The organism is Streptomyces sp. NPDC021100 (assembly GCF_044333095.1).
Classification (GTDB): Bacteria; Actinomycetota; Actinomycetes; order Streptomycetales; family Streptomycetaceae; genus Streptomyces.
The window spans coordinates 169507-225960 of sequence record NZ_JBIRQH010000001.1; the positions used below are offsets into that span (position 1 = coordinate 169507).

At 72.5% G+C, this 56454-nt stretch carries 51 protein-coding genes and 2 pseudogenes (2 of these 53 cut by a window edge); 12 read left to right on the forward strand and 41 right to left on the reverse strand.

Annotation, left to right across the window (positions count from 1 at the left end):
- The 3 genes from ACH4PU_RS00810 to ACH4PU_RS00820 all read right to left on the reverse strand — a co-directional run.
- A protein-coding gene (locus ACH4PU_RS00810; RefSeq protein WP_398265294.1) for a methyltransferase crosses the window boundary here: on the reverse strand, positions 1 to 293 show its beginning. Its footprint begins 712 nt before the window's first position; 293 of the gene's 1005 nt are visible here — the first part of the coding sequence; its start codon is at positions 291 to 293; its stop codon lies beyond the left edge, outside the window.
- 88 nt (positions 294 to 381) lie between these two features.
- Complete coding sequence (locus ACH4PU_RS00815; protein ID WP_398264179.1) at positions 382 to 1215, reverse strand: helix-turn-helix domain-containing protein; 834 nt, start codon at positions 1213 to 1215, stop codon at positions 382 to 384.
- A 63-nt stretch (positions 1216 to 1278) separates the two neighbouring features.
- Positions 1279 to 1632: a hypothetical protein gene (locus ACH4PU_RS00820; protein WP_398264181.1), complete on the reverse strand. Its 354-nt coding sequence runs from the start codon at positions 1630 to 1632 to the stop codon at positions 1279 to 1281.
- 223 nt (positions 1633 to 1855) lie between these two features.
- Between ACH4PU_RS00820 and ACH4PU_RS00825 the strand changes: the two genes are divergently transcribed.
- Complete coding sequence (locus ACH4PU_RS00825) at positions 1856 to 2794, forward strand: serine hydrolase (protein WP_398264183.1); 939 nt, start codon at positions 1856 to 1858, stop codon at positions 2792 to 2794.
- Positions 2795 to 2864: 70 nt separating this feature from the next.
- On the opposite strand, the gene ACH4PU_RS00830 is transcribed toward ACH4PU_RS00825, so the two are convergent.
- From ACH4PU_RS00830 to ACH4PU_RS00840, 3 genes are all read right to left on the reverse strand, one after another.
- Complete coding sequence (locus ACH4PU_RS00830) at positions 2865 to 3056, reverse strand: ferredoxin (RefSeq protein WP_398264185.1); 192 nt, start codon at positions 3054 to 3056, stop codon at positions 2865 to 2867.
- Between the two features lie 20 nt (positions 3057 to 3076).
- Positions 3077 to 4318 carry a cytochrome P450 gene (locus ACH4PU_RS00835; protein WP_398264187.1) on the reverse strand — a complete coding sequence of 414 codons (1242 nt, stop codon included), beginning with the start codon at positions 4316 to 4318 and terminating at the stop codon, positions 3077 to 3079.
- Positions 4319 to 4456: 138 nt separating this feature from the next.
- Positions 4457 to 5053, reverse strand: a complete 597-nt coding sequence (locus tag ACH4PU_RS00840) for a TetR/AcrR family transcriptional regulator (RefSeq protein WP_398264189.1) — start codon at positions 5051 to 5053, stop codon at positions 4457 to 4459.
- Positions 5054 to 5149: 96 nt separating this feature from the next.
- Between ACH4PU_RS00840 and ACH4PU_RS00845 the strand changes: the two genes are divergently transcribed.
- The gene (locus tag ACH4PU_RS00845; RefSeq protein WP_398264191.1) at positions 5150 to 6751 is read left to right on the forward strand and encodes an MFS transporter; all 1602 of its coding nucleotides are present in this window, start codon (positions 5150 to 5152) and stop codon (positions 6749 to 6751) included.
- A 190-nt stretch (positions 6752 to 6941) separates the two neighbouring features.
- Here ACH4PU_RS00845 and serA read toward each other — a convergent pair whose 3' ends face one another.
- The 6 genes from serA to ACH4PU_RS00875 all read right to left on the reverse strand — a co-directional run bounded on the left by serA (position 6942) and on the right by ACH4PU_RS00875 (position 17020).
- Positions 6942 to 8546, reverse strand: a complete 1605-nt coding sequence (gene serA, locus ACH4PU_RS00850) for a phosphoglycerate dehydrogenase (protein ID WP_398264193.1) — start codon at positions 8544 to 8546, stop codon at positions 6942 to 6944.
- 286 nt (positions 8547 to 8832) lie between these two features.
- Positions 8833 to 9834: a ketol-acid reductoisomerase gene (gene ilvC, locus ACH4PU_RS00855; protein ID WP_398264195.1), complete on the reverse strand. Its 1002-nt coding sequence runs from the start codon at positions 9832 to 9834 to the stop codon at positions 8833 to 8835.
- A 111-nt stretch (positions 9835 to 9945) separates the two neighbouring features.
- A complete protein-coding gene (gene ilvN / locus ACH4PU_RS00860) occupies positions 9946 to 10470 on the reverse strand; it encodes an acetolactate synthase small subunit (RefSeq protein ID WP_398264197.1) in 525 nt (174 codons plus the stop codon).
- Between the two features lie 23 nt (positions 10471 to 10493).
- Entirely contained in the window at positions 10494 to 12356 is a 1863-nt protein-coding gene (locus tag ACH4PU_RS00865) for an acetolactate synthase large subunit (RefSeq protein ID WP_398264199.1), read from the reverse strand.
- A 389-nt stretch (positions 12357 to 12745) separates the two neighbouring features.
- Positions 12746 to 15736, reverse strand: coding sequence for a putative bifunctional diguanylate cyclase/phosphodiesterase (locus ACH4PU_RS00870; RefSeq protein WP_398264201.1), 2991 nt, complete (start codon positions 15734 to 15736; stop codon positions 12746 to 12748).
- Between the two features lie 294 nt (positions 15737 to 16030).
- Positions 16031 to 17020: a 2-hydroxyacid dehydrogenase gene (locus ACH4PU_RS00875; protein WP_398264203.1), complete on the reverse strand. Its 990-nt coding sequence runs from the start codon at positions 17018 to 17020 to the stop codon at positions 16031 to 16033.
- A gap of 107 nt (positions 17021 to 17127) precedes the next feature.
- On the opposite strand from ACH4PU_RS00875, the gene ACH4PU_RS00880 reads away from it, so the two are divergent.
- Positions 17128 to 18120 (forward strand): aldo/keto reductase, encoded by a 993-nt coding sequence (locus ACH4PU_RS00880; RefSeq protein WP_398264205.1) that lies wholly within the window; start codon positions 17128 to 17130, stop codon positions 18118 to 18120.
- A gap of 123 nt (positions 18121 to 18243) precedes the next feature.
- Here the strand turns inward: ACH4PU_RS00880 and ACH4PU_RS00885 are convergent, their stop codons facing one another.
- The 3 genes from ACH4PU_RS00885 to ACH4PU_RS00895 are packed head-to-tail and all read right to left on the reverse strand — an operon-like array spanning position 18244 to position 19868.
- On the reverse strand, positions 18244 to 18600 hold the full coding sequence (locus ACH4PU_RS00885; protein WP_398264207.1) for a MerR family transcriptional regulator: 357 nt from the start codon (positions 18598 to 18600) through the stop codon (positions 18244 to 18246).
- 43 nt (positions 18601 to 18643) lie between these two features.
- Positions 18644 to 19249, reverse strand: a complete 606-nt coding sequence (locus tag ACH4PU_RS00890; protein WP_398264209.1) for a DUF4865 family protein — start codon at positions 19247 to 19249, stop codon at positions 18644 to 18646.
- A gap of 55 nt (positions 19250 to 19304) precedes the next feature.
- A complete protein-coding gene (locus ACH4PU_RS00895; RefSeq protein ID WP_398264211.1) occupies positions 19305 to 19868 on the reverse strand; it encodes a TetR/AcrR family transcriptional regulator in 564 nt (187 codons plus the stop codon).
- A 110-nt stretch (positions 19869 to 19978) separates the two neighbouring features.
- On the opposite strand from ACH4PU_RS00895, the gene ACH4PU_RS00900 reads away from it, so the two are divergent.
- On the forward strand, positions 19979 to 20143 hold the full coding sequence (locus tag ACH4PU_RS00900) for a DUF6191 domain-containing protein (RefSeq protein WP_398264213.1): 165 nt from the start codon (positions 19979 to 19981) through the stop codon (positions 20141 to 20143).
- Here ACH4PU_RS00900 and ACH4PU_RS00905 read toward each other — a convergent pair.
- The 4 genes from ACH4PU_RS00905 to ACH4PU_RS00920 all read right to left on the reverse strand — a co-directional run bounded on the left by ACH4PU_RS00905 (position 20121) and on the right by ACH4PU_RS00920 (position 25629).
- Positions 20121 to 23195: an AAA family ATPase gene (locus tag ACH4PU_RS00905; RefSeq protein WP_398264215.1), complete on the reverse strand. Its 3075-nt coding sequence runs from the start codon at positions 23193 to 23195 to the stop codon at positions 20121 to 20123. The genes ACH4PU_RS00900 and ACH4PU_RS00905 overlap by 23 nt on opposite strands.
- A 35-nt stretch (positions 23196 to 23230) precedes the next feature.
- Entirely contained in the window at positions 23231 to 23428 is a 198-nt protein-coding gene (locus ACH4PU_RS00910; protein WP_398264217.1) for a hypothetical protein, read from the reverse strand.
- Positions 23429 to 23851: 423 nt separating this feature from the next.
- Complete coding sequence (locus ACH4PU_RS00915; protein WP_398264219.1) at positions 23852 to 24346, reverse strand: HdeD family acid-resistance protein; 495 nt, start codon at positions 24344 to 24346, stop codon at positions 23852 to 23854.
- A 383-nt stretch (positions 24347 to 24729) separates the two neighbouring features.
- Positions 24730 to 25629: a LysR family transcriptional regulator gene (locus ACH4PU_RS00920; protein ID WP_398264221.1), complete on the reverse strand. Its 900-nt coding sequence runs from the start codon at positions 25627 to 25629 to the stop codon at positions 24730 to 24732.
- A gap of 70 nt (positions 25630 to 25699) precedes the next feature.
- Here ACH4PU_RS00920 and ACH4PU_RS00925 point away from each other — a divergent pair, with 70 nt between their 5' ends.
- Entirely contained in the window at positions 25700 to 26434 is a 735-nt protein-coding gene (locus ACH4PU_RS00925) for a hypothetical protein (RefSeq protein WP_398264223.1), read from the forward strand.
- Between the two features lie 29 nt (positions 26435 to 26463).
- On the opposite strand, the gene ACH4PU_RS00930 is transcribed toward ACH4PU_RS00925, so the two are convergent.
- The 10 genes from ACH4PU_RS00930 to ACH4PU_RS00975 all read right to left on the reverse strand — a co-directional run bounded on the left by ACH4PU_RS00930 (position 26464) and on the right by ACH4PU_RS00975 (position 40189).
- A complete protein-coding gene (locus ACH4PU_RS00930; protein WP_398264225.1) occupies positions 26464 to 28671 on the reverse strand; it encodes an MMPL family transporter in 2208 nt (735 codons plus the stop codon).
- A gap of 194 nt (positions 28672 to 28865) precedes the next feature.
- Positions 28866 to 29453: a hypothetical protein gene (locus tag ACH4PU_RS00935; RefSeq protein WP_398264227.1), complete on the reverse strand. Its 588-nt coding sequence runs from the start codon at positions 29451 to 29453 to the stop codon at positions 28866 to 28868.
- 203 nt (positions 29454 to 29656) lie between these two features.
- A complete protein-coding gene (gene gatB / locus ACH4PU_RS00940) occupies positions 29657 to 31165 on the reverse strand; it encodes an Asp-tRNA(Asn)/Glu-tRNA(Gln) amidotransferase subunit GatB (RefSeq protein WP_398264229.1) in 1509 nt (502 codons plus the stop codon).
- A gap of 25 nt (positions 31166 to 31190) precedes the next feature.
- Positions 31191 to 31460: a hypothetical protein gene (locus ACH4PU_RS00945; RefSeq protein WP_004948516.1), complete on the reverse strand. Its 270-nt coding sequence runs from the start codon at positions 31458 to 31460 to the stop codon at positions 31191 to 31193.
- On the reverse strand, positions 31457 to 32953 hold the full coding sequence (gene gatA / locus ACH4PU_RS00950) for an Asp-tRNA(Asn)/Glu-tRNA(Gln) amidotransferase subunit GatA (protein WP_398264231.1): 1497 nt from the start codon (positions 32951 to 32953) through the stop codon (positions 31457 to 31459). Before gatA ends, ACH4PU_RS00945 begins: the two co-directional genes overlap by 4 nt.
- Before the next feature lie 5 nt (positions 32954 to 32958).
- The gene (gatC, locus tag ACH4PU_RS00955) at positions 32959 to 33255 is read right to left on the reverse strand and encodes an Asp-tRNA(Asn)/Glu-tRNA(Gln) amidotransferase subunit GatC (protein ID WP_004948522.1); all 297 of its coding nucleotides are present in this window, start codon (positions 33253 to 33255) and stop codon (positions 32959 to 32961) included.
- Between the two features lie 306 nt (positions 33256 to 33561).
- Entirely contained in the window at positions 33562 to 35703 is a 2142-nt protein-coding gene (locus tag ACH4PU_RS00960) for a putative bifunctional diguanylate cyclase/phosphodiesterase (protein WP_398264234.1), read from the reverse strand.
- A gap of 172 nt (positions 35704 to 35875) precedes the next feature.
- Positions 35876 to 38071, reverse strand: coding sequence for an NAD-dependent DNA ligase LigA (ligA, locus tag ACH4PU_RS00965; RefSeq protein WP_398265297.1), 2196 nt, complete (start codon positions 38069 to 38071; stop codon positions 35876 to 35878).
- A 97-nt stretch (positions 38072 to 38168) separates the two neighbouring features.
- Positions 38169 to 39209, reverse strand: coding sequence for a methionine synthase (locus ACH4PU_RS00970; RefSeq protein WP_398264236.1), 1041 nt, complete (start codon positions 39207 to 39209; stop codon positions 38169 to 38171).
- A 290-nt stretch (positions 39210 to 39499) separates the two neighbouring features.
- The gene (locus ACH4PU_RS00975; RefSeq protein WP_398264238.1) at positions 39500 to 40189 is read right to left on the reverse strand and encodes an SDR family oxidoreductase; all 690 of its coding nucleotides are present in this window, start codon (positions 40187 to 40189) and stop codon (positions 39500 to 39502) included.
- 444 nt (positions 40190 to 40633) lie between these two features.
- On the opposite strand from ACH4PU_RS00975, the gene ACH4PU_RS00980 reads away from it, so the two are divergent.
- The 3 genes and pseudogenes from ACH4PU_RS00980 to ACH4PU_RS00990 all read left to right on the forward strand — a co-directional run.
- Positions 40634 to 41317 carry a response regulator gene (locus ACH4PU_RS00980; protein ID WP_398264240.1) on the forward strand — a complete coding sequence of 228 codons (684 nt, stop codon included), beginning with the start codon at positions 40634 to 40636 and terminating at the stop codon, positions 41315 to 41317.
- Between the two features lie 38 nt (positions 41318 to 41355).
- Entirely contained in the window at positions 41356 to 42474 is a 1119-nt protein-coding gene (locus tag ACH4PU_RS00985; RefSeq protein WP_398264242.1) for a sensor histidine kinase, read from the forward strand.
- 279 nt (positions 42475 to 42753) lie between these two features.
- Positions 42754 to 42942: pseudogene (locus ACH4PU_RS00990) on the forward strand (IS5/IS1182 family transposase); the annotation flags it as partial.
- 275 nt (positions 42943 to 43217) lie between these two features.
- Here ACH4PU_RS00990 and ACH4PU_RS00995 read toward each other — a convergent pair.
- Entirely contained in the window at positions 43218 to 43676 is a 459-nt protein-coding gene (locus ACH4PU_RS00995; RefSeq protein ID WP_398265300.1) for a terpene synthase family protein, read from the reverse strand.
- The gene (locus ACH4PU_RS01000) at positions 43576 to 44229 is read right to left on the reverse strand and encodes a hypothetical protein (protein ID WP_398265382.1); all 654 of its coding nucleotides are present in this window, start codon (positions 44227 to 44229) and stop codon (positions 43576 to 43578) included. The genes ACH4PU_RS00995 and ACH4PU_RS01000 overlap by 101 nt, the downstream gene beginning before the upstream one ends.
- A 654-nt stretch (positions 44230 to 44883) precedes the next feature.
- Between ACH4PU_RS01000 and ACH4PU_RS01005 the strand changes: the two genes are divergently transcribed.
- The gene (locus ACH4PU_RS01005) at positions 44884 to 45849 is read left to right on the forward strand and encodes a hypothetical protein (protein WP_398264244.1); all 966 of its coding nucleotides are present in this window, start codon (positions 44884 to 44886) and stop codon (positions 45847 to 45849) included.
- Between the two features lie 10 nt (positions 45850 to 45859).
- On the opposite strand, the pseudogene ACH4PU_RS01010 reads toward ACH4PU_RS01005, so the two are convergent.
- A pseudogene (locus ACH4PU_RS01010) lies at positions 45860 to 46732 on the reverse strand (Tn3 family transposase); the annotation flags it as partial.
- Between the two features lie 8 nt (positions 46733 to 46740).
- Between ACH4PU_RS01010 and ACH4PU_RS01015 the strand changes: the two are divergent.
- Complete coding sequence (locus ACH4PU_RS01015; protein ID WP_398264246.1) at positions 46741 to 46935, forward strand: DUF397 domain-containing protein; 195 nt, start codon at positions 46741 to 46743, stop codon at positions 46933 to 46935.
- On the opposite strand, the gene ACH4PU_RS01020 is transcribed toward ACH4PU_RS01015, so the two are convergent.
- The 3 genes from ACH4PU_RS01020 to ACH4PU_RS01030 form a co-directional block, all read right to left on the reverse strand.
- Complete coding sequence (locus ACH4PU_RS01020; RefSeq protein ID WP_398264248.1) at positions 46923 to 47888, reverse strand: SDR family NAD(P)-dependent oxidoreductase; 966 nt, start codon at positions 47886 to 47888, stop codon at positions 46923 to 46925. The genes ACH4PU_RS01015 and ACH4PU_RS01020 overlap by 13 nt on opposite strands.
- A gap of 130 nt (positions 47889 to 48018) precedes the next feature.
- Complete coding sequence (locus ACH4PU_RS01025; RefSeq protein ID WP_398264250.1) at positions 48019 to 48516, reverse strand: hypothetical protein; 498 nt, start codon at positions 48514 to 48516, stop codon at positions 48019 to 48021.
- Positions 48517 to 48573: 57 nt separating this feature from the next.
- On the reverse strand, positions 48574 to 48861 hold the full coding sequence (locus ACH4PU_RS01030) for a putative quinol monooxygenase (RefSeq protein ID WP_398264252.1): 288 nt from the start codon (positions 48859 to 48861) through the stop codon (positions 48574 to 48576).
- Between the two features lie 100 nt (positions 48862 to 48961).
- On the opposite strand from ACH4PU_RS01030, the gene ACH4PU_RS01035 reads away from it, so the two are divergent.
- The gene (locus ACH4PU_RS01035) at positions 48962 to 49534 is read left to right on the forward strand and encodes a TetR/AcrR family transcriptional regulator (protein ID WP_398264254.1); all 573 of its coding nucleotides are present in this window, start codon (positions 48962 to 48964) and stop codon (positions 49532 to 49534) included.
- 127 nt (positions 49535 to 49661) lie between these two features.
- On the opposite strand, the gene mnmA is transcribed toward ACH4PU_RS01035, so the two are convergent.
- Positions 49662 to 50804 carry a tRNA 2-thiouridine(34) synthase MnmA gene (gene mnmA, locus ACH4PU_RS01040; RefSeq protein WP_398264256.1) on the reverse strand — a complete coding sequence of 381 codons (1143 nt, stop codon included), beginning with the start codon at positions 50802 to 50804 and terminating at the stop codon, positions 49662 to 49664.
- 64 nt (positions 50805 to 50868) lie between these two features.
- Positions 50869 to 52038 carry a cysteine desulfurase family protein gene (locus tag ACH4PU_RS01045; RefSeq protein ID WP_398264258.1) on the reverse strand — a complete coding sequence of 390 codons (1170 nt, stop codon included), beginning with the start codon at positions 52036 to 52038 and terminating at the stop codon, positions 50869 to 50871.
- A 319-nt stretch (positions 52039 to 52357) separates the two neighbouring features.
- On the opposite strand from ACH4PU_RS01045, the gene ACH4PU_RS01050 reads away from it, so the two are divergent.
- On the forward strand, positions 52358 to 52942 hold the full coding sequence (locus ACH4PU_RS01050; RefSeq protein ID WP_398264260.1) for a TIGR03086 family metal-binding protein: 585 nt from the start codon (positions 52358 to 52360) through the stop codon (positions 52940 to 52942).
- Between the two features lie 25 nt (positions 52943 to 52967).
- On the opposite strand, the gene ACH4PU_RS01055 is transcribed toward ACH4PU_RS01050, so the two are convergent.
- The 4 genes from ACH4PU_RS01055 to ACH4PU_RS01070 all read right to left on the reverse strand — a co-directional run.
- A complete protein-coding gene (locus ACH4PU_RS01055; protein WP_398264262.1) occupies positions 52968 to 53825 on the reverse strand; it encodes a thioesterase family protein in 858 nt (285 codons plus the stop codon).
- A 23-nt stretch (positions 53826 to 53848) separates the two neighbouring features.
- Entirely contained in the window at positions 53849 to 54556 is a 708-nt protein-coding gene (locus ACH4PU_RS01060; protein ID WP_398264264.1) for a trimeric intracellular cation channel family protein, read from the reverse strand.
- 81 nt (positions 54557 to 54637) lie between these two features.
- Entirely contained in the window at positions 54638 to 55633 is a 996-nt protein-coding gene (locus ACH4PU_RS01065; protein ID WP_398265303.1) for an ABC transporter ATP-binding protein, read from the reverse strand.
- 83 nt (positions 55634 to 55716) lie between these two features.
- Positions 55717 to 56454: the 3' portion of an ABC transporter ATP-binding protein gene (locus ACH4PU_RS01070; RefSeq protein WP_398264266.1), read on the reverse strand. It continues 363 nt past the right edge of the window; 738 of the gene's 1101 nt are visible here — the last part of the coding sequence; its start codon lies off the right edge, out of view; its stop codon occupies positions 55717 to 55719.

Genomic DNA, 56454 nt, shown 5'->3' on the forward strand with positions numbered 1-56454 from the left:
TCGTCCAGGCGCTCCCAGGCGCGCGTCGCCACCGGGTCGGTGAACACGCGCACGAACGCGGTGAGCGAGCCGGGGCGGCGGGGATCCAGAAGCATGCCCGTGGGGGTCACCGAGAAGGTACCGGGGGCGTGTTCCCGCAGCAGGCCGAGGCCGGCCAGGGCGCGCGACAGCCGGAGCACGGACCGGGGGTCGGCCCCGGCGTCGGCGGCGATGTCGTCGGCCGGCCGCGCGGTGTCGCCGATCAGCTCGACCACCCTCAGCCGTACCGCCGCGCGCAGGGTCTGCGCGGCCATGCTGCCGAAGGCGGTGCGGACGATCAGGCTCCGGTCGGCTGTGTCCGCCGGCCGGATTTCGTCGGTCGTCACGGGTTTCTTCCTTCCGTCATGCGGTGGGTGGTGAGTCGGTGCGCGTGGCGGCCAGGGCGCCGGGGGTGCAGCCCGCGAACGCCAGTACGTCGCGGTGGAGATGCGGCTGGTCGACGTAGCCGCACGCCAGGGCGGTGTCGGCTGCGCTGCGGCCCGCGCGGAGGGCCCGGGCGGCGTGGTCGAAGCGGACGAGCATGACCGCGCGCTTCGGGGTGAGGCCGATCTGTGCGGTGAACCGGGACCACAGCCGCTTGCGGCTCCATCCGCAGGACGCGGCGAGTTCACCGACCCGCACCCGGCCCCGGCGGGCCACGATGTGTTCCCACGCGGCCGCGACCCCGGGTGTCATCGAGGGCGCTCGCGCGGCCCGCCGGATGAGGAACCCGTCCACCAGCGCGAGGCGTTCCTCCCAGCTCGCGGCCTCGGGCAGCCGCTCGCGCAGGCGCTCCTCCTCCCGTCCCCATACCTCGTCGAGGCCGGTCACCGGCCCGTCCGGTCCGCGCACGAAGACACCGCCCAGCAGCGCGTAGGCGGCCGGCGGCGACAGGCGCAGCTCGACGCACTCGACGTGCTCCCCGCCGACGCGGGCCGGTCCGGGCGCCAACGCGGCGACGAAGCTCCGCACGGACTGCCGCCCGGTGGCGCCCTCGACGGTGAACGGGTCCTCCCCGAGCCCGATCACGACGACCACGTCGGGCCGGGGGAGCACCCGCTTGTGCAGCCCGCCGGCGGCACGGTCCCGGAAGCCTGCCATCCGGACGCCGGGGAGGCGGGTGCCGCCGAGGACGGCCTCCCAGCCGTTCCCGGCCTCGGCGTCCAGGGGAACGGGGCCCGCGTCGTAGCTGCGCATGCCCCTACTGTCGCCGCATCCGGCCGTCCCGTCTTGGACGAAAGTTCCGCGGGCGGGCGTCGCTCAGCAGACGCTCCACGCGCTCACCGCGGCCACCGGTATCCGGAAGTACTCGCCCAGCTGTGCGGGCAGACTGCTGGAACCGGCGATCAGATGGCAGCCGTGGAGGTGGACGAACTCCGGCGGGTAGACCGGGGGTTCGGCCGCTTCTCGGGTGAAGTCCTCGGCGAAGCGTTCCTCGGGAAGGCCCCCGTCCCCCAGCCGGCCGGCGACGTGGGCGGCCCAGTGGCGGTGTGCCGCGAGGCGTCCGGCGAGCACCACACCCCCGGCGATCACCGTGATGCGCGGGCCGGCACCCTCCATGTCGGTGCGGTTGATCAGATCGATGAGGAGTTCGTCCTGAGGGATCGCTGTCATGCGGGAACTGTAGGGACCGCAGGGACCGCCCTCCGGTCAACGGCCGGGCAGCGGACCGGAAGAGGGCGTTCCGCACGGCCTCGGTGCCGGACGGGCGGACCACCTGTCCTGTCGGGAGGAAGCATGGGCGAGAATCGGGCAGTTATTCGATTCAAGGGCAGGTCAAGAAATGCGCCATCGCCGCGCATGACCCGCCACTGCCCATCCCAGGGGGGAACCTGTCGTGACCGCACACCCGATACCCGAAGACGCCCCGAGGGCCCGCCGCCTTCCGCGCCGCGCCCTCACCGCCGTCGTCGCCGCCGCGGCCGTCGCCGCGCCGCTCGCCGTGGCTGAGCCGGCCGCCGCGGACGGGCCGAAGGTCGTCTGCACCTCGGGCAAGGCCGGGCTCGCCGCCAAGCTCACCAAGGACATCACCGCGGCGCTGCGCGGCCGGGCCGGCCACACCGGCATCGCGTTCGACGACCCGGCGACGAAGACGAGCTGCACCTACGACGCGGACCGGCAGTTCGACTCCGCGAGCGTCTTCAAGCCGATCGTCCTCGGCACCCTGCTGTGGGACGCCGACCGGGCCAAGCGCTCGCTGACGTCGCGTGAGAAGTCGCTCGCCCACAAGATGATCACCGAGTCGGACAACGACTCCACGACGGAGCTCCGCAACCGCCTCACCACGGCGAAGATCACGTCGTTCGTCAAGGCCGCCGGCATGAAGCGCACGCTCCCCAACCAGACCTGGGGCACCACCCAGATCACCGCGCGGGACGAGCAGCGGCTCCTCGCCCTGTTCACCTCGGGCAACAAGCTGATCACCGACAAGTCCCGGGCCTACGCCCTCGACCTGATGAACAAGGTGATCTCCTCGCAGCGCTGGGGCACCCCGGCCGGCGCCCCCAAGGGCACCAAGGTGCACGTCAAGAACGGCTGGCTGCAGCGCGACCGGGACCACCTCTGGCGCGTGCACAGCATCGGCGCGTTCACCGTCGGCGGCCGGACGTACACCATGTCCGTGCTCACACACGGCAACCGCACCTGGCAGGGCGGCATCGACGCCATCCAGGCCGTCGCCCGCGCCGTCCACCGCGACGTCAACCCGGCGGCGAACCACGCCCAGCTCATCGCTCCGCCGGCGCACCCGCAGGAGGTCATGCCGCCGGGGGTGTGAGCGGAGGGTGCGCCGGGGTGGCCGGGAGGGGTCTCGCGCCCCCTCCCGGCCACCCCAGAAGCGGGTGTCGTCAGTCCTCGTCGAGGGTGATCGCCTGGACCGGACAGGCCCGCACCGCCTCCTTCACCATCGGGTCCGCGCCGCCCTCGCCCTCCGGCCGGACGACGCCGAAGCCGTCGTCGTCCGTGTCGAAGGCGCCGGGGGCGGTGAGGGCGCACTGACCCGAGCCGATGCACAGGTCCGAATCGATGCTGACGCGCATGGGGGTACTCCGTTCTGCGGTCACCAGGTGACCGGGAGGGCGAACAGTCCTTGCACGGTGCCGCCGGGTTTGACGGACACCTCATCGGGGGCAACGGCCAGCCGCAGCGTGGGGATACGGGCGAACAGTGACGAGAAGGCGATTTCGAGCTCCGCGCGGGCCAGGTTCTGGCCCAGGCACTGGTGGATCCCGTAGCCGAACGCCACGTGGTGGCGGGCGGAGCGGCGCACGTCGAGGGTGTCGGGGTCGGCGTAGGAGGCCGGGTCGCGGTTGGCCTCCGGGGTGGCGAGCAGCACGCCCTCCCCCGCCCGGATCGTCTCCCCGGCCACCTCGACGTCCGCCACGGCCACCCGTACCAGCGAGTCGGCGATCGAGAGGTAGCGCAGCAGCTCCTCGACCGCGCCCCGCATCAGCTCCGGATCGGCGCGCAGCGCGGCCAGTTGCTCCGGGTGGCGGAGCAGGGTGTAGGTGCCGAGGGAGATCATGTTGGACGTCGTCTCGTGGCCGGCGATCAGCAGCAGCAGCGCCATGGAGACGAGTTCCTCGCGGTCCAGGGTGCCGGAGGGGTCCGCGAGGAGGGTGTCGAGGAGGCCGTCGCCCGGCGCCGCGCGCTTGCGGTCGAGCAGCCGGCGGAAGTACGCCCGTAACTCCTCACGGCACTCACCGGCTTCCGCCGCGGTCTTCGCGACCAGCAGCCGCCGCGAGCGGGTCTCGAAGAACTCGTGGTCGTCGTAGGGGACACCGAGCAGCGAGCAGATCACCGTGGACGGGACGGGGAGGGCGAACGCGGTGACGAGGTCGGCCTCCGGGCCGGCGGCGAGCATGCGGTCGAGGAGGTCGTCCACGACCTGCTGGATCGCGGGGCGGAGGGCCGTGATCCGCTGGAGGCCGAAGCCCGGGATGAGGGTCCGGCGCTGGCGGTTGTGGAGGGGGTCGTCGGCGCCCAGCAGGGGGAGGGGCCGGATGGCCTGTTCGGCGAAACGCGGCATGGTGACCGGGAAGTCCGGGTGCTGCCGGTCGGCGGAGAGGCGGCGGTCGCGGAGCAGTTCCCGGACCTCGGCGTGTCCGGCCACGAACCAGACCTCCCGGCCGTCGAAGAGCGTCACCCGGGAGAGCGGGCGGTCCTCGGGGGCCGGGAGGTGGCCGGCGGGCGGATGGTACGGACAGGCGCGGTCCTGCGGCCAGGGCCGGGTCGCGGCTTCCGGGACGGCGGACGGGGTGAAGTCGGTGGCGGACAGCGGGGGTTGCGCGGTCTCGGTCATGAACGACCTCCGGCAAGCGGACTGGTATCCTTGGGCAACCATTAGAGCGGAGGGTTCCGCACCCGTCCATGGGGCGTGACCGGAATCCGGCCACGCGGGACCGCTATCCGACCCCCGGCACCCCCGATACCCGTACGGCTACACCTCGCCCGGGTCGAGCACCCGCCCCTCGACGATGCGCCGCATCCCCTCGACGATGTCCGCTCCGCGCGGCGCGGCCGCCGGGTCGATCAGCCACTGCACCCACACCCCGATGAACAGGGCGTGGATGACGGAGCCGACGGTGCGGGACGCGACCGGGGGCACCCGGTCGTCCTCGACGCCCTCGAAGATCGCCACCAAGCCCTCACGGCCGTTCGGCAGCACCGCCGCCATCTGCTCCCGCAGCTCGGGGCGGTTGGGGAGCTGGCCGACCATCTCGAACTGGGCGGCCCAGAAGGCGCGGTCGTTCGCGAACCCGTCGAGCAGCGAGTCCCAGCAGGCCGCCATCCGCTCGTCATGCGAGACATCGGGCCGCGCGCCGGCGGCCAGCGCCCGGCCCACCCGCTCCCCCCACTCCTCCGTGAGCTGGATGAACGCGGCCATCATCAGCGCGTCCTTCGAGCCGTAGTGATAGCCGATCGAGGCCAGGTTGGCGCCGGAGGCGGCCACGATGTCGCGCGCGGTGGTGCGTACCCAGCCCTTGTCGAGCAGGCAGCGCTTGGCGCCCTCCAGCAGGTCTTCGCGGTGTCCCATACCGGAAGCGTAACCGCCTCTCATACGCCTGTCATGGACGAGCGTCTTATACGGACGTCATAGACAGCCGTTTAAGACATTCGTATAGTCCTGCCCATGATGAACCCCAGCACGCCGCGTGCCGGGCGCAGGGAGTGGACGGCGTTCACCGTCCTCCTGCTGCCCCTCCTCCTGGTCTCGATGGACACGTCGGTCCTCTTCTTCGCCGTCCCGGCCATCACCCGGGACCTGGGCGCGAGCAGCACCCAGCAGCTCTGGATCTTCGACAGCTACGCGTTCGCCCTGGCCGGGCTGCTGATGACGATGGGTTCGCTGGGCGACCGGATCGGCCGCCGCAAGCTCCTGTTGCTGGGCGCCGCCGCCTTCGGCACGGCCTCCGTGGCCGCCGCCTACGCGCAGAGCGCGGAGATGCTGATCGCGGCGCGGTTCATGCTGGGGATCGGCGGCGCGACGCTGATGCCGAGCACGATGGGGCTGGTGCGCAACATGTTCCGCGACGACGCGCAGCGCGCCAAGGCGGTCGGCATCTGGTCCGCGGCCATGGCCGGCGGCATCGCGCTCGGCTCGGTACTGGGCGGAGTGATGCTCAAGCACTTCTGGTGGGGCTCGGTCTTCCTGCTGAACGTGCCCGCGATGGTGCTGCTGCTGGTCTGCGCGCCGCTCCTGGTCCCGGAGTTCAAGGACCCGCGCCCCGGACGCTTCGACCTGCCGAGCGTGGTGCTGTCGATGGGCGCCGTGCTGCCGACGATCTACGGCATCAAGGAGATGGCGGCCGACGGCTTCAGCGTCCCCCGGCTGCTCTGCCTGCTCGCCGGCCTGGCGCTCGGCGTGGCCTTCGTCCGGCGGCAGCGCGGCGGGCGGTCCGCGATGATCAGCCGTGAACTGTTCCGCGACCGCGCCTTCGGGGCGGGCATCGGCCTCAACACCCTCGCGATGTTCGCGATGATGGGCTCCTCGTACTTCACCACCCAGTACCTCCAGTCGGTCCTGGGCAAGGGCCCGCTGGAGGCGGCGCTCTGGGGCACGCTCCCGTCCCTCGCCGTGGGCGCGGCCGGCCCGCTGGCCACCGTCGCCGCCCAGCGCGTGGACCGGGCCTACGTGATCGCCACCGGCTTCGTCATCACCGCGGCCGGCTTCGCCCTCCTGCTCGGCACCGACGCGTCCTCCCTGACCCTCACCCTGATCTCCTGCGCGGTCATCGCCTGCGGCATCGTCACCGTCGCCGCCCTCGTCTCCGACCTCGCCCTCGGCGCCACACCCCCGGAGAAGGCCGGCTCGGCCGCCGCCCTCCTGGAGACCGGCCAGGAGTTCGGCGGAGCCTTGGGCATGGCCGTGTTCGGCACCATCGGCATGGCCGTCTACCGGCGGGACGTCTCGGACTCCCTGTCCCCCGCCCTCCCGCACGGCGAACTCGACACGGTCCGCGAGACGCTGACCGGCGCGGCGGCGGTCGCGGGGCGGCTGCCGGGACGGTCCGGGGAGGCGGTGCTCTCGGTCGCCCGGGACGGGTTCGTGCACGGGATGCACGTGGCCGCGGTGGGCGCGGCGGTGGTCCTCCTCGCCGGGGCGGTGATGTCGGTGCGGCTGCTGCGGGGACGCGCCGCGGCCCCGGCCGCTCCGGCCGAGGAGCCGGCGGAGGTGCCGGCGGAGGTGCCGGCGGAAGTGCCGGCGGAAGTGCCGGTCGCCGCCGGGCGGTGAGCCGTGGGGGGCGGGTGTCGGGGGGTGTCCCCGGGCCCGCCCTTTCACCGTTTCTTGCGGGGGCTGCGCCCCCGCACCCCCAAAGCGCGCTGCGCGCGCTGTCCTCAGGCGCCGGACGGGCTGGATCAGCCCGTCCGGCGACTGAGGACGAGCGGCGAAGGGGCGGGACCGGGGCAACATCCCCCGGACGTCAGTCCGTCAGGTTCACCGCCCGCGCCGACGCCGCGCCGATCTCGTCGGCGATCTCCGCGAGCACCGGCAGCGGGATCGACTCGTCGACCGTGAGGGCGACCAGCGCCTCGCCGCCCTCCGTCGCCCGCGACACCTGCATGCCGGCGATGTTGATGCCCGCCTCGCCGAGGATGCGGCCGATGGTGCCGACCACGCCGGGGCGGTCGACGTAGCGGAGGAAGGCCATGTGGTCGGCGAGGGCGAGGTCGATGTCCTTCTCGCCGACGGCGACGATCTTCTGGAGGTGCTTGGGGCCGGCGAGGGTGCCGGAGATGGAGACCTCGTCGCCGCCGGAGAGGGTGCCGCGGACGGTGACGACGTTGCGGTGTTCCGGGGACTCGGAGGCCGTGGTGAGGCGGACCTCGACGCCGCGCTCCTGGGCGAAGAGGGGGGCGTTCACGTAGGAGACGGTCTCGTCGACGATGTCCTCGAAGACGCCCTTGAGGGCGGAGAGTTCGAGGACCTTGACGTCGTGCTGGGTGAGCTCGCCGTAGACCTCGACGTCGAGGCGGACGGCGACCTCGCCGGCCAGGGCCGTGAAGATGCGGCCCAGCTTCTCGGCGAGCGGCAGCGCCGGCTTGACGTCCTCGGCGATGACGCCGCCCTGCACGTTCACGGCGTCCGGCACCAGTTCACCGGCGAGGGCCAGCCGCACCGACTTGGCTACGGAGATGCCCGCCTTCTCCTGGGCCTCGCCGGTGGAGGCGCCCAGGTGCGGGGTGGCGACGACGCTGTCGAACTCGAAGAGGGGCGAGTCGGTGCACGGCTCGGACGCGTAGACGTCCAGGCCGGCGCCGGCGACCCGGCCCTCCTTCAACGCCGCGGCGAGCGCGGTCTCGTCGACGATGCCGCCGCGCGCGGCGTTGACGATGCGCACCGACGGCTTGACCTTGCGGAGCGCCTCGTCGCCGATCAGGCCGAGCGTCTCGGGGGTCTTGGGCAGGTGGACGGTGATGAAGTCGGCCGTCTCCAGCAGCTCGTCGAGGGTGCAGAGGCGGACGCCCATCTGGGCGGCGCGGGCGGGCTGGACGTAGGGGTCGTAGGCGACGACCTTCATGCCGAAGGCGGCCATCCGCTGGGCGACGAGCACGCCGATGCGGCCGAGGCCCACCACGCCGAGCGTCTTCTCGGACAGCTCGACACCGGTGTACTTGGACCGCTGCCATTCGCCGTTCTTCAGGGCCGCGTTGGCCTGCGGGATGTTGCGGGCGGTGGCGATGAGGAGGCCGCAGGCGAGCTCGGCGGCGGTGACGATGTTGGAGGTGGGGGCGTTGACGACCATCACGCCGGCCTTGGTGGCGGCGGAGACGTCCACGTTGTCGAGGCCGACGCCGGCGCGGGCGACGACCCGCAGCCGCTTGGCGGTGGCGACCGCCTCGGCGTCGATCTTCGTGGCGGAGCGTACGAGGACGGCGTCGACGTCCACGATGGAGGCCAGCAGGTCGGCTCGGTCGGCGCCGTCGCAATGCCGGATCTCGAAGTCCGGGCCGAGCGCGTCCACGGTGGCGGGCGAGAGTTCCTCGGCGATGAGTACGACGGGTTTGCGGGTCGAAGCAGTGCTCACGGGGTCCTCAGTCCTCACTGGTCCATGGGTTTCCCGGACGTGCCGTGGGGGGCACGGGGGAATGACGGCCGTCCCGACGGCCGCAGGCGGTGAAGGGGCGCAGCCGCGTTGGAGACGCACGACGCTGTGAGCCTGACGCGCTTTGTTGCGGTGAAGTGTATCGGCGGACGGGCGGGCGTTCTGCTCCGTTCCGCAAGGATCACCCGGCGGGACCGGCCACCATGGACAACCGGGCATGGGAGGGTCCGGTGGGGCCGCACGGAAGCGGCCCCACCGGCACGGGAGATCACGCCTCGTCGTCGACCCAGCTCATCAGCTTGCGCAGCTTCTGGCCGGTGGTGGCGAGCAGGTGGTCCTCGTCCGCCTTCTTGTACTCGTTGTACTTCGGCAGGCCGGACTTGTACTCCTTCATCCAGTTCTCGGCGAAGGTGCCGTCCTGGATCTCCGCGAGGACCTTCTTCATCTCGGCGCGCGTCTGGTCGGTGACGATGCGCGGGCCGGTGACGTAGTCGCCCCACTCGGCGGTCTCGGAGACGGACCAGCGCATCTTCTCCAGGCCGCCCTCGTACATCAGGTCCACGATCAGCTTCAGCTCGTGGAGGCACTCGAAGTACGCGATCTCGGGCTGGTAGCCGGCCTCGACGAGGGTCTCGAAGCCCGCCTTGACCAGGGCGGAGGCGCCGCCGCAGAGCACGGCCTGCTCGCCGAAGAGGTCGGTCTCGGTCTCCTCGGTGAAGGTGGTCTTGATGACGCCGGCGCGGGTGCCGCCGATGGCCTTGGCGTAGGAGAGGGCGAGCTCGAAGGCCGTGCCGGAGGCGTCCTGCTCGACGGCCGCGATGCACGGGACGCCGCGGCCCTCCTCGTACTGACGGCGCACCAGGTGGCCGGGGCCCTTGGGGGCGACCAGGCAGACGTCGACACCGGCCGGGGGCTTGATGAAGCCGAAGCGGATGTTGAAGCCGTGGCCGAAGAACAGCGCGTCGCCGTCCTTCAGGTGCTCCTTGACCGACTGCTCGTAGACCTCGGCCTGGATCGGGTCCGGGACGAGGATCATGATGACGTCGGCCTCGGCCGCCGCCTCGGCGGGGGTGACCACGCGGAGGCCCTGCTCCTCGGCCTTCTGCCGGGACTTGGAGCCCTCGTGCAGGCCCACGCGGACGTCGACGCCCGAGTCACGCAGCGACAGCGCGTGGGCGTGGCCCTGGCTGCCGTAGCCGAGGACCGCGACCTTGCGGCGCTGGATGATGGACAGGTCGGCGTCGTTGTCGTAGAACAGCTCGGCAGCCACGTGTGGTTTCTCCTTGAATGCGAGGTGTTGCGTCCCACCGTATGACGGCGGGGAGGCGGGATGTCGCCGGGTCCCGGAATCCGGGACCGCCGGCGGGAGGGACGAAGGGGATCAGGCCGAGCGGTCCAGGGCGCGCAGGCTGCGGTCGGTGATCGAGCGGGCGCCGCGGCCGATGGCGATGGTGCCGGACTGCACGAGCTCCTTGATGCCGAACGGCTCCAGCATCTTGAGCATGGCGTTGAGCTTGTCGCTGCCGCCGGTGGCCTCGACGGTGATGGCCTCCGGGGAGACGTCGACCGTCTTGGCGCGGAACAGTTGGACGATCTCGGTGATCTGGGAGCGGGTCTCGTTGTCGGCGCGGACCTTCACCAGGACGAGCTGCCGTTTGACGGCCCCCGAGTCCTCCAGCTCGACGATCTTCAGCACGTTGACGAGCTTGTTGAGCTGCTTGGTGACCTGCTCCAGCGGCAGCGACTCGACGTTGACGACGATGGTGACGCGGGAGATGTCCGGGTGCTCGGTGACGCCGACGGCGAGCGAGTCGATGTTGAAGCCGCGGCGGGAGAACAGGGCGGCGATCCGGGCCAGGATGCCGGGGGTGTTCTCCACCAGGACGGAGAGCGTGTGCTTGGTCATGGTCGGTCTTCTCTCTCCTGGTGTCAGTCGTCGACGACGTCGCCGAAGTCGGGGCGGACCCCGCGGGCGGCGAGGATCCGGTCGTTGGAGGTGCCGGCCTCGACCATCGGCCAGACCATGGCGTCCTGGTGGACGATGAAGTCCACGACCACGGGCCGGTCGTTGATCGCGTTGGCCTGCTCGATGACGGCGTCCAGCTGGGCCGGGTCCTCACAGCGCAGACCGACGCAGCCCATGGCCTCGGCGAGCTTGACGAAGTCCGGGACGCGGGTGCCGGAGCAGGGCTGTTTGCCGTCGGCCTCGGGGCCGGAGTGCAGCACGGTGTTGGAGTAGCGCTCGTTGTAGAACAGGGCCTGCCACTGGCGGACCATGCCCAGGGAGCCGTTGTTGATGACGGCGACCTTGATCGGGACGTTGTTGAGGGCGCAGGTGACCAGTTCCTGGTTGGTCATCTGGAAGCAGCCGTCGCCGTCGATCGCCCAGACCGTGCGGTCGGGCATGCCGACCTTGGCGCCCATGGCGGCCGGGACGGCGTAGCCCATGGTGCCCGCGCCGCCGGAGTTGAGCCAGGTGGCGGGCCGCTCGTAGGCGATGAAGTGGGCGGCCCACATCTGGTGCTGGCCGACGCCCGCCGTGTAGACGGTGTCCTCCGGGGCGAGCTGTCCGATGCGCTGGATGACCTGCTGCGGGGAGAGGCTGCCGTCCTCGGGGCGGTCGTAGCCCAGCGGGTACGCGTCGCGCCACCGGTTGATGTCGGTCCACCAGGCGGTGTGGTCGCCGACGTGGCCCGCGGAGTGCTCGGCCTGGACGGCGACGATCAGGTCGGCAAGGACCTCGCGGGCGTCGCCGACGATGGGGACGTCCGCGGCGCGGTTCTTGCCGATCTCGGCGGGGTCGATGTCCGCGTGGACGACCTTGGCGTACGGCGCGAAGGAGTCGAGCCGCCCGGTGACGCGGTCGTCGAAGCGGGCGCCCAGCGCGATGATCAGGTCGGTCTTCTGCAGGGCGGTGACGGCGGCGACCGAGCCGTGCATGCCGGGCATGCCGACGTGCTGCGGGTGGCTGTCGGGGAAGGCGCCGAGCGCCATCAGGGTGGTGGTGACGGGGGCGCCGGTGAGCTCGGCGAAGACCTTGAGCTCGGCGGTCGCCCGGGCCTTGAGGACCCCGCCGCCGACGTACAGCACCGGCCGCTTCGCCTGGGTGATCAGCTTGGCGGCCTCGCGGATCTGTTTGGCGTGCGGCTTGGTGACGGGCCGGTAGCCGGGCAGGTCGGTGTGGGGCGGCCAGACGAAGGTGGTGCGCGCCTGGAGGGCGTCCTTGGCGATGTCGACCAGGACCGGGCCGGGGCGGCCGGTGGACGCGACGTGGAACGCCTCGGCGATGGTCCGCGGGATTTCGGCGGGATCGGTGACCAGCCAGTTGTGCTTGGTGATCGGCATGGTGATGCCGCAGATGTCCGCCTCCTGGAAGGCGTCCGTGCCGATCGACTTGGACGAGACCTGGCCGGTGATGGCCACCAGCGGGACGGAGTCCATGTGGGCGTCGGCGATGGGGGTGACCAGGTTGGTGGCGCCCGGCCCCGAGGTCGCCATGCAGACGCCGACCCGGCCGGTGGCCTGCGCGTACCCGGTGGCGGCGTGCCCGGCGCCCTGCTCGTGGCGGACGAGGATGTGCCGCACCTTCGTGGAGTCCATCATCGGGTCGTAGGCCGGGAGGATCGCGCCGCCGGGGATGCCGAACACGGTGTCGGCGCCCACCTCCTCCAGCGAGCGGATGAGCGACTGCGCGCCCGTGACGCCGGGCTCGACGATGGCGGGCTGCTGCTGGGCCGCGCCGCCTCGGGTGCGCGGCTGCGGATGGGGGACTCCGGTGGCCTGCTCGGACATCGACCTTCTCTTCTCGGAGATTCGTACTGCTGGACGGCTGCTGGACGGACGCTTCGAGGGACTGATGCGACGGATGCGGCCGCATCGGCCCGTGGACCGCTTGGGTCTGCTTCGGACTGCTTCGGACGGCTAGGAGCCGGTGGCGGACCCGGTGGGGCCGCTGTCGGCTGCTGCTGGGGAACCGCTTCGTCGCGGTCCCGTCGGACGGTGGAGTCTCGGTGGAGGTATCGGTGCAACAAAAAACCCCTCGTGCCGTAAGGCAAGCGAGGGGAGCGCGCCGGTGTGGGTCAGCAGGCGGGGAACCGCGGCCTGCTTCAGCCGACGCGCTGTCCAAGTACGAGAATTCGGGTGCGCATGGGACCGACCCTCCCCCTGTCACGGGCGAGGTGTCAAGTGGGTGGGATGGGCGTCTCACTATTTGAGCGCAATGGAGCATGGGCCAGGGCCCCCGCGCCCCCGGCCCGAAGTGCGGACGGCAACAGCACGTTGACGGGCACCGGCCCGCCGAGGAGCACGCGTTTTCCGCCGCCCGGCAGCCTGTTCGCGGGCGACGGCAGCGGGCCGCCCGGGGCGGGGCCGCCGTCGCCGTCCAGGGGTCCGCCGGGGACCGGGAAGGAACCGCGGGCGAGCGCCTGGCGCAGCCGGTGTTCGTCGAGCGGCCCGGAGAACGCCAGGCCCTGGGCGTGGGTGCAGCCCATGGCGCGCAGCACGCGGGCCTGTTCGGCGTCGTCCACGCCCTCGGCGACGGACTGCGTCCCGAGGTCGCCGGCGATCCTCAGCAGCCCAGCCGTGATCTTGCGCAGCCGTACGGAATCGGCCACACCGTCGACGAGGTCCCGGTCGAGCCGGAGGACGTCGACGGGGAGCCGCCGCAGGGCGCTCATCGCCGCGTGGCCGCTGCCGAAGCCGTCCAGGGCGATGCGCACCCCGAACCGGCGCAGCGAGGCGAGCCGCCGCTCCAGCTCGTCCAGCGGGACGCGGGAGTCGACGCCGGTGAGCTCCAGCACCAGCCCACCGGCGGGCATGCCGTGCCGGAGGAGCAGGGACTCGAAGTGCTTGGCCGGCAGCGCCCGGTCGACCAGGCGGGCGGCGGACAGCCGGACGTACACCGGCACCGCGTGGCCCGCGGCCCGCCGCCGCTCGGCCTGTTCGAGGGCCTTCTCCAGCGTCCAGCGGCCGAGTTCGGCGGTGCGCCCGCTCTCGTCGCCGCGGTCCGGGTCGGTGCCGGGCAGGAACTCCTCCGGCGGGAACAGGATGCCCTGCGGGGAGCGCCAGCGGGCCTGGGCGGCGACGGCGGTGACGCGCCCGGTGGAGAGCTCCACCACGGGCTGGTGGAGCAGCGCGAACTCGCCGTCGTGCAGGGCGGTGCGCCACCGGGTGGTGCGCTCGGCGCGGCGGACGACCTCGGCCTGGAGGCGGGGCTCGTACAGCTCGACGCGGCCCTTGCCGGCCTGCTTGGCCCGGTACATGGCCAGGTCGGCGTTGCGCATCAGGGTGCCGGGGGTGATGCCGGGCTCGGCGAAGGCGACGCCGATGCTGGCGGCCACCCGGACCTCGGTGCCGCCCTCCACCACGTAGGGCTCGGAGAGGGTGAGCCGCAGCCGGTCGGCGATCTCCAGGATGCGGTACTCGCGGGCCGACGGGTCGCGGGTGCCGTCGCCGAGGATCAGCGCGGCGAACTCGTCACCGCCGAACCGGGCGGTGCTGTCGCCGGCGCGGACGGACTCCTGGAGCCGGCGGGCGGCCTGCACGAGCAGCTCGTCCCCGGCCTGGTGGCCGACGGTGTCGTTGACGGCCTTGAAGCCGTCGAGGTCGATGAAGAGCACGGCCGTGCCGGGGTCGGTCATTCTCCGGCCGGCCAGGGCCTGCTGGACGCGCTTGGTGAACAGCGAGCGGTTGGGCAGGTCGGTGAGCGGGTCGTGCTCGGCGGTGTGCTGCAACTGCGCCTGGAGTCGCACCCGTTCCGTCACGTCACGGCTGTTGAAGATGAGGCCGCCGTGGTGCCGCTTGACGGTGGACTCGACGTTCAGCCAGTCGCCGTCGCCGGAGCGGAAGCGGCACTCGATCCGGGTGGTCGGCTCGTCGGCGGGCGGCGCCGCGAGGAAGCGGCGCACCTCGTGGACGACCCGGCCCAGGTCCTCGGGGTGGATCAGGGAGGCGAGCTCGGAGCCGACCAGGTCCTCCGCCGCGCGCCCGTAGACGCCGGCGGCGGCGGGGCTGACGTAGCGCAGGACGCCGGTCGGCGCGGCGATCATGATGACGTCGCTGGAGCCCTGCACCAGGGAGCGGAAGTGGTTCTCCGTCTGGGCCAGTTCCTGGGTGAGGGAGATGTTGTCGAGCAGCATGATGCCCTGCCGGACGACGAGGGCCAGGACGACCGTGCAGCCGGTGAAGAGCACGACCCGGTCGACGTGGTGGCCGTCCAGGACGTTGTAGAGGATGCCCAGGGTGCAGACGGCCGCCGCGAGGTACGGCGTGAGGGCCGCGAGGGAGCCGGCGATGGGCCGGCCGGACGACGGCTGGACCTGGGCCTGGCGGCTCGCCGCGCCGGACGCGCTCTCCTGCTGCCGGGTCACCCAGGGGGCGTAGGCCATCAGCATGTAGCCCGCGAACCAGCCGGCGTCGAGGATCTGGCCGGAGCGGTAGTTCTCGCGCAGCAGCGGTGAGGTGAACAGGGCGTCGCACAGCACCGTCAGGGCGAGCGCGGCGATCGCGGTGTTGACGGCGGACCGGTTGGCGGAGGAGCGCCGGAAGTGCAGCGCCAGCACCATGGAGACCAGCACGATGTCCAGCAGCGGGTACGCCAGGGACAGCGCGGCGTGCGCCACCGTCTCGTCGGCGAAGTGCGCCGTGTGGGCGAGGGCCAGGCTCCAGGAGAGCGTCAGCAGCGAGCCGCCGATCAGCCAGGAGTCGAGCGCCAGGCAGACCCAGCCGGCCCGGGTGACCGGGCGGCGGGCCAGCACCAGCAGGCCGATGATGGCGGGCGGCGCGAACAGGAGGAACGCGAAGTCGGCGGGCGAGGTGGTGGGGACGCGCTCCCTCAGCACGACCTCGTACCAGCCCCAGACCGCGTTCCCGAAGCCCGCCATGCCCGAGGAGACCGCGAAGAGCAGCCACGCGGGACGGAAGCGGGTGGTACGGGTGCGCGCGTACCAGAAGCAGGAGACGGCGGCGAGAACCGCCGCCCCGCTGAGCCCGAAGTCGCCCATGGTCTTGGCGAGATCGGGGGAACCCCAGCCGAACGCCGCCCCCGTGGCGTATCCGCCGCAGACGAGGGCGAGCAGCAGCTGCGACACCACGCCCGAGGCCCCGGGGGGCCGGCCGCCCGGCCCCCCGGCGGGGGCGGCGTGCCGGGGCAGGGCGGCTCCCTGCGCGGTCACCGCTCCGCCGTCCCGAGCGGGGCCCGGAGCGCCGCCGGCCCCGCCGACGACGTGGACCGCTGCCGCGTGAGCCGCTGGTGCGTGAGCCGCGTCGGGTTGATCGTCCATTGGCCGTGCATCGCCCGTCGCCCCCCTTGAGTGCGGTACTTCGCTGCGCCCGTACGGTGCCCGGCGCAGCCCCCGATCCGGACGATACACCAGACTGGTCACTCAGGGACATAGCTCATATACATAGCGTAACTAGCTACGGGATTATGGATACGCAGTGCAGCCAGACGGTATCTGTACGTGGCTTCAGAGCGCAGTGGCTACGACGTTTCGCAGAGGCTCGTCCAGGACGAATCCGGCCAGTTGGCCGCGGAGCAACGCCTCCGCGCGGGGCCGGAAGGCCGAGGAGGGGCCGCCCACGTGCGGAGTGATCAGCGCGCCGGGGGCGCTCCACAAGGGGTGGCCCGGGGGCAGTGGCTCGGGGTCCGTGACGTCCAGCGCGGCGCGCAGCCGGCCGCTCTCCAGCTCGGCGACCAGCGCCCCGGTGTCCACGACGGCCCCGCGCGCCACGTTGACGAGCAGCGCCCCGTCCTTCATGCGGGCCAGCAGGCCGGCGTCGAAGAGCCCCCGGGTCTCGTCGGTGAGCGGCGTCACGACGATCACCACGTCGGCGTCCGGCAGGAGGTCCGGGAGGGCGGTGACCGGGTGCACGGGACCGCGCTCCGTGTGGCGCGGTGAGCGCGCGACGCGCGTCACCCGCGCACACTCGAAGGGAGCAAGCCGGTCCTCGATGGCACGTCCGATCGAGCCGTAACCCACAATGAGGACCGCCTTGTCGGCGAGCGCCGGACGGAAGCCCTGCCGCCACTCCCCCGCGTCCTGCGCCCGGACGAAGCCGGGGATGTCCCGGAGGGAGGCCAGGGTCAGGGCCAGGGCCAGTTCGGCGGTGCTGGCGTCGTGCAGCCCGCGCGCGTTGCAGAGCACCGCGCCCGGGGGCAGCAGCGGCAGCGCGGACTTGAGGTGGTCGACACCGGCCGTCAGGGCCTGGACGACGCGCACGCCGCGCATCAGGGGCAGCGGGCGGAGGCACACCTCGGCCGGGGCCAGCCTGCCGTCGATCTCGTAGGGGACCCCGTAGAAGGCGACCCGGGCCGGGTCGGTCGGGTAGTCGCCGCCGCCGTCCCAGTACGCGTACTCCAGCCCGTCGGGCAGCCCCCCGATCTCCTCGGGACGGAACGGCAGCCAGGCCAGGGGGCGGGCCGTGGCCGCGGGTGCACCGCTGTGATCTGCGCTCATGCCGCGAGGTTATGCGACGACGCGCGGCGGCCCGCTGACGGACGGACGGGCGCCAAAGGTTAAGTTGGACGCGCGCCGATCAGGAGGGAACGGGAGGGATACGGCCGGTGGAGCGCAGGACAATCGGTGCCACGGCGCTCGAAGTGGGGGCGATCGGCCTCGGCTGCATGCCCATGCACTGGGCCTACACCGCCTCCCAGCAGAGCGGCGAGACCGCGCTCCGCACCGTGCACGCCGCCCTGGACGCCGGTGCCAGCCTGCTCGACACGGCCGACATGTACGGCCCGTTCACCAACGAGCTGCTCGTAGGACGGGTGTTGCGCGAGCGACGCTCCGAGGCGTTCGTGTCGACCAAGTGCGGCCTGCTCGTCGGCGAACAGCACATCGTCGCCAACGGGCGCCCCGGCTACGTGAAACGCGCCTGCGACGCCTCGCTGCGACGCCTCCAGACCGACGTCATCGACCTCTACCAGCTCCACCGGCCCGACCCCGAAGTCCCCGTCGAGGAGACCTGGGGCGCGATGGCCGACCTCGTCGCGGCGGGAAAGGTACGCGCCCTGGGCTGGTGCGCCATAGGCGCACGCACCCGCCGCCGTTTCTCCGGGGGCCTGTACGACGGCACGATCCGGCAACTGGAACGCGTCCAGCAGGTCTTCCCCGTGAGCTGCGTCCAGGCCGAACTGTCGGTCTGGTCCCGGGAAGCGCTCGACGCCCTCGCCCCCTGGTGCGCCTCCCGCGGCGTGGGCCTCCTCGCCGCGATGCCCCTGGGCAACGGCTTCCTCAGCGGCACCCTCACCCCCGGCCAGGGCTTCGAACCCGAGGACATCCGGGCCCGGCACCCCCGCTTCACCGCCGAGATGATGGCCGCCAACCAGCCCATAGTCGCCGGCCTCCGCCGCGTCGCCGACCGCCACGGCGCGACGGCGGCACAGGTCGCCCTGGCGTGGGTGCTGGCCCAGGGGCGGCACGTGATACCGATACCGGGGACGAAGAAGGCGCGGTGGGTGGTGGAGAACGCGGGGGCGGCGGAACTGCGGCTGTCGGAGAAGGACTTGGAGGAGATAGGGGGACTGCCGAGGGCGTTGGGGTCGTGGTACTGAGCCGCACACCCAGCCTGTTGGGGGCGCCCCCTCTGGGGGAATGTGAGGACAACCGCGCGGAGCGCGGTTTCGGGGTCTGCGGCGCAGCCCCAGGAAACGGTGAAGGGGTGGGGCCGGGGCTCCCTACCCCCGCGGCCCGGCCGCGATCACCGCGTCCAGGACATCCCGCGCACCCCGCAACTCGTCGATCGCCGAGGTGATCCGCGCCCGCTCCCCCCGCAACTCGGCGACGAGATCCGGACAGACCGGCACCATATGCGCACCATCACCATCGACGCAGGGCAGCACCCTGGCGATCACCGCGGTGGTGAGCCCCGCCGCGAGCAACCCCCGTATCCGCCGGACGGTGACGACATCGGCCTCGGAGTACACGCGGTATCCACTCGGCAACCGCGCAGGCGTCAGCAGCCCCTGCTCCTCGTAGTACCGCAGCAGCCGTTCGCCGACCCCGGTGCGCCGCACCATGTCTCCCATACGCATGACGGGTGCAGCGCAGCGCCCTACCGGCCGCATTCCCGCGGGATCACCACTGCCGCCCGACGGCGACATCGTCCAGGCAAGGCGCCGACAGATGCCCCACCTCGTACCGCTCGGTCACACCGTCGCCCCCTTCCGGCACCTCGTGCTCCCACAGCACGAACCGCATCAGCTCCCAGCGGCACGGATCGAAGGCGAGCGCCGCCGTGTGCACACCCTCACGTCCGGCGGTCTCGGCGAGCCGGGCGGCCTCCTCGGCCACCAGAGCGGCGAGCGCGCCCGGATCCTCGGCGACGGGCAGCGGGCCGACCCGGCGCGACGCGGCGCGGGGAACGGCACCCCGGGCCGGCCCGGGGTGGCAGGCGATGCCCGTCCACTGCCGGACGGCGGGCCGACCGAAGTCGGCGACGATGCCCTGAAATCCCCCGCCTCCGACGAGGAACTCCGCCATCGCCCCGCCGTCCCTCCAGAGGTAGAAGGGCGCGTACTGGTTGACCGGCGAGCCGCCGCGGCCGCGTTCGCGGATCAGGTACGCCTTGAGCCCGAGCCCGGCCCGATCGTCGAGGGCGTGACCGCGGGTGGCCACGCGGTGGCGGATGACGCCCATGTCGTAGTCGGCGGGGAGGGTGATCTCGTACTGCATCGCGTACACGGGTTCGCTCTTTCTGATCGCTTGAGCAGGAAATCGGTGCACGAGCCCTGCGTGCTCACCGGGCATGCGCCCCCAACAGCCCGAGCACACCCCGCACCGCCTCCCGGAACGGTTCGTCGGAGTCGGCGGCACGGGCCAGGACGTAGCCGCCCTGGAGGACGGCGACGATGGTGGACGCGGTGGCGGCGGGTTCGAGGGCCGCGTCCAGTTCGCCGCTCTCGCGTCCCTCCGCGAGGAGGCCGGCGAGCCGGTCGCGGAGCCAGGCGAAGGTCTCGTCCACCGGCCGCCGCAGGTCCGGGTCGGCGACGACGTCCGGATCCTGGGTGAGCCGGCCCACCGGGCAGCCCTTGAGCACCTCGCGTTCGCGCAGCAGATAGCCGGAGATCCGCTCCAGGACCGTCCCGGGCCCGGCGAACTGCCGCTCGGCCAGGGCGCGCATCTCCTCGGCCGTCCTGCGGATGGCGGCGAGGGCGAGGTCGGGCTTCCCGCTGAAGTGGTGGTACATGCTGCCCTGCCCGGCCCCGGCCCGCTGCTGGATGGCCTTGGGGCTGGTGCCCACATAGCCGCGCTCCCAGAGCAGGGCGCGGGTGCTCTCGATGAGGCGTTCCGAGGTGTCCATGATCAGGACTGTACATACCAGTAGGTACAGCGGCAAGGCGCGTCCGCGCGGACAGGTATCGCACAACCGTGTGCCTACACTGGACATCCGCCGGCAGAACGGGAGTTGTCATGTTCGACGCGCTCAGCGAGCTGTTCGCCCCGGGACGCCGGCACACCGAGGAGGAGCGCGACCGGCACGAGCTGTGCCTGGACGACGTCGGGGACGCCGACCCCGGGAGGGGGCCGGTCGACCTCGACTCCGGTCAGGTCGTCATCCGACCGCGGAAGGGCTGACGGCGGAGGGACCGACAGCGGAAGGGCTGAGCTCGGAAGGGCCGAACAGCCCCAGCCGGTGCGCCGTCGCCGCCGCCTCGCCGCGCCCCGCGGCACCCAGCTTCGCCAGGATGTTGGAGACGTGCACGCTGGCCGTCTTCGGTGAGATGAACAGCTCCTCGGCTATCTGGCGGTTGCTCCGGCCCAGGGTGACGAGCCGGAGGACGTCGTGCTCGCGCGGCGTGAGCCGGGGCGGCGCGTCGGCGCCGGTGACCGCCTCCGGCGCGGGCGTACGCCCGTCCGGCGCGGGCTCCCCGGCGAGGGGGAGCCGGGCGCGGCGGGCGAGCGACGCGGTCGCCTCGCGCAGCGGCCGGGCGCCCAGCCGGACGGCCTCCGTGTGTGCCCGCGCGAGCAGCCCCGCGGCGTGCTCCGCGGCCGGGCCGCCCTCCGTGAGCAGCGCCTCCGCCCAGCGGTGGCGGGCGCGCGCGAGCTCCAGGGGACGGTCCAGCGGCTCGAAGGCGCCGGCCGCCTCCTCCCACCGGCCGGCGTCGGATATGCCGTCCGCGCGGGCGAGTTCGGCGTCGAACAGCAGGCCGAAGGCGCGGCGGAGGGGTATCGCGCGGGACCGGCCCTCGGCCGCGGCGCGGAGCCCGTCCAGGGCCGCGGACCGGCCGGCGGCCGTCTCCGGCAGCTCCCGGGCGTCGGCCTCGGCCGCGGCGGCCGAGGCGAGGAACGGCCAGACGTAGCGGTGGGCGCCTCGCGGCAGCCCCTCCGCCAGCACCCGTTCCAGCTCGGCCCGGGCCTCGGCGTACCGGCCGCGCGCCGCGCTCAGTTCGATGGCGTACCGGGCGAGGACCAGGGTGCTCTGCGGCTGCGGGTCGTGGGTGCCGAACCGTTCGCGGGCCGCGGCGAGCAGGCGCTCCGCGCGCTCCAGGTCGCCTCGGGCGAGGGCGATGGCGGCGAGCCGGATGTCGGCGAAGCCGCCGGGCTTGATGCCGCGGGCCTCGCGCCGGGCTTCCTCCGCGGCCCGCTCCGCCTCGTCCCAGCGGCCGAGGACGAAGAGGGCGGACGCCAGGTTGTTGCGCGCCCAGGCGCGGGCGTCGTCGAGGCAGTAGCGGTCGGCGAGGGCGATGCCCTCCCGGGCGACCTCGGCGGCGCGCGCCGAACGGCCCGCGCCCTGGAGCGCGGAGGCCAGGTTGATGTGGCTGCGGCCGACGACGCCGACGACGCCCCCGGCGACGACGCGCGCGCAGACCTCGGCCATCTCGGCGAGGCCGCCGTCCACGTCGGTGCCGGTGTCGACCCGGTGGCCGGCGAGCGTGAGGCGGGCACTCAGCTCGGTGCTCTCCGCGCCGACCGCGCGGGCCATCGCGATCGCCTGTTCCGCCGTGGCGCTCAGCTCGGGCCCGGGGTCGTGCAGCGCGGCCCAGCCGGCGAGCTGGGCCAGCACCTCGGCGTGCACGGCGGACGGCGGCAGGTCCGCGACCAGTTCGAGCGCGGTGTCGAGCTCGGGGCGGCCGTCGCCCCGCCCGAGGCCGGTCATCAGCTTGGAGCGCTGCAGCCAGAACCAGGCGGCCCGCAGCGGGTCCATCTCCAGCTTGCGCAGCGCCTTCTTGGCGATGGCCAGCGCCCGTTCCTGGTCGCCGGAGAGGTTGGCGGCGACGACGATCTCGGCCAGCAGGTCGATGTAGTGCAGCGCGTCGTCGTCACAGCCGCACGCCGGGTAGACGTCGGCGAAGTCGAGCGGGCGCTGGACCGCGCGGACCTCCTCCGGGACGTCCTCCCACAGCTCCAGCGCGCGCTCCAGCAACCGGAGCTTCTCGGCGTAGGCGTAGCGCCGGCGGGCGTGCACGGACGCCTCCAGGACGGCGGGCAGCGCCTTCGCCGGCTCGTGCGCGTGGTACCAGTGGAGGGCCAGCCGGGCGGCGAGCTCGTCCGCGCGGACGAGCCCGGGCTGGGCCTCCAGCGCCTCGGCGTAGCGGCGTTGGAGCCGGGAGCACTCGCCGGGGAGCAGGTCGTCGGCGACGGCCTCGCGGGCCAGGGAGTGCCGGAAGCGGTAGCCGTCGCCGTCCGACGTGGGGACGAGGACGCTGGCCCCGACGGCCTGGCGCAGCGCCTCGATGAGCGCGTCCTCGTCGAGGCCGGCGACCGCGCGCAGCAGCGCGTACTCCACCGCCGAGCCGCCCACGGCCGCGACGCGGACCACCCGCTGGGCGTCCTCGCCCAGTGCCTCGATGCGGACGAGGAGCAGCTCGCGCAGCGAGTCGCTGAGGCCGGAGCGGCAGCCTCCGGCGATGGACGCGGCCAGCTCCTCGACGAAGAAGGCGTTGCCGTCGGAGCGTTCGAAGACCCGGTCGAGGAGGGAGTGGTCCGGCGCGCTGCCGCTGATGCCGGTGAGCTGGGCGTGCACCTCGTCCCGGGTGAAGCGGGACACCTCGACGCGGCCGAGCGCCCGCATCCGGTCCGCCTCGGCGAGAAAGGGGCGCAGCGGGTGGCGGCGGTGGATGTCGTCCGAGCGGTAGGTGGCGACGATGACGAGCCGCGCGGTGTGCAGCGAGCGGAAGAGGTAGGAGAGGAGTTCGCGGGTGGAGCGGTCGGCCCAGTGCAGGTCCTCGATGGCGAGGACGATCGTGCGGTCCGTGGTGAGGCGCTCCAGGAGGCGGGCGGTGAGCTCGAAGAGGCGGGCGCGGCCGTCCTCCGACTCCCGCGCGGTCTCGCCCAGCTCCGGCAGCAGCCGGGCCAGTTCGCCCTCCTGCCCGGCGGCGGCCCGCGTGAGCTCGTCCCCGAGCTGCCGGTGCAGGCCGCGCAGGGCGGTGGAGACCGGCGCGAACGGCAGCCCGTCGCTGCCGATCTCCACACAGCCGCCCAGCGCGGTGACGGCCCCCGCCGCACCGGCCGCGGCCAGGAACTCGTCGATCAGACGGGTCTTGCCGACCCCCGCCTCACCGCCCACGAGCACGGACTGCGGCTCGCCCGTGGCGGCGCGGGCGAGTGCGTCGGCGAGTACGCCCAGTTCTTCGGTCCGGCCGACGAACACGGGGCTGACGGAGGTCTTCTGCACATCGCCGAGCATGGCACAGCCCACTGACAACGGCCCGGCCGAATTGATCACAGTCCGGCCCGCTCGGCCACGCGCCGCTGCCGCGGTACGAGCGGAAGGATCGTGTGCGTCCTCACCCGCCTCCCGATTTCCTGGCCGCCCTGTCCGGCCTCCGAGCGCTGGGCGATCTCGTCCAGCATCCGGTGGTCGGCGGCGTCGCGGGCGAACTCGACGAGGCGGAAGTGGTGGAGCAGGTTGTCGATCATGGTGACTCCTCAGGTCGCTTCGGTCCTTGGTGGCCGGTGTCGTTCTCCCGACCTGAGGAAAGCTTCGTCTCTGAGGTGGGGGCGGGGCATCGGGCGAGTGCCTCATATCGAGGGTGTCCGGATGCCTTAGATTCGCCGGCGCCCGGGGCAGGGTGCCTTAGACGCCCTCGGCCTCCTCAGCTCGCCCCCTGGACAGGGCGGCGACCCCGGGCGCGCGCACCTCCCGAGCGCGCCCTCTCCGGCCCCGGCCACCACGCCGTCCCGGGTCTGGACCAGGCGCGGCGACGGGTGTACGGGTGTCGCGGGAGGCTCGGCTCGCTCCCCGGCCGGCGCGTATCAGTCGGACGGGAACGGGCCCCGGCCCCGACCGCCGCACGCGGGCGGCGTGCCGCGCTTCGGCAGCGGCCGGCCCGGACACCGGCCCTAGAGCAGACGTTTCAAGGTCAGCGCGTGCATCACTTCCACCAGGCCGACCGCGATCAGCCAAATGCCGGTGAATACGGCGAGCGTGGTGATCGCGGAGAGCGGCCAGGCGATCACGATGCCACCGCCGACGATCGCCAGCACCCCGAGGAAGATGCCCCAGCCGTTGGCCAGTTCGGCACTGGTCACCGCCGTCGCGATGCCGTACATCAGCAGGCCGATGCCGATCCACAGGCTCAGCAGCAGCACGGAACCGCGCAGCGTGTTCCGGAAGCAGAACAGACCGAGCATGATCGACAACGCACCGGCGACGAGGTAGAGGACCCGCATGCTGGTGGAGACGAACGCACCGAACGCCGTGACGATCTCCATGACGCCGCTGAGCACGAGAAAGACGCCGAACAGCACGCCCACGGCCATGAGTGTCTTGTGCGGCCAGGCCAGCGTCAGCACGCCGATCGCGAGGGCGGCCAGGCCCAGCAGCAGCAGGGACACCCACGCCGCTTTGCCGAGTCTCTGCAGGTCGCGAGTGATTCGCGTCGCATCAGAACCATCCATAAGTACATATTCAGCTCTTATGTCCCTTGGTGCACTCGCGAGGGCGGCAGCCCCCCCGAACGGCCGCGCCGAGTGGTCGGTGCTGACGGCGCCGCTGACAATCCCCCCGGCGCTCGACCAGACGGCCCGCCCCGGCCTCCAGGGCACAACCCCGGCTCCCCGGACGTCAGGCGTCACGGGTCGCCCCCCCACCTCGGCGTACGGGCCCCGGTCCACCCGTCGACCGCGAGGCCCGCACCGGCCACGGCGGCGGCGAACTCGTGGATGCACCCACGGCGGAACCCCTCGGCCGCACCCTGAACGGCCCTCTCCGGCTGGGGTCAGGCCACCCCGCCGTCCGAGCCGGCCAGTGCCTCCCGCAACGCCGCCGCCGGGCCGCTCGTCACCCCGCCCGTCAGCAGCTCCACGCGGTGGACCAAGCGCGGGGCGCTTACCGGGACTTGAGCCACCCCCGCCAGTCCGTCCAGCGCCGGCAGCAGTGCCAGCCCCTCCCCCGCGGCGATCAGGGCCGCGAGGCCGTGGACGTCGGTGCCCTCGTAGCGGAGGCGGGCGCGGAAGGCGCCGGGGGCGCACGCCGTGCGGAGGTCGGCGAGGGGGACGGCCGTGGCGGGGGCGTCGAGCCAGAAGGCGTCGGCGAGGTCGGGGAGGCGGAGGCCCGTGCGGCGGGCGAGGGGGTGGCCTGCCGGGAGGGCGACGTGCGGCGGGTGTTCGGAGAGGGCGGTGATCGTGAGAGGGCCCGTTTCCGGGAGCCGTAGCGGGTCGTTGGGGGCCGTCATGCCGTCCGTCAGGCCCGCGTCGAGGTCGCCGGAGGAGACCGCGGCCGGAACCGCGTCCCGGTCCAGGACCCGGACCGTCACCTCCCAGCGCGGGTGCGCGGCCCGCAGCGCGGCCAGCCGGTCCGCCAGGTGCGGCGTCAGGGCGAGCGGGGTGACCCCCAACGTCAGCCGGCCCGTGGGTTCCGCGACCAGCCGGGCGATGTCCGCCCTGGCCGCGTCCAGCCGCAGCAGCAGCGGGCCCGCGTGATCGAGGAGGAGCCGGCCGGCCTCGGTCGGCACCACGGGCCGGCGGCGCAGCAGGACGGCGGAGAGGTCGGCCTCCAGGGCCGCGATGTGCTGGGAGACCGCGGACTGCGTGTAGCCGAGTTCGACGGCGGCCGCCGAGAAGGAGCCGCGGCGGGCGACGGTCACGAAGGTACGGAGCAGGTGCGGATCCACGCGCATCAGTATCACTGATGCGAAATGCAGGGATCATCGTTGGCGCTGAAGCACGAACCCGCGTCAGGATTCCGGCATGGCCCTTGCACACCACGCTCCCACCGCCCGGCTCGCCCTCGTCGGCGACCGTTCGTCCGCCGTCCGCTCCCACGTCCGCGTCCCCGGCCTCCTCGACTCCCTCGCCCGGCACGACGGACTGGCGGTGGACCCCTACTGGATCCCCACCGAGGACGCCGAACTCCCCGGCGCGCTCGACGGGTTCGACGGCGTCTGGCTGCTGCCCGGCAGCCCGTACCGCAGCGAGGCGGGCGCCCTCGCCGCCGTCCGGGCGGCGCGGGAGGGCGGGGTTCCGTTCCTGGGCACCTGCGGCGGTTTCCAGCACGCGCTGCTGGAGTACGCGCGGTCGGTGTGCGGACTGCACGACGCGGCGCACGCGGAGGTCGCGCCCGAGGCCGCCGCCCCGCTGATCGCCCCGCTGGCCTGTTCCCTCGTCGGACACGAGGGCCCGGTCACCGTCGTGCCCGGGACGCTCGCCGCGCGACTGCTCGGCGCGGACCGCACGGTCGAGCGCTACCGCTGCTCGTACGCCCTGGACCCGGCGTACGAGGACGTGCTGCGCGCGCACGGGCTGCGCTTCAGCGGCGCCGACGAGGAGGGCGGGGCGCGGATCGTGGAGCTGCCGGAGCACCCGTTCTTCCTCGGCACCCTCTTCCAGCCGGAGCTGGCGGGGGACGGGACGCGCGCCCATCCCCTGATCCGGGCCCTGGCGGAGGCCGCCGTCCGGCACGCGGCGGAACGGATGCCCGTCTAGCGGACGGCCAGGCGGCGGCCCGACGGCCGTCACGCCACCGGCCGTACGTCCTCCCGCTCCGGCCGCGTCACGGGCAGGAGACACGGCAGTCGCGGCTCCGGCGGCTCGATGCTGATGCGCGGCAGCCGCCGCTCCAGCCAGCCCGGCAGCCACCAGTTGGCGCCGCCGAGCAGGTGCATCAGCGCCGGGACCAGCAGCGTGCGCAGCACGAACGCGTCCAGGGCGACGGCCGCCGCCAGCCCGATGCCGAACATCGCGATGACCCGGTCACCGCTCAGCACGAAGGCCAGGAACACCGCGATCATGATGATCGCGGCCGAGTTGATGACCCGGCTGGTCTCGGCCAGCCCGACCCGGACGGCCCGGCGGTTGTCGCGGGTGGCCAGCCACTCCTCGTACATTCGGCTCACCAGGAACACCTGGTAGTCCATGGACAGGCCGAAGAGGACCGCGATCATCACCACGGGCAGGAACGGCTCGATGGGTCCGGCCCGGCCGAGGCCGAGGAGTTCGCTGCCCCAGCCCCATTGGAAGACCGCGACGATCAGGCCGAACGAGGAGGCGACGGCGGCGATGTTCATCGCGGCGGCCTTCAGCGGTATGCCGACGCTGCGGAACGCGAGGAGCAGCAGGACGCAGCCGAGGCCGATCACCGTGCCGACGAACAGCGGCAGTTTGCCGCGGATGACGGCGGCGAAGTCGTCGTAGGCGGCGGTCGGCCCGCCGACGTGGACCTCCAGGCCGGTTCCCGCCGTGGCGCGGGGCAGCGTCTCGGCGCGCAGCCGCCGGACGAGGTCGCTGGTGGCGCGGGACTGCGGCGAGCTGTCGGGGACGACGGCGATGACGCCGGACGCGCCGCCGCGGCCGTGCGCGGCGGGGCCGACGGAGGCGATGCCCGGTGTGCCGCGCAGCCGCGCGGGCAGCCGGTCGAAGGCGAGGCGCTCGCCCGCGCCGTCGAGTTCGGCGACGAGCGTCAGGGGACCGTTGACGCCGGGGCCGAAGCCGTCGGCGAGCAGGTCGTACGCCTGCCGGGTGGTCGTGGCGGCCGGGTTGTTGCCCTGGTCGGAGGTGCCCAGGTGGAGGGCGAACGCGGGCAGGGCGAGGACGAGCATCACGGCGGCGGCGACGGCGGCGAGCAGCTTCGGACGCCGTTCGACCAGCGCAGACCAGCGGGCGGCCGGGCCGGTCGGGGCGTCCGGGCCGGGGCCCGCGGGCACCGCCGAGCGGCGCTCGCGGCGGCCGAGCACCCGCCGGCCCATGAAACCCAGCAGGGCCGGCAGCAGGGTGAGGGACGCGGCCACGGTGAGGACGACGGTGAGGGACGCGGCGAGGGCGACGCCGATCAGGAAGTCCAGCCGGAGGACGAGCATCCCGAGCAGCGCGGCGCAGACGGTCCCGCCGGCGAAGACCACGGCCCGTCCGGTCGTCGCCACCGCGCGTTCGGCCGCCTCGGGGACCGACAGCCCCTGGCGCAGGCCCTTGCGGTGGCGGGTGACGATGAACAGGGCGTAGTCGATGCCCACGCCGAGCCCGATGAGGGTGCCCAGCATGGGCGCGAAGCCGGCGACCGGCATCAGGTGGCCCAGCAGGACGGTGCCCGCGGCGGCCGTGCCGACGCCGACGAGCGCGGTGGCGATGGGCAGCAGGCAGGCCGCGAGCGAGCCGAAGACCACGAAGAGGACGACGGCCGCGACGACGATGCCGACGAGTTCGCTGAGGTGGCTGTTCGCGCCTTCGGTGAGGCCGATGGAGCTGCCGCCGAGGGCCACTTCCAGCCCGTCCCCGGCCGCCGCCCGTGCGGTGGTGACGACCGTCCGCACCTGTCCGACGTCGGGATCGCCACCGCCGTCGGCGTCGCGGAAGGTCACATCGGCGTACGCGGTCCGGCCGTCGGGGCTGATCCGGCCGCCGGAGCCGGTGTACGGACCGTCGACCGAGGCGACGCCGGGCAGGGCGGCGATCTCGCGGAGGGTGTGGGACATCCGCTGCCGGACGTCGGCGGAGCGGACGGTGCCGGACGTGGTGTGCCAGACGATCGTGTCGCCGCCGCCGCGGCCGGGGAAGTCCCGTTCCAGCAGGGCGGTGGCGCGGCCGGACTCGGTGCCGGGCACCCGGTAGTCCTCGGAGTAGGACGAACCGGCCAGCGCCGCCGCGGCGGCCGTGCCGGCGAGGGCGACGAGCCACAGGACGACGACGGCGAGGCGGCGGCGCAGGCACCACCGGGCGAGTGCGGTCATTCCCTGCTTCCCGGGGGGATTGTGTCGCGTCGCGCACGCCGGGGGGAGCCGCGGCTCGGAGCGCTTCGACGGAGAGGGGCGGGCGGCCACAGTATGCGGGCCTCCGGCCGTCCACTCTGACAGCTCCGGGAGATCGTTTGTCCTTTTTGTGGGTCACACCACAGGACCCCGGCACCTCTACGACACGGCGGCCCCTACCGGAACGTGTGCCATGAATGGGCGACGTCCACGACCACGTGGTTGCCCGTCTGGAAGACCCGGAACGGCAGCCGCCCCTTCAGCCCCAGCCCCACCATGGTGTCGCCCTCGAAGCTGCCCACGAAGCGGGCCTCGCGGAACGCCGGGTAACCGGTGAGGTCCACGCCGGGCAGCGTCTGGCCGGCGCGCCCGGGGTACCGCGGGCCGCCGGTCTCCGGGTCGTGGCTCGGCGCGGCCACCCGGATCTCCAGGAGGGCGCCGCCGGCGACGGTGACGACGTCCCCGGAACCGTCCTGATACAGCTTGTCGACGTACCCCACGTGGTACCCGATCGGGTGACCGTGCGAGGTGTGCACGTCGAAGACCATCCGGTCGAAACAGCGGTGACGGCCGGTTCTGATGTCGGTCAGCGGGTGGTATTCGGAGTCGGGATGGCTCCTGGGCCGGCTCCCCCAGCCGACCCGGCAGTCCGACGCGTCCGTGGCGCCGCCGCCCGCGGGCTCGGACGCGATCGCCCCCGTGGCCGTCACCAGCCCGGCGCCCGCCAGCAGGAGCGCGGCCAGCGCAGTGCTCAACCGTCGCATTGCTACCCCCAGCCATGGAGTACGGGCGCGTGGTCCGGCCCGTTGCACGGGATCATGCCGGACCGTTCCGGCGGCCGGGGAAGCGATCGAGCGAATCCGGCCAAATGCGACTTGTCAGCCAATAATCGCCGGATGATACGGAAGAGGGCCGCCCCCCTTCCGGGGAACGGCCCTCGACTTCCCATAGCTTCCGAAGACGGACGTCAGCCCTCGACGCCCAGCCGCTCCAGGATCAGCTCACGCACGCGCGCCGCGTCCGCCTGCCCCCGCGTGGCCTTCATGACCGCGCCGACGAGCGCGCCCGCCGCCGCGACCTTGCCGGCGCGGATCTTGTCCGCGATGGCCGCGTTGGCCGCGATGGCCTCGTCCACGGCGGTGCCGAGCGCCCCCTCGTCGGAGACGACCTTCAGACCGCGCTTCTCCACGACGGCGTCCGGCTCGCCCTCGCCCGCGAGGACGCCCTCGATGACCTGGCGGGCCAGCTTGTCGTTGAGCGAACCGTCCGCGACCAGCGCGGCCACCCGGGCCACCTGGGCCGGGGTGATCGGCATGGCGGCCAGCTCGGTGCCGCCCTCGTTGGCGCGGCGGGCCAGCTCGCCCATCCACCACTTGCGGGCGGCGGCGGAGTCGGCGCCGGCCTCGACGGTGGCGGTGATCAGGTCGACCGCGCCCGCGTTGAGGATCGACTGCATGTCGTGCTCGCTGATCCCCCACTCCTCGCGGAGGCGGTTGCGGCGCACGCGCGGCAGCTCGGGCAGGGTCGCCCGCAGCTCCTCGACCCACTCGCGGGAGGGGGCCACCGGCACCAGGTCCGGCTCGGGGAAGTAGCGGTAGTCCTCGGCCTCCTCCTTGATGCGGCCGGCCGTCGTGGAGCCGTCCTCCTCGTGGAAGTGGCGCGTCTCCTGGACGATCGTGCCGCCCGAGGACAGCACGGCGGCGTGCCGCATGACCTCGTACCGGACGGCCCGCTCGACGCTGCGCAGCGAGTTGACGTTCTTGGTCTCCGAGCGGGTGCCGAACTTCTCGGTGCCGTTCGGGCGCAGCGACAGGTTGACGTCACAGCGCATCTGGCCCATCTCCATGCGGGCCTCGGAGACTCCGAGCGCCTTGATGAGCTCGCGCAGCTCGGCGACGTACGCCTTGGCGACCTCGGGGGCCCGCTCGCCCGCGCCCTCGATCGGCTTGGTGACGATCTCGATGAGCGGGATGCCGGCCCGGTTGTAGTCGAGCAGGGAGTGGGACGCGCCGTGGATACGGCCGGTGGCGCCGCCCACGTGCGTGGACTTGCCGGTGTCCTCCTCCATGTGGGCGCGCTCGATCTCCACGCGGAAGACCTCGCCGTCCTCCAGCTGGACGTCCAGGTAGCCGTTGAAGGCGATGGGCTCGTCGTACTGGGAGGTCTGGAAGTTCTTCGGCATGTCCGGATAGAAGTAGTTCTTCCGGGCGAAGCGGCACCACTCGGCGATCTCGCAGTGCAGCGCGAGACCGATCTTGATCGCGGACTCGACGCCGACGGCGTTGACGACCGGGAGCGCGCCGGGCATGCCGAGGCAGGTGGGGCAGGTCTGCGAGTTCGGGTCGGCGCCCAGCTCCGTGGAGCACCCGCAGAACATCTTGGTCTTGGTGCCGAGCTCGACATGGACCTCCAGGCCCATGACGGGGTCGTAGGACGCCAACGCGTCCTCGTACGACACCAGTTCAGTGACGGTCACGGAAAACTTACCTCTCAGTCCCGGCTCAGCCCGCGAGGACGTCGTCGCTCTTCATACGGCGCAGCTCCCGCACGAGCAGGGCGACGCCGGTGACGATGGCGGCGGCCGAGACGACCGCGTCGACCAGCTGGAGCGTGTCCTGCTCGCCGCGCGCCGTCTTCGCCTGCTTGACGACGCTGACAGCGCCGAACAGGGTCGTGCCGATGGACAGGTACGTGCCGGCCTTGGACTTCTTGAAGCCCTTGGCCTTCTTCAGCGCGCTGCCCTTGCTCTTGTTCTCGCTCGCGGTGCTCACAGTGCGGGTGCCTCCTCCAGCAGCGGGTGGCCCCAGCGGTCGCGGAACGCGGCCTCGACCGCGGCGCCGACCTTGTAGAGCCTGTCGTCCTTCATGGCCGGGGCGATGATCTGCAGCCCCACCGGCAGACCGTCCTCGGGGGCGAGGCCGCACGGCAGCGACATGGCCGCGTTGCCCGCCAGGTTGGTCGGGATGGTGCACAGGTCCGCCAGGTACATCGCCATCGGGTCGTCGGCGCGCTCGCCGATCGCGAAGGCGGTGGTCGGCGTGGTCGGCGAGACCATCACGTCCACCTGCTCGAACGCCTTCTCGAAGTCCCGCGTGATGAGGGTGCGGACCTTCTGCGCCGAGCCGTAGTACGCGTCGTAGTAGCCGGAGCTCAGCGCGTAGGTGCCGAGCATCACGCGGCGCTTGACCTCGGGGCCGAAGCCGGCCTCGCGGGTGAGGGCGGTGACGTCCTCGGCGGAGCGGGTGCCGTCGTCGCCGGCGCGCCGGCCGTAGCGGAGGCCGTCGAACCGGGCCAGGTTCGAGGAGCACTCGGACGGCGCGATCAGGTAGTAGGCGGCCAGCGCCAGGTCGAACGAGGGGCAGTCCACCTCGACGATCTCGGCGCCCAGCTCGCGCAGCAGCTCGACGGACTCGTCGAACCGCTGGAGGACGCCGGCCTGGTAGCCCTCGCCGCGGAACTGCTTGACGACGCCGACGCGCATGCCCGCGACGCTGCCGTTGCGGGCCGCCTCGACGACCGGCGGGACCGGGGCGTCGATGGACGTCGAGTCCAGCGGGTCGTGGCCCGCGATGACCTCGTGCAGCAGCGCCGCGTCCAGGACCGTACGGGCGCAGGGGCCACCCTGGTCGAGGGAGGACGAGAACGCGACCATGCCGTAGCGGGAGACCGCGCCGTAGGTCGGCTTGACGCCGACCGTGCCGGTGACGGCGGCGGGCTGGCGGATCGAGCCGCCGGTGTCGGTGCCGATGGCGAGCGGGGCCTCGTACGCGGCGAGGGCCGCGCTGGAGCCGCCGCCGGAACCGCCGGGGATCTTGGTCAGGTCCCAGGGGTTGCCGGTCGGGCCGTACGCGCTGTTCTCCGTGGAGGAGCCCATCGCGAACTCGTCCATGTTGGTCTTGCCGAGGATGACGACGTCCGCGTCCTTGAGGCGCTTGGTGAGCGTCGCGTCGTACGGCGGGATCCAGCCTTCGAGGATCTTGGAGCCGACGGTGGTCGGGATGCCCTCGGTGGTGAAGATGTCCTTCAGCGCCAGCGGGACGCCGGCCAGCGGGCCGAGCTTCTCGCCCCGCGCGCGCTTCTCGTCGACGGCGCGCGCCTGCTTCAGGGCGCCCTCGCGGTCGACGTGCAGGAAGGCGTGCACCTTCTCGTCGACGGCCTCGATCCGGGCCAGGTGGGCCTCGGTGACCTCGACGGCCGTGAGCTCACCGGCGGCGATCTTCTCGGCGATCTCCGCGGCGGTCAGCTTGATCAGTTCGGTGGTCATCGTGGTCACTCCTCACCCAGGATCTGCGGCACCTTGAAACGCTGCTGCTCCTGAGCGGGGGCGCCGGAGAGCGCCGCCTCCGGGCTGAGCGACGGACGGACCTCGTCCGGCCGCATGACATTGGTCAGCGGCAGCGGGTGGGAGGTCGGCGGGACGTCCTGGTCGGCGACCTCGGAGACGCGGGCGACCGCGCCGATGATGTCGTCGAGCTGAGTGGCGAAGTGGTCGAGCTCTTCGCCCTTCAGCTCCAGGCGCGCCAGCCGGGCGAGGTGGGCGACCTCCTCGCGCGTGATGCCAGGCATGCAGCGATCCTCAGGGTGGAGTGTGTAGGTTTCGCGGCCAATCCTATGGCGCGGGCCGCGTCCACCGCGAAACGGATTGTCCGCTGGCGCGGTGGGGGTGCCCCGGTCCCGCCCTTTCACCGTTTCCCGGGGCTGCGCCCCGGACCCCCTTTTCGCGGCTTCGCCGCTCGTGCTCAAACGCCGCACGGGCTGAATAGGGCGCCCACTCCAGCCCGTCCGGCGTTTGAGGACCTCGCGGCGAAGCCGCGATGCCGGGGCGCGGGCCCTCCCGCAGAAACGGTGAAAGGGCAGGACCGGGGCACCCCCCTACGTCACCGGCTGGTCCGCCTCCTTCTCCGCGACAGCGGAAGCGGGAGCGGGCGCCGCAGGCGCAGGCGCAGGAGCGGGCGCGACGGCCGGCGGGGCCTCCCGCCGCCAGCCCGCCTCGCGCAGGCGGAGCCAAGCCGTCGTCTCCTCAGGAGGCATCGCGGCGGCGACCAGCCACCCTTGCACCGCATCGCACCCCAGATCCCGCAACCGCTCCCACGTCTCGTCGTCCTCGACCCCCTCCGCCACCACGAGAAGCCCGAGCGAGTGCGCGAGGTCGAGCGTGCAGCGCACGATCTCCGCGTCCTCGTTGTCGATGGCGAGCCGGGCCACGAAGGACCGGTCGATCTTCAGCTCGCTGACGGGCAGGCGGCGCAGGTGGACCAGCGACGAGTACCCCGTGCCGAAGTCGTCGAGGGACATCTTGACGCCGTGCCCGGTGAGCCCGGCGAGCGCGTCGGCGGCCCGCTGGGGGTCCTCCAGGAGGACGTGCTCGGTGATCTCCAGCTGGAGGGCGCCGGGCGGGACGCCGTGCCGGGCGAGGCGGGCGGCGACGGAGCCGGCGAAGCCGGGGGTGTGGACGTCGCGGGGGGAGACGTTGACGGCGACGGGCACCTCCAGGCCCATGGCCCGCCAGCGGGCGACCTGGCCGAGGGCGGTCTCCAGCACGTACTCGGTGAGCCGCGGCATCAGCCCGGACGACTCGGCGATGGCGATGAACTCGTCCGGGGAGACCCGGCCGCGCTCCGGGTGCACCCAGCGCACCAGCGCCTCCAGGCCCTCCACGTGCCCGTCGAAGCCCACCTTGGGCTGGTAGTGCAGCTCGACCTCGCCCGCGTCGAGGGCGCGGCGCAGGTCGCCGAGGAGGCCGAGGCGGTCGGGGGTGTTGCCGTCCCGGCGGGCCTCGTAGACCTCGACGCCGCTGCGGTCCCGTTTCGCCTGGTACATCGCCACGTCGGCGCGGCGCAGCAGCCCTTCGGCGTCGAGGGCGTGGTCGGGGTGGACGGCGACCCCGGCGCTGGCCTCCAGGACGAGGGTGAGGCCGTCGAGGTCGAGGGGGGAGCCGAGGGCGGCGACGAGGCCGCGGGCCACGCGCTGGGCGCTGGTGAGGGAGTCCACGGCGGGGAGGAGGACGGCGAACTCGTCGCCGCCGAGGCGGGCGGCCTCCGCGTCGCGCGGGAGGGCGTCCCGGAGCCGGGCCGCTATCTGGAGCAGCAGCCGGTCCCCGGCCAGGTGGCCGAGGGTGTCGTTGACGGACCGGAAGCGGTCGAGGTCGATGAGGACGAGCGCGGTCCGCTCGCCGGCCTGCTCGGCCTCGTCGAGGGCGGCCCAGGTCCGTTCGAGGAGCCACTGCCGGTTGGGGAGCCCGGTGAGCGGGTCACGGAGCTGCTCCTCCGCGCGGGCGTGGGCTATCCAGAGCGTGGAGTCGAGGGCTATGAGGGGGATCGCGAACAGTGGCAGCAGCAGCGGCGCGTGTTCGGCGACTACGGCGATCAGCGGTGCTATGCCGAGGAGCGCGCCGCCGACGAGCGCCTGCCGGAGCAGGGCGGCGCGGGCGGGGCCGCCGGCGAATCCGGAGTGCGGCGGGGCGAGGTGACGCCAGAGCAGGGCCCGGGTGACGGTGAGGTAGACGAAGGCCGCGAGGGCGATCCGGGGGACGTCGGACGGCTCCCAGCCGCTGGGCAGCCAGGGGTGCTCGACGGAGGCGTGCACGTCCAGCAGGCCGAGCGCCGCGCCGCCCGCCGCGACGCCGAGGACGTCGACGGCGCAGTGGAGTAACGCCTGCCGCCAGCGGTGCCGCCGGGCCGTGGTGACGAAGGTGACGACGGCGATGCCGATGACGGCGGCCGGGATCCAGCCGTGGAGCAGCAGGACGGCCAGGGTCAGGGCGGCGCCGGAGCCGGAGCCTCCCCACCACCGGTCACGGCCCAGGGCGACCAGATGGGCGACGATGAGGGCCGTGAGGGTGGCGAGGGACCAGCCGACCGTCCGCCCGGGGAACACCGCGTGGCCCGCGGCGGCGGCCCGCTCGATCCCCAGGGCGAGGACGAGCAGCGCGAGGGGGACGCAGACGACCGGCAGCGCGGGTGGTGGATCCCTGCGCAGCCGCGATGCCGGTTCGGCGCTGTCGGTGGGTTTCATGCCCGTCCCTCTCACAGCCGGCGGTGCCCGCGCCACGGCAGGCGCACATCTCAACAGTAGGCCGCAGAAGGCTACGACGGGCAGCGATCGGCGGCGGTTGCCCGAACAGGATCCGGCCTGGCGTGGCGTTCGGAAAGCGCTGTAGGGGTAATGCCCACTGGCCCTGCGGGCATTACTCCGCCGGGGTGGGCTCCTGTGGCACGGCGGCGGCGCGCGCCGCTTCCGGTCCCTCGGCGAGGAGCACGGCGAAGCCGTCCTCCTCCAGGACGGGGACCTTGAGCTGCATGGCCTTGTCGTACTTGGAGCCCGGATTGTCGCCGACGACCACGAAGTCGGTCTTCTTGGAGACGGATCCGGTCACCTTGGCGCCACGGGACTGGAGTGCCTCCTTGGCCTGGTCCCGCGTGTACGAGGCGAGGGTGCCGGTGACGACGACGGTGAGGCCGGCCAGCGGCCGGGGGCCCTCGTCGCCGCTCGTCTCCTCCTCCATCCGGACGCCGGCGGCCCGCCACTTCTCGATGATCTCGCGGTGCCAGTCCTCGGCGAACCACTCGCGGACGGCGGTGGCGATGGTGTCGGAGACGCCGTCGACGGCGGCCAGTTCCTCCTCCGTGGCCGCGGCGATCCGGTCGATCGAGCCGAACTCGCGGGCCAGCGCGGCGGCGGCGACCGGGCCCACGTGCCGGATGGAGAGGCCGTTGACGATCCGGGCGAGCGGCCGGGCCTTGGCCGCCTGGATGTTCTCCAGCATGGCCAGGGCGTTCTTCTTGGGCTCGCCCTTCTGGTTGGCGAAGAAGGTGACGACCTTCTCCTCGCCGGTCTTGGGGTCGTGCTTGGGCAGTCCGGTGTCCGGGTCGCGGACGTAGGACTTGATGGGCAGCAGCTCCTCGATGGTCAGGTCGAAGAGGTCGCCCTCGTTGAGCAGCGGCGGAGTGGCCGGTTCCAGCGGCTGGGTGAGGGCCGAGGCGGCCACGTAGCCGAAGTTCTCGATGTCCAGGCACTCACGGCCGGCGAGGTAGTAGATCCGCTCGCGGATCTGGCCGGGGCAGGAGCGGGCGTTGGGGCAGCGGAGGTCGACGTCGGCCTCCTTCATCGGGCGCAGCGCCGTCCCGCACTCGGGGCACTCGGCCGGCATCACGAACTCGCGCTCGCTGCCGTCCCGGAGGTCCACGACGGGTCCGAGGATCTCGGGGATGACGTCGCCGGCCTTGCGGAGGACGACCGTGTCGCCGATGAGGACGCCCTTGGCCTTGACGACCTCCTGGTTGTGCAGGGTGGCGAACTCGACCTCGGAGCCGGCGACGGTGACGGGCTCGACGACGGCCTGCGGGGTGACGCGCCCGGTGCGGCCGACGCCGACGCGGATGTCGAGGAGCTTGGTGTTGACCTCCTCCGGCGGGTACTTCCAGGCGATGGCCCAGCGCGGGGCCCGCGCGGTGGAGCCGAGCCGCCCCTGGAGGGGCACCTCGTCGAGCTTGACGACGACGCCGTCGATCTCGTGCTCCATGGAGTGCCGCACCTTGGGCTGCCCGTAGTGCGCGATGAACTTCCGCACGCCGTCCAGCGAGTCGACGACCTCGGCGTGCGCGGCGGTGGGCAGGCCCCACTCGCGCAGCAGCTCGTAGGCGTGCGACTGGCAGTCGATGGCGAAGCCCTCGCGGGCGCCGACGCCGTGGACCACCATGTGCAGCGGGCGGGTGGCGGTGACCCGCGGATCCTTCTGCCGCAGCGAGCCGGCCGCCGCGTTCCGCGGGTTGGCGAACGGCGGCTTGCCCGCCTCCACCAGGCGCGCGTTGAGCTCCTGGAACTTCTCCATCGGGAAGTAGACCTCGCCGCGTACCTCGACCAGGGCCGGGACGCGGTCGCCCTTGAGGCGGTGGGGGATCTCGGAGATGGTCCGGATGTTGGGCGTGATGTCCTCGCCGGTGCGGCCGTCGCCGCGGGTGGCGGCGCGGGTCAGCCGCCCGTGCTCGTAGGTCAGGTTGACGGCGAGGCCGTCCACCTTGAGCTCGCAGAGGAAGTGGTAGTCCGCGCCCTCGCCGACGTCCTTGGCGATGCGGTCGGCCCAGGCGGCCAGCTCCTCGTCGTCGAAGGCGTTGTCCAGGGAGAGCATGCGCTCGCGGTGCTCGACGGACGTGAACTCCGTCTCGTACGAGCCCGCGACCTTCTGGGTGGGCGAGTCGGGGGTGCGGAGCTCGGGGTGCTCCTCCTCCAGTGCCTCCAGGGAGCGCAGCAGCCGGTCGAACTCGGCGTCGCTGACGACCGGCGCGTCCTTCACGTAGTAACGGAAGCGGTGCTCCTCGACCTGCTCGGCGAGCAGGGCGTGCTTCTCCCGCGCCGCCGCGGGCGTCGCCGCCTCCGAGGTCAGCTTCCCGCCTTCTCCGCCCGCTTCGCCGTGCCCGCCGTGCTGTTCGACAGCCACCGTCTCGTCCTCCCGTTGTCCTCAGGTGCGCCCTCCGGCGCCGTCACTCAGGGTTGTCCACGAGTGATCGTGCCGCCCGGACGCAGTGGGCGAGGGCCGAGCGGGCGTAGGCGGGCGACGCGCCCGCCATCCCGCACGCGGGCGCGACCACCACGGACTCGGCGAGAGTCCCAGGTGACAGCCCCAGCCTGCGCCACAGCGTCCTGACACCCATGACGCTACCGGCAGGGTCGGACAATGGGCCGTCCACGCCGGGCACGACGCCGGCGAAGAGCGTCGTTCCGCCCTCGACGGCCTCGCCGAGCGCGTCGTCCTCACGCTCGGTGAGCAGCGAGAAGTCGAACGAGACGCCGGTCGCCCCGGCGCGCCGGAGCAGCGCGAAGGGCACGCCGGGAGCGCACGAGTGCACGACGAGGGGGGCGCCGGCCTCCCGCGCGACCGCCGCGATGTCGCGCAGCGCGCCCTCGACCACGGCCCGGTCGACGGCCCGGTGCGTCCGGTAGCCGCTGGCCGTCCTGACCTGGCCGCGGAGCACGGCCGTCAGCGAGGGCTCGTCGAGCTGGAGGACGGGCGTCGCGCCCGGCACCCGGCGGCGCAGCTCGGCGAGGTGGCCGCGCAGGCCCTCGGCGAGCGAGGCGGTGAGGTCGCGGCAGGCGCCCGGGTCGCTCAGGGCGGCCTCGCCGCCCCGCAGTTCCAGCGCCGCGGCGAGCGTCCAGGGCCCGACGGCCGAGACCTTGAGCGCCCCCTCGTACCCCTGGGTGAACTCCTCCAGGGCGTCCAGGTCCTCGCGCAGCCAGGAGCGGGCCCGGCGGGTGTCGCGGCCGGGCCGGTCGGAGATCCGCCAGCCGCTGGGCTCCACATGGGCGAAGACCTCCACGAGGAGGCCCGCGGTCCGGCCGATCATGTCCGCGCCGGGACCGCGTGCCGGAAGTTCCGGCAGGTACGGAAGGGTCTCCAGGGACCCGGTGACGGTCTTGGCCGCCTCCCGGGCGTCCGTTCCCGGCATCGACCCGACACCGGTCGCGGCGCCGGGCCCCCAGGGGCGGTTCTCACGGGGCTCGCTGGTCTCGATCGTCTCGCTCACCCGGGAAGGGTACGAGACTCCCCCGGCCGGGACCGGGGCACCCGGGGGCGCGCGGCGGGCGGGCGCGCCCCCGAGAGGGGCGCGCAGGCCGCGCGTCCGGGCGGGCAGCGCCGGGCTCGTCGACGCCGGCGGGCCGGCGTTCCGCGGGCCGGCGCCCGGCACCCCAGCGGCCCGGCAGGCCGGCACCCCAGCGCGTCAGCGCCCCGGCACGTCAACGGCCCCGCACGTCGGCAATCCCGCACGCCGGCGGCCCGGCGCGCCAGCACCCCGGCACGTCGGCAACCCGCGCGTCAGCGCCCCGGCCGCACCGAGATGTCGTTGATCTCCGCGTCGCGCGGCAGGTCGATCGCGTGGAGGACCGTCGACGCCACCGAGCCGGCCTCGATCCACCGCGCGGCGTCGTACTCCTTGCCCTCCTGCTGGTGCACCTTCGCCTGCATGGCGGTGGCCGTGCGGCCCGGGTAGACGCTGGTCACCCGCACCCCGTTGGCGTGCTCCTCGGCGCGCAGGGAGTCGGCGAGCGCCTTGAGGCCGTGCTTGCTGGCCGCGTAGGCGCTCCAGTTGGGGCCCGCGTTGAGGCCGGCGCCCGAGTTCACGAAGACCACGTGGCCGTGCGCCACCCGCAGTTGGGGCAGGAACAGGCGGGTGAGCTCCGCCGGGGCGACGAGGTTGACCGCGAGGGTGTTCGTCCACGTCCGCGGCGTCAGTTCGCCGACCCCGCCGAGGTCCACGACGCCCGCCGCATGCAGCAGCGAGTCGACGCGCTCGGGGAGCGTCTGGTGGTCCAGGGCCCAGGAGAGCCGGTCGGGGTTGGAGAGGTCGCCGACGAGCGTGCGGGCGCCGGGGAACCGGGCCGCCAGCTCCTTGGCGCGTCCGGCGTCGCGCGCGAACAGGACGATCTCGTCCCCGCGGGCGAGCAGCCGCTCGGCCAGCACCTCTCCGATGCCCGATCCGGCACCGGTGATCACATGTGTTGCCATGTGCCCAGCTTGCCTTACCCGCGCCCGGCGGACGCGCGGCAGTCCGGAATCCGGCGCGCGAGCCCGGGAGCGGGGACCGGGTTGAGCGCCCCGGCGGCGGCGACCCCCGTTCGGGGGTGGGGAAGCACCGCGGCCGGGGCGGGCCCTTCCGGAGGCGGGCGGCCGTCCCTTGTCGGAACGGCCCCCGAAGCCGTACGTCCCCCCCGGCCGTACGTCTTCCGGCCACGCTCCCCCCACGGAACGCGCGGCCGCCCGCCCGCCTCCGGAATGTCCGGCATGATGCGGACCGCATCCCCCCTCACATCCATGGTGACGACCCGGGGGCGCCTCCCGGTACCCGCCGACCGTCGGTTCCGTCCCCTCCGGTCGGCGGGGGCGACGGAAACCGACCGACCGAGCGGTTGTTATATTTCCTGACCGGTAGCAGCGCAGGAGTGGTGAATAGTGATCCGCGTCATGGTCGTCGACGACGAGAAGCTGCTGCGCGCCGGAATCCGCAGCATCCTGGAGGCGGAACCGGACATCGAGGTCCCGGTGGCGTGCGAGGGCGTACACGCCGTGGAACTCGCGGTCACGCACCGCCCCGACGTCGTGCTGCTGGACATCCGGATGCCCGAGGTGGACGGCCTCTCGGTGCTCGGCTCGCTGCTGGCGCTGCCTGAGCCGCCCGTGGTGGCGATGCTCACGACGTTCTCCGGCGACGAGCACATCGCCCCCGCCCTGCGGGCCGGTGCCGCCGGGTTCCTGGTGAAGGACACCGTCCCCGACGAACTGGCCAGCGCGGTCCGCATCCTGGCGGCCGGCGGAACGGTTCTGTCGCCCGCCGTCGCCGACAGCGTGGTCGACGGCTACCTGCGCGCCGGCGGCGGCGCCCCGCCCGGCCGGCTGGCCTCTCTCACCGAGCGCGAGCGCGCGGTGCTGGCCCTGCTGGCCCGGGGGAAGTCGAACGCGGAGATCGGCGCCGCCCTGCTGATGGGTGCCGCCACGGCCAAGGACCACGTCAGCGCGATCCTGGCCAAGCTCGGCGCGGCCAACCGCGTCCAGGCGGCCGTCCTCGCCCACCACCACGGGCTCGTCCGCCTCGACGGGGACCCCGCCGGGAAACCGGACACGGCCGGTCCGGCGTGAGGCGCTTCCCCGCGGCGTTCAGGGATCTGCGGCGGCCGGTGACCTGGCGGAGCCTCCGCCGTGACCTGCTCCTCCTCCCGGTGGCGACGGCCGAGACGGCGGCCATGTATCCCGTGGCCGGACGGACGGAGACCATCCTCTACGCCGTGACCGTCGCCGCACTCTTCGTCCGGCGCCGCTTCCCCGTCCCCGTCCTGGTGACGGCCCTGCCCGTCACCTTCGGCGGGCACCTGCTCATCGCGCCCATGGTGGCGATGTACGAGGTCTCGCGCTCCCTGGAACGGCGGTGGACGGTCTACGGCTGGTCCCTCGCCTTCTTCCTCACCTCGCTCGGCCCCTGGTGGCCGTCGGTGCCGGGCGCCTGGGGCGGCCCGGACGACGTGCTGCTCTTCGGCGTCCTCTCGTCCGCCCTGATGACGGTCGGCCCGGCGGCGATGGGCCAGCTCAGCCGCGCCCGCCGGCAACTGGCCGATCACATCGAGGAGTTGTCCCGCGCCCACCGCCGGGAGGCGGAGCTGATCGCCGAACGGGCCGTCGTCGCCGAACGGGCCCGGCTGGCCCGGGAGATGCACGACGTCGTCTCGTACCAGGTCAGCCTGATGACCGTACAGGCCGGCGCCCTGGAACGGACGGCGGAGGAGCCGGCCGCCCGCGAGACCGCCTCGGTCATCCGCGGCCTGGGCGCCACCGCCCTCCGCGAACTCCGCGGCCTCCTCGGCGTCCTGCGCACGGCCCCCGGCGACGCGGCCCTCCGCCCCCGGCTCGGCGCCCTGCCGGACCTCGTCGGCGGCAGCGGCCTCGACGCCCGCCTGGAGGCCGACCTGCCCGCCCTCGACGCCCTGAAGTGGCCGGCGGAGGTCGAGGAGGCCGCGTACCGCACGGTGCAGGAGGCGCTGACCAACGTCCGCAAGCACGCCGAGGGCGCGGCCGTCACGGTCTCCGTGACCCTCGCGCGGAAGGCCGGCCGGACCGCCCTCGCCGTGCAGATCACCAACACCGCCACCCCGGACGGCAACACGAAGCCGTCCGCCCTCCCCTCGGGCGGCCACGGCCTGACGGGCCTGCGCGAACGGGCCGAACAACTCGGCGGGGAGTTCACGGCGGGCCCGGTGGACGGCGGGTTCCGGATACGAGCGGTCCTGCCCGCCTCGCGGTGACGGCTGCCGGCGCGGCGCCCGGTCGCACTCAGGCATGCCACGTCTTCCTCGACGCCGGCGACACCCTCGTGGTCCCCGCCCAGCTCGAAGCAGGAACGCGGTGATCCCCGGATTCCACCAGGCCAAGGGCGGCGCCCCGCAACTGGGCGCGAAACCGGGCGAGGAAGGCCCGTTCGGACCGTATGGCGGGGACGATACGGAAGAGGGCGGGGAGGAACCGGGCCGGGGCCCGTCACAGCCCCGGTCCGGCGGCTGACGCGCCGACTGTGGTGACACGGACGCGGCATCACCCACCGCCTCGCCCGCAAGGGCATCGAAGCCTCACAACGACCGGGCCGGCACCATTCGACCATCGAACGCACGATGTCCTGCCGTCTCCACCGTCGCTACGAGCGTAAAGCTGCCCACTTCCTCGCCTCCACCAGCATCGCCTGCACCCTCATCTGCTACCGAGAATTCACCAAATGAGACGGCGTCTACGTACAGGACCTGGGCATCCAGGTCGTCGGACTGCGGAACTGGTACGACGAGATCGGCCGGCGGTTCCGGTACGACTACGGTGGCTTCGTCACCGCTCAGTACAGCCGTCAAGAAATCAAGACCGAGACGCCGTCGTGGATCTGCGGGCGGTCGGACAGGTGAACTGCACCGCACCGCCTACCTCCCGGCCCTTCGTCTCTGCGGTCTCCGGCGTGCGCGGAGGCACCGTCCCGACGGTCGTCACCCCGCACGCCGGCGAACTCTTACCGCCACCGCTGATCCGGTCGGATTCGGCAAGGGTTGTGCGGGTCTCCGCTATACCGGCCGGTTTCTTCGTACCAGGCCAGTGCGCCTTGCGCGTAGCTCTTGATTCCAGAGGCGACAAGCATGATCAATTCTGCCGTCCGCCCTGCCGTTTCACTGCTCCTCAGGTAGGTGCGGAGTGCGTCCTCGGCTTTGTGGAAGTCGGCGATCCGCTCGGCGACCGCCCTGTTCACGATCGTCGCGGCCTCCTCGGCGGTGCCCTTCTGCTGGTGGGAGATGAGGGCCACCGCGTTGTAGGGGAATCCGTCCACCAGGTCCTGCTGGTACCCGTTGATGTCGTTCTGCAGAAGGATCACGTCAACGCCGGCGTTGACGACGTCGTTCCATGCGGCTGTGTTCCTCACGGCTTCTGGGATGGTGAAGTCCAGCGAGAACTCCAGCAGCGAGAAGATGAAGATCGCTCCTAGCGTCTTGCGTCGGGTGTACAGGTATTCGCAGTTCTTCCCCCAGAGTGACGTGGGGCTGCCGTCCGAACTGGTTGTTGAATGCCTCGATCGTGAGTCCGTGGAACGCGTCGAAGCTCCCTTGGGCGAGTGTGTCGTACGCCTTGGCGCCGAGGAGGTCCGCGGTCTGGTGACACAGGTCTCCCAGGGCGCGGTTGAGCGGATCCGCGTCATCGCCGGTCCGGCCGCCGTTACGGATGACGTACTCCGCTTCATGCACGAAGGCGAGCCATCTGTCGATGTCCGTCGGCATGTGACGGTAGTCGTCCAGGAAGAACCACCAGGAATTCCAGCAGGCGTAGAGGACAACTTCGTCGAACCGCGCATCGGGATAGACGTGGGCGGTGAACCGCCCTGCTTTCAGGGAGCGCCATTTCTCCCGCGAGTACGCGTCGAACGGAATGGCGGAGCGGAACGCCCAGTCCAGTGAGCACGCTTCGACCTCGTCGATTCCTGGGTGGTGGCGTGCCGGCGTGTCGGCGAAGGTGCTCATCTCGACCAAGCCCATGTTCCCTCCTCCGAGGGTTCGATTCGATGACGAGTGGGCTGACTGTCAGCGCCTCGGCCGGCGCTTTCCCGCGGCCCCGTCAGGTCGGCCACCGGGATCCTCAGCCTGCGGCGGCGCCGTCATCGAACGGAACGTCCTTCATCGGTGTCGCCGGATCTCGTCCCGTCCTTTCCCTACGCTGCTGGTGGGCACCGGCGAGCCGGATCATTATCCGTCTTGCTGCGGGAGTTGTCGCGCGGCGGAAGCCTCGACCGATCTCGTAAGTGACGTCGTGGCTTTTCCTCCGCCATTCAACCCGTCGCGCAAAGAAGCCACAAGGCTGCCTTCAGGGGCGCGCGGGGCATGATGAGGGGGCGACGGCACATGACGTGGGCGGTGCCGAGGACGAATCGTCTGACATCGACCAGGCCGGCGTCGTCGAGCTCGTGCAGCACACCCCGAGACGGCGCCCGTGTCAAGAAGTTGCGCTGCCGTCAACCGGACTCCTCGCGAAGATGCGCCGAAATGCCTCGTCAGGCAAACTTGTACATGTCCCGGCGGACCTGCTACGACCTGATCATGCGCTCTGCCCTGGACGTCCCAACTCGAGGTCGAGCCGGGGCCACACGGAGATTGTCCATCGAACTTGCAAGCAGCCCAAGAGGGTGAGCAAGCATGAACGATGCCGAGTTTATTCAGCGCCAAATCGACCGGGCACCCACAATGGGTGGATTCAACTTGGCGACGATTCAACTTGACCCTGGCGACTACATCATCGACCAGACCATTCACGTGACCAGACCGGTACGAATCGTCGGCTCTGGAGGAACCCGAATCGTTCTGTCGCAGCCCGATGTGACAGCATTCCTGATCGAACGCCACGGGTCTAAGCAACCAGATCACTCACGGATCGAGGACATCTGGTTTACAGGATGGCATGGCGACGGTTCGAAATACGCGGAGCGTGGTGGGGTCGCGCTTAACATACGCGCCCCGTTCGTGGAAGTAGCGCACTGCATGTTCGAGTACCTCGGAATCGGCGTTTTCATGAACGATCAGCCGTCTGATGACGGAACGTCAAGCTTCGCCGACAAAGAAAAGGTCCACCGATGCCGTTTCCAAAATTGCATAAAAGGCCTTCACGCACAGGGTGGAGACGCGAACGCAGGGGACTTCACCGAGTGCAGCTTCACTGACTGCCGCATGGCTATCCATGAGGAGTCGCAACTTGGAAACCGGTATGCGAACGTAATGCTCCACGCTTGTCCAGACCCAGCGGATCCGCACGCACATCAAGACGACAGCGGGTCGATCGTCATCGGTTCGCAAACGAACTACTCACACTTCGAGGCCTGCTATATCGAGAGAGACAGCAAGCCCCCGAAGACGGCTAGTGGCAACGTCACCACCGTGGGTGGAAATATGTGCGGAATGATGACCAGAGGTGAAATATTCGGCGGACATTACACGACTTTCATCTCGCGAATCGTCCTGTCGGACGGAAGCGAATACCAGATGCAGGTTCCCTACCACACGACGAGTTACGACGCGATGCTCTTCCTTCTGCACACCAAGGACGCGTCCAGCATGTACGGTCTGGTTTACGACCCTACTCAGGGCTGGCACTTCAAGAAGCTCTAAGACGGTGTCCTATGCGGTGATCGCTCGTTGGGCTGTCTATGGGGCGGGGTACTTGGAGTTGGATTGTTCCGGACGGGCTGTGGGAGATAGCGAAGTACCGCGTCGTCCAGAGCACCACCGCGTTCAGGACCAGGCCGAGCGAGCCGAGCTGGTCCTCCATCCCGTCGCGGTATGCCTGGTGGATGGTGCCCTTCTTGCCGTGGCAGATGTCGCGGGCGAGCTTGTGGCGGGACTCCTGGACGGTGAGCTGCTTGTGCATCTGCCGCCGGTAGGTGTCATCGACCGGGTCGACGACGGCGAGCAGGTGCAAGGGCTTGGCGATGCGCCCGTACTCGGCGAACGCCTGCCCCAGCGGGGTGGGGTGGCCCTCGCGGCCGAACATCCGCAGCAGGTCGTAGGCGCGGACCTGGTTGGTGACCAGGGAGCCGGCCACCCGCAGCATGTCCGGCCAGTGCTGGATGGCCTTCTTGACGTTCACCTTGTGGCGGGCCAGCGCCTCCAGCGGCCCGTAGGTGCCCGCCGGCTCGGTGCCGAGCATCGTCGCGCGCCAGAACCGCTGATCTTCCAGGTCCTCGAAGCGTGGGGAGAAGCGGTAGCCGAGCAGCTTGAAGATGCCGAAGACCATGTCCGAGTACGAGGCGTGATCGGTAGCGATCATCTCCGGCTTGCCCCCGCCGTCCAGGTTCAGCAGCGTATCCAGGACGAACAGGCTGTCGCGCGGGGTGCCGGGCACCACCATCTGCCCGATCCCGATGACCTGGTCATTGATCGCGTTCAACCATGTCATGCCCTTCTTCTTCGCGAAGTACTCGGGCGAGGGGGCGGCGTTGACGGTGCGGACGGGGACGACGAAGCGCAGGCCGTCGACGGAGGCGAGCAGCCCGTTGCGCCGTGCCTGAACCGATTTGGTTCAAGTCGCCACTCTCCGATGCGGGCGGCAACAACTGCGTACAGGTGTGCACGAACACACCCGGCATAGCCCTACGCGAGGGCTCCGAACCCGAACACGGCATACGGACCAGCCCGAGCGCCTTCCGGGCGCTGGTACGCGGGACAAGGGCGAGCGCGACCGCCTACAGCGCCTGACGGGAGGGAAAGCCGAGGCGTGAATCCGTGCCCGTCAGTTCGCAGCTGACCGTCCAGAGGCGGGTGGCGACGGACCGGTCGGCCATGTGGGAGGGGACGGGCTCGCGCCGCGGGATGCCGCGCAGGCCGAAGACCCTCGGCCCCCACAACTCCCCTCCCCGCACATCCGGGTCGAGGACGGCGCGGACGACGGGCCAGGCTCCGGCCTCCTTGCCCTGCACCAGGAGCCCGGCGGGCCAGGCGCGCAGCCGCGCGCCCGGCTTCGTCACGTGGACCGGCGGGCGGGACGGAGTGAGGCCGTCCAGCGCGCCGCCGGGGTGCGCCACCACACTGAGCACCGAGCTGCCGACGGCACGCAAGCGGCGGTCGAGTTCGAAGCCGAAGCACATCTGCGCCAGCTTGGACCGGCCGTAGCTGCGCTTGGGCCGGTAGTCCCGGGTCGACTGCGGATCGTCCAGGTCCAGGCGCTCGGACCGCGCCGCGAAGCTGCCGACCGTCACGACGCGGCCGGCCGGGGCGGCGGACAGCAGAGGGGCCAGCCACCGGGTGAGAGCAAAGTGACCGAGGTGGTTGGTGCCGAACATCAACTCGTGACCGTCCGGCGTCTCCTGACGCGGCGGGTCGTCGAGCGCGACACCCGCGTTGTGGACCACCGCGTCGAGGCGGTCGAGACCCGACCCGTCCACGGCGGCCTTCAGGGACGACAGGTCGGCGAGGTCCAGCGGAAGGTGCCGCAGGCGCGCGCCGGCCACGCGCGAGCGGATCGCGGCCATGGCGGCGTCAGCCTTGGCGGCGCTCCGGCTGCCGAGCACGACGACGACGCCGGTGGCGGCGAGCTGCTCCGCGACGAAGTAGCCGATCCCGGCGTTACCCCCGGTGACCAGGACAACCTTGCCCTCGTCGGAGGGCGGCCGGCGGACGTCCCACGCTCGGCTCTTGGATACGGACGACACTGGGGGGCTCCTTGCGTTCGACGGCGACGGCGACCCGTCCAAGCTCGCAGCAGCCACCGACGGAGCGCCGACAGATCGCGGTCACCTCCGACAGGCTTCCGACAGCGGGTCGCCGAGCGTCCCCGTCCTGTCACGTCGCCCGGGATACGGCCTGCTCGAGAAGCCGGTGCATGACCTGGGGGTGGCGGCTCTCGACCGGGGCCCACAGGGCGCGCGCCGCGTCGCCGTCCAGTTGGATGAAGCAGGCCGACAGCAGCCCGCCTCGCGTCAGTTGGAAGAGCAGCTCGCCGCGGAGTCCCAGGGTGGCGTCGGCGGCGAGGAGAACGGCGTCCGGGGTGCTGCTGCGCACTCGCCAGCCGAGTACGCAGCCGTCGGATCCGGCCGGAGCGAGGGCGAGGCCGAGCGACGTCCAGCCCCGGGTCAGGGCCTGTCGCGTGTCGGCATCCGCGTCTTCCAGGACGGCTCGCGCCCACTGCTCGGCGGTGCGGTCCGGTGCCGTGTCGAGGTCGGCGAGCACGGCGTTCTCGTAGTCGATCCGCGGCAGGGTGCTGAGCGCGTGCGCGGCGGGCGGGACCGGGGCATGGCGCACCCGGCCCCGAACGTGCGGAGGGGTATCGGGATCGACCATCATCACTCCTCGTGGGTGGCGTTGGACCGGCGGGCAAGGCGGCAGCAGTGCGGTGCTCTAGCGCGACACGAGGAAGTGGACCTCTCGGGGCCTGACTTCCAGGTCGCTGATGCCGTCGGGCGTCGCGCCCATTTCGCGGCCGACTCGGGACGCCGCCAGGAAGGCCGCTTCCGACTCGTACGCGCCGGTGGTGACGACGGCGTCCTCGTCCGGGGTGACCCAGACGCCGACGGAGAGGAATCCGGGCTGGTGCCGCGCCGCGTCGGCGACCTTGTGGGCCTCGCGGACGAACGCGTCGAGGTGCTCGGGGGCGGGGTAGTGGAAGGCAACGAAACCGAATGACATGGAGGGTCCTCTCCCCTTGGTTATACGATGCCGTACAACGGCAGACTAGGGCGATATACGGCGCCGTACAATCGGATGGACAGGGTGAGGTGGACCACAGATGGGCGCAATGCGCACACCGCGCGAGAAGTGGATCGAGGCGGGACTGGAGGCCCTGGCCTCGGGCGGGGTGGACTCGGTGCGGGTCGAGGCGCTCGCCAAGGCGATGGGGGTGACCAAGGGCGGCTTCTATGGATACTTCGCCGACCGCGAGGCCCTGCTGACGGCGATGCTGGACACCTGGGAGCGCGAGAGCGTCGACGACGTCATCGCCCGGGTCGAGCACGAGGGCGGCGACGTCCGGGACCGGGTCCGCCTGGCCGGGCAGCTCACCTTCTCCGGCGACCGCCTGCTGCCCATCGACCTGGCCGTGCGCGAGTGGGCCCGCCGCGACCACACCGTCGCCGAGCGCCTGCGGCGCGTGGACGACAAGCGCATGCAACTCCTGCGCGACGCGCTCGGCACCTTCTGCGCCGACCCGGACGAGGTCGAGGCCCGTGCCCTGCTCGCCTTCTGCACGGCCATCGGCAGCCACTTCCTCGCCGCCGACCACCCCGGCACCACCCGCGCCACGGTCATCGCCCGCGCCGCCGACCTCGTCCTCGGCGTCTCCCGCGACAACTCCCCCGCATGACAGGGCAGGTGGCGGCACACGTCACCCGGCGGCGGCCGTAACCCGCCGCTCGTACGCGGGCCGCCGCATACGGCGACCGCCTCCGCGGCGGCACCTCTTCGAGGAAGGGCGGTGTGCCGCCCGCGCCTCAGGCCGCGACGGCCCGTTCCGTCGTCGCGATGGTCGCCGAGCCGACGACGCGGGTGCCGTCATAGAGGACGATCGCCTGGCCGGGGGCGACGCCGCGGACGGGGCTGGTGAAGGTGACCTGGAGGGTGCCGTCCACGAGTTCCGCCGTGACCGGGGTCTCGCCGCCGTGGGCGCGGAGTTGGGCGGTGTAGCGGGCGGGGCCGGTGGGGGCGACGCCGCACCAGCGGGGGCGGATGGCCGTGAGGGCGGTGACGTCCAGGGCCTCGGCGGGGCCGACGGTGACGGTGTTGTTCACCGGGGAGATGTCGAGGACGTAGCGCGGCTTGCCGTCCGGGGCCGGGTGGCCGAGGCGGAGGCCCTTGCGCTGGCCGATGGTGAAGCCGTAGGCGCCCTCGTGGGTGCCGACCTTGGTGCCGGTCTCGTCGACGATGTCGCCCTCGGCGGTGCCGAGGCGCTTGGCCAGGAAGCCGCGGGTGTCGCCGTCGGCGATGAAGCAGATGTCGTGGCTGTCCGGCTTCTTCGCGACGGCCAGGCCGCGGCGCTCGGCCTCGGCGCGGATCTCCTCCTTGGTGGTGATCGTGTCACCGAGGGGGAACATCGCGTGCGCGAGCTGGCGCTCGTCCAGGACGCCCAGGACATAGGACTGGTCCTTGGCCATGTCGCTGGCGCGGTGCAGCTCGCGGGTGCCGTCCTCGTTGAGGACGACCGTCGCGTAGTGGCCGGTGCAGACCGCGTCGAAGCCCAGGGCGAGCGCCTTGTCCAGCAGCGCCGCGAACTTGATCTTCTCGTTGCAGCGCAGGCAGGGGTTGGGCGTGCGGCCGGCCTCGTACTCGGCGACGAAGTCCTCGACGACGTCCTCGCGGAAGCGCTCGGCCAGGTCCCAGCAGTAGAAGGGGATGCCGATCACGTCGGCGGCGCGGCGGGCGTCGCGGGAGTCCTCGATGGTGCAGCAGCCGCGGGCGCCGGTGCGGAAGGACTGCGGGTTGGCCGACAGGGCCAGGTGCACGCCGGTCACGTCGTGGCCCGCTTCGACGGCGCGGGCCGCGGCGACGGCGGAATCGACGCCGCCGGACATGGCGGCGAGGACGCGGAGTCCCTTGCGGGGGGCCTGGGGATCGGGTGCACCCGGGAAGTCAGTCATAGCCTCTCCAGGGTACGGGAGGTGCGATCTCGTCCCCTCCCCCATTTCGCGGGGGCCGCGGCGACTAGCTCAGGCCCGCGCTCCTCGCCCGCTTCACCGCCGGGCCGATCGCCTCCAGGACCGCCGCCACGTCCGCCTCCGTCGACGTGTGGCCGAGCGAGAAGCGGAGCGTGCCGCGCGCCAGCTCCGGGTCCGTGCCGGTGGCGAGGACGACGTGGCTGGGCTGGGCGACGCCGGCGGTGCAGGCGGAGCCCGTCGAGCACTCGATGCCCTGGGCGTCCAGGAGCAGCAGGAGCGAGTCGCCCTCGCAGCCGGGGAACGAGAAGTGGGCGTTGGCGGGGAGGCGGCCCGCCGGGTCCGGGTCGCCGCCGAGGACCGCGTCGGGGACGGCCTCCAGGACGCCGGCGATCAGGCGGTCCCGGAGGGTGCCGACCTCCCGCGCGAACTCCTCCCGGCGTTCGGCCGCCAGCGTGCCCGCCACCGCGAACGCGGCGATCGCGGGGACGTCCAGCGTGCCCGAGCGCACGTGCCGCTCCTGGCCGCCGCCGTGCAGCAGCGGGACGGGCGTGTGGCTGCGGCCCAGCAGCAGTGCGCCGATGCCGTACGGGCCGCCGATCTTGTGGCCGCTGACGGTCATCGCGGCCAGGCCGGACGCGGCGAAGTCCACGTCCAGCTGGCCTGCCGCCTGTACGGCGTCGGCATGCATCGGGACGTCGAACTCCGCGGCCACGGCGGCGAGTTCGGTGACCGGCTGGATCGTGCCGATCTCGTTGTTGGCCCACATGACCGTGACCAGGGCGACGTCCGCCGGGTCGCGGGCTATCGCCTCGCGGAGCGCCTCCGGGTGCACCCTGCCGTGCGCGTCGACCGGCAGGTACTCGACGGTGGCGCCCTCGTGGGCCGCCAGCCAGTCGACCGCGTCGAGGACGGCGTGGTGCTCCACCGGGCTGGCGAGGACGCGGGTCCGCGCGGGGTCGGCCGCGCGGCGGGACCAGTACAGGCCCTTCACGGCGAGGTTGTCCGCCTCCGTGCCGCCCGCCGTGAAGACGACCTCGCTGGGGCGGGCGCCGAGTGCGGCGGCGAGCGACTCGCGGGCCTCCTCGACGGTGCGGCGGGCTGCGCGCCCGGCGGCGTGCAGCGATGAGGCGTTGCCGGCTACCGGGAGGTGGGCGGTCATCGCCCTCACCGCCTCCGGGAGCATCGGAGTGGTGGCTGCGTGGTCGAGGTAGGCCATGGTGGGACGATTCTACGAGCTGTGGGGGTGGGCGTACCCGGCGGTGCGGTGCTGTTCGGTGGGGGGGTGCCCCAGTCCCTCCCCCAGAGGGGGCACCCCCATTCACCGTTTCTTGCGGGGGCTGCGCCCCCGCACCCCCGCAACCGCGCTCCGCGCGGTTGTCCTCAAGCGCCGGACGGGCTGGTGGGTGGGTGCGGACGGGCTGATTCGACCCGGACATTGGCCGAAAAACACACGGCGAGCCGCGTCCTCCAGCGGCAGGCTCTGCTGGGGCCATCCGCCCGCACCACCACCCGCAGCGCACCGAGGAGAGCCGCCCGTGCCCGACACCGAGAACGTTCCCGACCCGCGCCCGAAGCTGCGCCGGGCCGTCGCGCAGCTTGCCGCCGTCGCCGCCGCCGTGCGGCCGGAGCGGCTGAACGACCCGACCCCCTGTACCGAGTACGACGTCCGGGGGCTGCTGGGGCACGTCCTCGGCGCCGCCCGTGCGCTGACGGAGGTCGCCTCCAGCGGCGGGTACCGGCCGAGCGGGCCGCCCGCCCCGCCGCAGGTGGCGGACGACGGCTGGGCCGCCGCCCTCGACGAGGCCGGCTCCCGGCTCGTCGCCGCCTGGGACGACGAGTCGGTGCTGACGGCCATGTACGACGTGCCGTGGGGGAAGTCCCCCGGTTACGGCGTGATCAGCTTCCTCGTACTGGAGACGGTCGTCCACACCTGGGACCTCAACGAGGCGATCGGCCGGCCCGTCACGCTCGACCCGGAGCTGTCCGAGCACGCCCTGAAGGTGGCCGAGACGCTGCCGCCCGAGGGCAGGGAGGGCGCCTTCGGCGCCGCCCGGCCGGCTCCCGAGGGGGCCGACGTCCACACCCGGCTGGCGGCCCGGACCGGCCGGCCGCTGGACTGAGCCGGACGATCCGAGCCGGAGCGCCTCAGCCCAGCATCCGCGCCAGCTGCCGCGACTGCGCCACCAGCCGGTCCGCGCTGTCCCAGATCTCCGCGTCCTCCTCCAGGAAGCCGCCCGCGAAGTTGCGGGTGACGACCGCGACGCGGAGGGGGCCCGGGGCGGGGCGGCGGCGGATGTGGACGGTGAGTTCGACCGTCGGGACCCAGCCGATGATGCCCAGGTCGAACGGGGTGGGCGGGAGCGCGTCGGCGGCCAGGAGGAGGGAGAGCGGGTCCGGGTCGCGGCCGTCGGCGAAGTCGAACCAGCCGCGCATCTCGCCCGGGCCCGCCGGACCGCCGGTCGCCCAGCCGGCGGTGGCGGGGTCGAGCGCCAGGTCGAGGCGGGCGACGATCTCGGCGGCGCCGAAGCCCTCGCCGCCGCCGAGGTCCTCGCGGGAGACGCAGTGCTCGCGCGGCGGCAGCTCCGGCGGCTTGGCGGTGGTGCGCACGTCGTCGGGGAGCGCGTCCAGGTCGCCGTACGTGGCGAGCACCCGCAGCCGTTCGACCTCCGTACCGTCGTCGGCCGTCTGGAACAGGCTCGCCTGGCCGGTGGAGAGCGACCGGCGGGTGTGCGCCCGGCTGCTGCGGATGACGGCCGGGCCCGGCCGGGTGGCGCTCAGGTAGTGGGCGGTGACGGTGAACGGGTCGGGGTGCGGGAGGGTGTCCGCGAGGGCCCGGGCCGCGATGGCGAGGAGGTAGCCGCCGTTGGCCGCGCCGAAGAGCGTCCAGCCCTGGTGGACGCGGACGTCGTGCGCGGCGGTGCCGTCCTCGGTCACGCCCGGGGCGCGCGGCGTGATCGCGGTGTCCCGGTCGAACTCGCTGTTGCCGATGGTTGCCAGTGCCATGCGGGCACCGTACTACCGGTAGGTTACCGGCGGGTAGCCTTACGGGGAGTGACGTGCGGCCCGACCCCGGGCTGCAGCTCCTCCGCCGCCGCGCTCCGCCGGTGCCAGGCGCGCGGGGCCCGCCAGTGGAAGCGCATCGAGAGCAGCCGCAGCCCGCAGCCGACGACGACCGGGATGGCGTTGGTGGGCCCGTGCAGCACACCGAACTTCAGCATCAGCGCCGCCGTCGCGGCACCGGCCATGGCCGGGACGGCGTACAGGTCGCGGTCCCAGCGGAGCAGCGACGGCACCTCGTGGGCGAGGACGTCGCGCAGCACTCCCCCGCCCACCGCCGTGGCCAGCCCGAGGGTGGCGGACTGGGTGAGGCCGAGCCCGTGCCCGTACGCCTTGACCGTCCCGGTGACGCAGAAGAGGCCGAGCCCGGCGGCGTCGAAGACGTTCACCGCGCTGGTGATCCGTTCCACCTCGGGGTGCAGGAAGAAGACGATCAGCGTGGCGATCAGCGGGGTGACGAAGTAGCCGAGGTCGCTGAAGGCGGCGGGCGGCACGGCACCGATGACCAGGTCCCGGAAGAGACCTCCGCCCAGTGCCGTGACCTCCGCCAGTACCGCCATGCCGAAGACGTCGAAGTTCTTGCGGACGCCGAGCAGCGCGCCGGAGATCGCGAAGACGAAGATCCCGACGATGTCCAGCCAGTGCTGGACGGAGGGGGAGAACAGATCGGTGAGCACGCGACATTCTTACCGGTCGGCCGGGTGTCCCCCTTGTCCCGCCCTGGGGGGGTTCCCGCCCGACGCCTCGGCGAGCCCCGCTCAGGCCGCCGCCTCCCCCTCCGCGGAATCCACCGGCTCCGGGTGGTGGCACGCCACCTGGTGGCCGGGCCGGAGCGCGGTCAGCACCGGTTCCTCGGTCCGGCACACCTCCGTCGCCTTCCAGCACCGGGTGTGGAACCGGCAGCCCGAGGGCGGCGAGATCGGCGACGGGACGTCGCCCTTCAGCAGGATGCGCTCCCGCTTGGCCCGCCGCCGCGGGTCGGGCACCGGCACGGCCGAGAGGAGGGCCTTGGTGTAGGGGTGCATGGGGGTGCTGTAGAGCGAGCGGCGGTCGGTCAGCTCCACGATCTTGCCGAGGTACATCACCGCGATCCGGTCCGAGACGTGCCGGATCACCGACAGGTCGTGGGCGATGATGATGTACGTCAGCCCGAGCTCGTCCTGGAGGTCGTCCAGCAGGTTGACCACCTGGGCCTGGATCGAGACGTCCAGCGCGGAGACCGGTTCGTCGGCGATCACCAGCTTCGGCTTGAGCGCCAGCGCGCGGGCGATGCCGATGCGCTGCCGCTGGCCGCCGGAGAACTCGTGCGGGTAGCGGTTGTAGTGCTCGGGGTTGAGACCCACCAGCCCCAGCAGCCGCTGCACCTCCTTCTTCACCCCGCCCTCGGGGGTGATGCCCTGGAGCCGGAAGGGCGCGCCGACGATGGTGCCGACGGTGTGCCGGGGGTTCAGGGAGGAGTACGGGTCCTGGAAGATCATCTGGATGTCCCGGCGCATCGGGCGCATCCCGCCCACCCCCAGGTGGGAGATGTCCCGGCCCTCGAACTCCACGGTCCCGCCGGTGGGTTCGAGCAGCCGGGTGACCAGCCGGCCCATGGTGGACTTGCCGCAGCCCGACTCGCCGACCACGCCCAGGGTCTCGCCGGGGCGGACGTCGAAGCTGATGCCGTCCACGGCGTGCACGGCGCCCACCTGGCGGCGCAGCAGCCCCTTGGTGATCGGGAAGTGTTTGACCAGGCCGTCCACGCGGAGCAGGGGACGTACCTCCGGGGTGGCGGACGGCGCCTCCTCGTCGCGCTGGGCAACCGCGTCGTTGTCTTCAGGCACAGCTCGGTCCTTCACAGCTTGGGAGCGATCTCTTCGGTCCAGATCCGCGTCCGCTCCTCCTGCGCCATGTGGCAGGCGGCGACGTGGCCCCGGCTCTTCTCCCCCGTCACCGGCCGGAGTTCGGGCCGCTCGGTGCGGGTGATCCCCTCCCCCGGGACGTCGGCGTACGGGCAGCGCGGGCTGAAGGCGCAGCCGGGCGGCACGTTGATCAGGCTGGGCGGCGAGCCCTTGACCGGGATCAGCCGTTCGGTCTGGTCGCGGTCGATGCGCGGCATGGAGCCGAGCAGGCCCCAGGTGTAGGGGTGCTGGGGCTCGTAGAAGACCTGCTCGGCCGGGCCGCGTTCGACGCAGCGGCCGCCGTACATGACGAGGATGTCGTCGGCCAGTTCGGCGACCACGCCCAGGTCGTGGGTGATGATGATGACGGCGGAGCCGAACTCCTTCTGCAGGTCGCGGATGAGGTCGAGGATCTGCGCCTGGACGGTGACGTCGAGGGCGGTCGTCGGCTCGTCCGCGATGAGCAGGGCGGGGTTGTTGACCAGCGCCATGGCGATCATGGCGCGTTGCCGCATGCCGCCGGAGAACTGGTGCGGGTAGTCGTCCACCCGCCGGTCGGGCTGCGGGATGCCGACGCGGTCGAGGAGTTCGACGGCCCGTTTGCGGGCGGTCTTCTTGTCGGTGTCGTGGTGGGTCCGGTACGCCTCGGCGATCTGCGCGCCGATGGTGAAGTAGGGGTGCATGGCGGACAG

Excerpts from the sequence above, each read along its gene's own strand:
- mnmA (WP_398264256.1), bottom strand. The coding sequence starts at position 50,804 with ATGACTGACTTCCCGGGTGCACCCGATCCCCAGGCCCCCCGCAAGGGA.
- ACH4PU_RS00960 (WP_398264234.1), bottom strand. The coding sequence starts at position 35,703 with ATGAAACCCACCGACAGCGCCGAACCGGCATCGCGGCTGCGCAGGGAT.
- ACH4PU_RS00975 (WP_398264238.1), bottom strand. The coding sequence starts at position 40,189 with ATGGCAACACATGTGATCACCGGTGCCGGATCGGGCATCGGAGAGGTG.
- ACH4PU_RS01035 (WP_398264254.1), top strand. The coding sequence starts at position 48,962 with ATGGGCGCAATGCGCACACCGCGCGAGAAGTGGATCGAGGCGGGACTG.
- ACH4PU_RS00840 (WP_398264189.1), bottom strand. The coding sequence starts at position 5,053 with ATGGGACACCGCGAAGACCTGCTGGAGGGCGCCAAGCGCTGCCTGCTC.
- ACH4PU_RS00820 (WP_398264181.1), bottom strand. The coding sequence starts at position 1,632 with ATGACAGCGATCCCTCAGGACGAACTCCTCATCGATCTGATCAACCGC.
- ACH4PU_RS00920 (WP_398264221.1), bottom strand. The coding sequence starts at position 25,629 with ATGCGCGTGGATCCGCACCTGCTCCGTACCTTCGTGACCGTCGCCCGC.
- ACH4PU_RS00930 (WP_398264225.1), bottom strand. The coding sequence starts at position 28,671 with ATGACCGCACTCGCCCGGTGGTGCCTGCGCCGCCGCCTCGCCGTCGTC.
- ACH4PU_RS00835 (WP_398264187.1), bottom strand. The coding sequence starts at position 4,318 with ATGACCGAGACCGCGCAACCCCCGCTGTCCGCCACCGACTTCACCCCG.
- ACH4PU_RS00925 (WP_398264223.1), top strand. The coding sequence starts at position 25,700 with ATGGCCCTTGCACACCACGCTCCCACCGCCCGGCTCGCCCTCGTCGGC.
- gatA (WP_398264231.1), bottom strand. The coding sequence starts at position 32,953 with ATGACCACCGAACTGATCAAGCTGACCGCCGCGGAGATCGCCGAGAAG.
- ACH4PU_RS01000 (WP_398265382.1), bottom strand. The coding sequence starts at position 44,229 with ATGGGCTTGGTCGAGATGAGCACCTTCGCCGACACGCCGGCACGCCAC.
- ACH4PU_RS00910 (WP_398264217.1), bottom strand. The coding sequence starts at position 23,428 with ATGATCGACAACCTGCTCCACCACTTCCGCCTCGTCGAGTTCGCCCGC.
- ilvN (WP_398264197.1), bottom strand. The coding sequence starts at position 10,470 with ATGACCAAGCACACGCTCTCCGTCCTGGTGGAGAACACCCCCGGCATC.
- ACH4PU_RS00845 (WP_398264191.1), top strand. The coding sequence starts at position 5,150 with ATGATGAACCCCAGCACGCCGCGTGCCGGGCGCAGGGAGTGGACGGCG.
- ACH4PU_RS00885 (WP_398264207.1), bottom strand. The coding sequence starts at position 18,600 with ATGCGTATGGGAGACATGGTGCGGCGCACCGGGGTCGGCGAACGGCTG.
- ACH4PU_RS00935 (WP_398264227.1), bottom strand. The coding sequence starts at position 29,453 with ATGCGACGGTTGAGCACTGCGCTGGCCGCGCTCCTGCTGGCGGGCGCC.
- gatC (WP_004948522.1), bottom strand. The coding sequence starts at position 33,255 with ATGCCTGGCATCACGCGCGAGGAGGTCGCCCACCTCGCCCGGCTGGCG.
- ACH4PU_RS00900 (WP_398264213.1), top strand. The coding sequence starts at position 19,979 with ATGTTCGACGCGCTCAGCGAGCTGTTCGCCCCGGGACGCCGGCACACC.
- ACH4PU_RS01055 (WP_398264262.1), bottom strand. The coding sequence starts at position 53,825 with ATGGCACTGGCAACCATCGGCAACAGCGAGTTCGACCGGGACACCGCG.
- ACH4PU_RS00875 (WP_398264203.1), bottom strand. The coding sequence starts at position 17,020 with ATGAGCGCAGATCACAGCGGTGCACCCGCGGCCACGGCCCGCCCCCTG.
- ACH4PU_RS01030 (WP_398264252.1), bottom strand. The coding sequence starts at position 48,861 with ATGTCATTCGGTTTCGTTGCCTTCCACTACCCCGCCCCCGAGCACCTC.
- ACH4PU_RS00905 (WP_398264215.1), bottom strand. The coding sequence starts at position 23,195 with ATGCTCGGCGATGTGCAGAAGACCTCCGTCAGCCCCGTGTTCGTCGGC.
- ACH4PU_RS01045 (WP_398264258.1), bottom strand. The coding sequence starts at position 52,038 with ATGGCCTACCTCGACCACGCAGCCACCACTCCGATGCTCCCGGAGGCG.
- ACH4PU_RS00895 (WP_398264211.1), bottom strand. The coding sequence starts at position 19,868 with ATGGACACCTCGGAACGCCTCATCGAGAGCACCCGCGCCCTGCTCTGG.
- ACH4PU_RS00830 (WP_398264185.1), bottom strand. The coding sequence starts at position 3,056 with ATGCGCGTCAGCATCGATTCGGACCTGTGCATCGGCTCGGGTCAGTGC.
- ACH4PU_RS01005 (WP_398264244.1), top strand. The coding sequence starts at position 44,884 with ATGAACGATGCCGAGTTTATTCAGCGCCAAATCGACCGGGCACCCACA.
- ACH4PU_RS01025 (WP_398264250.1), bottom strand. The coding sequence starts at position 48,516 with ATGGTCGATCCCGATACCCCTCCGCACGTTCGGGGCCGGGTGCGCCAT.
- ACH4PU_RS00865 (WP_398264199.1), bottom strand. The coding sequence starts at position 12,356 with ATGTCCGAGCAGGCCACCGGAGTCCCCCATCCGCAGCCGCGCACCCGA.
- ACH4PU_RS00815 (WP_398264179.1), bottom strand. The coding sequence starts at position 1,215 with ATGCGCAGCTACGACGCGGGCCCCGTTCCCCTGGACGCCGAGGCCGGG.